The organism is Chitinophaga agri, from assembly GCF_010093065.1.
Lineage (GTDB): Bacteria > Bacteroidota > Bacteroidia > Chitinophagales > Chitinophagaceae > Chitinophaga > Chitinophaga agri.
Window position 1 is genome coordinate 6,063,700 of the sequence record NZ_CP048113.1, and the last position, 57,671, is coordinate 6,121,370.

Below are 57,671 nucleotides of genomic sequence, written 5' to 3' on the forward strand. Positions count from 1 at the left end.
AGCCTGGACCCCGGATTTGCCGGTACCGGTGCCGATAATACGATCGGCTCCATCCGCTTCAATGAAACTACTCAGCGGTTTATACTCTCGGGACAGTTCATCAAATTTGATGGTTCTCCTGCCGCAGGACTGGTGATGTTAAAGGCAGATGGTACCGTCGATGCACAATTCCATGCACAGGCCAGGGCCAGTGGTGAAAACTATTGGTATGCACAACAGCTGAGTAACGGTATGATCGTTGTCAATGGCAGTTTTAACAGTTACCAGGGCGTGCATCGCAGTGGTTTCATGGTACTGGACAATAAAGGCAGTCTGGCACAGGGGTATAACAATACCGGCGACTTCTCAGGTACCCTAGTGAAGGTATTTGAAACCACCAATAGTTCCGGACAAACACAGGCTTTGCTCATGGGAAGGTTCGGCCGCTTCAATGAAAAAGACATCAGTAACGTAGTCCGCCTGTTATTCAAATGATTAAACTAACTGTATTTATGAAGAAGCTCAGATGGCTTACGCTTATCATCGGTATACTTTGTACAGCCTGTAACAAAGGCTTTGACAGACTGCTGGAAGAAAGAGAGTATGAAGATACCACCGGTGTAACCGGCAGGCAACCTAAAATACTTTTCCTGGTGATAGATGGCGCCCGCGGTGAATCTGTCAGAAACGTACCTGCTAATCACCTGCAGTCGCTTGGCGACAACGCGATCTATTCCTGGAACAGCCTCAGTGATACGATCAGTCTGACATCCACAGGATGGGCAGACCTGCTCACAGGTGTCCGTAAGGAAAAACACGGCGTTGTTAAAAGTGATTTCAGTGATAATAAATTATCGCAGTACCCTGTTTTCTTCAAATATATCAAGGCACGTATACCGGGGTTCCGTATAGCAGCTTACAGTGCCAGTGATTCACTGGGTAAAATGCTTATTACCGATGCAGATGTGAACCGTACGTTCGGTGGAGATGATGATGCTACCGAACAGGCCATCCTGGAAGAACTGAAGACAGATACTGCCGGACTGGTATTCGGACAATTCAGCCAGGTGGCAACTGCCGGTAAAGCATACGGATATGATGCCAGCATTCCGGAATATAAAGCGGCCATCCTGAAGGTAGATGAGTATATCGGTAATATCATGAATGCCCTCAGACAGCGCAGGAACTATTCGCAGGAAAGCTGGCTGGTCGTGGTGACCTCTGCTACCGGTGGCCCGCACGTCCTGACATCAGACGAGGATGATGGTACAATTCTCAGTAATCCTAAAGTCAATACGTTCACCATCTTTTATTCCCCCAGGTACATGCCGAATTTTATTGATCGTCCATATACCGGTAACCGCTATACCGGTAAATCTGTTCGGTTGTATGGTAAAACGGCCGGCGACGCCGTTTATGCGGATATCAGTCAGGGAAAGGAAGACCTGAACCTGGGTAAGACAAACGAAGTAACGATTGCCCTGAAGATCAAAAAGAACAAGACTATTTATGGCGACTATTCCTATACCTATCCCAATATTATTGGTAACAACCTCTCCCTGGACTGGTGGAAGAACACCGGCTGGAGCATGTCTCTGGAAACAAATGCCTGGGGCGTGCATTATGGACAGGCAGGTGCCGGCTTCAATATGGTGACCGGTGCGAACATCGCTGATGGTAAATGGCACGATCTGACAGCTGTATTCCTCAACAGAGATAACAAACGTTTCATCCGCCTGTTCACCGACGGTAATTTCAATACAGAACAGGAGATCACTTCCTATGGCAATTTTGATAACGGATCGCCGGTAACGCTGGGCTGGGTGCCTGGTAACGTAGTAGACGATAACCGCTGGCTGAATGCGAATATCACGGAGATCCGTTTCTGGAGAGCTGCATTACCTGACAGTGTGATACGCACTTATGTGTGTGCGGAAGAACTGCCTTCTTCACACCCCTACAGAGACTATCTGATCGGCTACTGGCCCTGCCGCGATGGTTTCGGCGGTGTATTCAAAGATCAGACGGAATACCAGCATGACTTCGTGATACATGGTGCTTATCAATGGGATGATTTTAATGACCTGATGTGTCCAAGTACCGCCACTAACCTGGCACAGCTGGTACCACAGCCGGTAGATGTGGCCCGTCAGATACTAAACTGGCTGCAGATAGCAGCCGATACAAAATGGGAGCTGGATGGAAGAGTATGGGTCACTTCCTATACTTCTATCTGACCGAATTTTTAACATTGCAAACACGCTGATATGAATAATAAGATATTCTTTGTGTTGTTGATAGTATGTGTGTCAGGAATGTGGTCCTGTAAAAAGGACGACAAGTTCACTGACGAAAGGCTGTCTCCGGTGAACGTCGCTATCCGCAGTACCAACGGACGTATCACGATACCCACCGGTAATAATTATACCCGTACTACCGACTATGTGAATATACCAGTACAGATCATATTGTCAGCACCAGCGCCAAAACTATTCACTGTAGATGTGAATGTGAATAACGATACCGTGCAGCATATGATCGATGCCGGACAACTGGGAGATGCCGTATTACTGGACGAGAGCTATTACCAGTTGCCCAAGGTCGCCGAGCTCCGGTTTGGCATTGATACGCTTTCATTACCCCTGCAGATCAGTATGCAGGCAATAGAGAAGCACTATGGTAAAACGCTGGTACTCGCTGTTGATCTCGATGATGTGGGTAAACAGAATACGCTGGATGCTGCAGGTAAGATGGCGCTTATCCTGATCAATACTGCCGAAGTGATCAGGGAGGAGGATATTCATTATCTGTACTTCACAGGTGGCGGAAGTGTATTGAAACAGCCTTCCGGTACTGATCATGTGCTGGGCACCAGCTTTGTGGTGTTGCCGGTAAGTGTGACATTGGGTGGTGTAGCGGGTGGTGCATTTACGGTGAATGTAAGTACCAATGCAGACACTGCGCAGGCACTTATCGATGATGGTACACTGGCAGGTTCCACCTTGCTGAAAGAAGGTGATGACTATACCATACCATCCACATTATCATTTCCTGCAAATAGTAATACTGCACGGTTCAACCTGGTTGTCAATACCGCATCACTTAAAAAGTATGAGCTGAATAAACCAGTACTGGCGCTGAGTCTGAGCAGTCCTACCCGTCACCTGCTGGATGCGACCCGCAGTACTGTAGTGATGGAGTTAGATCCTTCGAAGCTCATAGAAACAGATATTACCAATACCAATATTGGTTATAAAACACAGTACGAGAATACCAGTAATGCAAATGAAACGTCGGGTAAGCTGATCGATAACAATGTCAATTCAAAGTTCCTGTTATTTAACTTCTCAACCCTGTGGGCGCAGCTGGAATTTGCCACACCGCAAACCACCGGCGCCTATACGATGACATCTGCTAATGATGCGCCGGAGCGTGACCCTAAGAACTGGACTATTGAAGGATCTGACAATGGTACTGACTGGATAGTGCTTGATACACGTACCGATCAGTCATTTGGTTCCCGGTTTCTGACGGTGAAATATACATTTTCCAACCAGGTAGCATATAAATTCTACCGGCTGAATGTAACCGCTGTGAAGAACAGTGATTTATTTCAGTTGGCAGAATGGCGGCTGTTAAAGCGCCCATAATATTCCTGTTCCCTCAAAATCAGGAGGTTTTAGATCCACAGGCCGGTATTTCTACCGGCCTTGCCTTTTTCTGGTCAGTTCAGTTCGGCTGTTCCAACGTTAAAATAGTTCGTTTTCGATGCCACAGCAGATACATTTTATTAAATCAGCAGGCATTCCCTGGATATTGTGCACCTTAATAATGGATACATACAAACAGGGTCTTTTGGCGCTAAAAGTCGCCACCTGATCATGTTGTTTTAAGGGTACCAGGAGGTCACTATAAGGTCACCTCAAGGGCACTTCAATATCCCCCCGATATTGAAGTGCCCTTGAGGTGACCTTATAGTGACCTTAAAGTAGCCTTTTCGTATAAAAGAAAGGAGGGCATTCAAAGGATACCGGAACCAGGTAATTCCGGTGTCATCTGTTATAAAAAATACTAATTTGAGGTCTTATGAAGCTATCTCATCGGATGAAAATATTGATATTGATGCTGTTAACGGCTGCGTCTGTCAGGGCACAGACGAGTGATAGTGCTTTGCAACAGATCAGACAGGTCTGTCAGGATGTGAACCAGCATATAACCTCGTACAGGATGAAGGATGTATATATGGAGGGAATCAGTACGGAGGGGGCGACGGTACAGGGTTACTATGCAGGAGATACACTCCGGCTTATGGTGCAGGATGTGATGGGAGAGATGTATAAGTATCGGCTGGAAGTATATTATGAGGCGGACACACCGGTATTTTACTACGAAAGGCGGTATCTGTATGAAGTGCCTCTTTTCGATCCCGCATTTGACGTACATAAGTCAAAAGTCAGCGAGACAAGGGGGTATTTTACAGGCGGTAAGATGATCCGCTGGATAGATGAGAAAAACAGTATTTTCCAGCAACGGAATACTGCATTTATAAAAACAGAGCAGACATTCCTGAAAACGGCCGTAGATTTGCGCCAGGTACTAAACGCAGGGTATTTCGATCCTCCGGCTAATAAGTAAGCATATGAAAATTACACTGATACAGGGAGATATCACAAAGATGGAAGTGGATGCCATCGTCAATGCTGCTAATACATCGTTATTGGGAGGAGGTGGTGTAGATGGTGCTATTCACCGTGCCGGTGGTCCGGCTATCCTGGAAGAATGCCGACGGATCAGGGACCGGCAGGGCAGGTGTGCACCGGGTGAAGCTGTGATTACCACTGCGGGTAAGTTGCCTGCTAAATATGTGATCCATACGGTAGGACCTGTATGGAACAAGGGGAATGAGGAAGAGAAAGGACTGTTGCGGAGCGCTTATATCAGCAGTTTGCAGCTGGCCGTCAAAAATGGGGTTGGGACGATTGCGTTTCCCAATATCAGCACAGGCGTATATCGTTTCCCGAAAGAAGTAGCAGCGGAGATCGCTATAGCTGCTGTGAAGGATTTTATGGCGCAGGATAACAGGATAAGTAACCTGATATTCGTCTGCTACGAGAAAGAGAACTATGATCTCTATTCGCGTATCCTGCAAAGTTAAAGGTAGGATTGATTTCTGGAGTAATATTATCTGGTAACATAAAGCGTGGGCATGCCTGAAAAGGTGCTCACGCTTTTCTTTTTACCGGTTCATTTTGTACTTTTTGTATCAAAGCCAAAAGAAGATGAAAAAATTCCCGTTATTACTGTTTGTACTCAGCTTCGCTGCACCCCTGTTTGCACAGCAGTTCAATGGTCTGGACATGAACCTCGGAAACCTGTACCGCACCTCCAGCGCAAAGACCCGTTCTATCAGTCCGGAGAACTTTACAGGAGAAAAAGGTAAAGGAGGGATGGCCGTTCCTCAGAAAGATGCGGCGATCAATACTGCAAATGCTTCCCACGCGGCCCGTGATCTGGGGCAGGGATGGAAAGTGAATCCCTTTGTTATTATTAAGCCCGGACAAACCTTTACCCTGGCAGAGATAGATGGTTCAGGCGCTATCCAGCATATATGGATGACGCCGACAGGCGTATGGCGTTATTCCATCCTGCGCATGTACTGGGACGATGAGAAGGAGCCTTCGGTGGAATGTCCGGTAGGTGATTTCTTCGGGATGGCGTGGAACGAATATGCGCCCCTGAACTCAATGGCGATAACCGTCAATCCGGGGAGTGCTTTTAATAGCTACTGGATGATGCCTTTCAGGAGGAAATGCCGGATCACGATGGAGAATATCAATACTGAACAGATGACGCTGTATTATCAGGTAGACTATACCTTAACGGATGTGCCCGATGATGCCGCTTATTTTCATGCACAGTTCCGTCGTACAAATCCGGATACAACCTCCGACTATGTATTGCTTGACAATGTAAAAGGTAAAGGGCAGTATGTGGGCACCTTTATGGCGCTGGGTGTGAATAATTCAGGTTGGTGGGGAGAAGGGGAGATCAAGTTCTTTATGGACGGTGATATGAAGTTTCCGACTATCTGTGGAACAGGCACAGAAGATTATTTCTGTGGATCGTACAACTTTGACAGGGGAGGGCGGTATACTGAGTTCTGTACGCCCTATGCGGGATTACATCAGGTGATACGTCCGGACGGCACCTATAAGGCGCGCCAGCGATTTGGTATGTATCGCTGGCATATCATGGATCCGGTTCGCTTTGAGAAGGACTTACGTGTCACTATACAAGACCTGGGATGGAGAGAAGGAGGTCGGTACCTGAAGCAGCATTCTGATATCTCGTCAGTAGTATACTGGTACCAGACAGAACCGCATCAAACATTTCCTAAGTTACCATCGAGAGATAACCTGGAAGTTTATTGAGGCAGTGCTTTAGATAACACGGTTTCCAGTTGCTTGCACAACTCGCCAAAACTGGATGGCTTTGTAAGGAAATGAGCGGCGCCCATCTCAGCAGTTTCAATACCATCTTTTTCTCTCAGTGAGGTAGAGAAAATAACAACAGGGATGTTGCGGTAGGCGCTGTTCTTTTTGATTTCCGCAAGGAACTGTTTACCATTCATTTTGGGCATGTTCAGATCCAGGAAGATCAGGTCACAATCCAGACCTGTATGGTCCAGCATGCGTAAACCTTCTTCTCCATCTGAAGCAAAATGGCAGTGAGCTTCACTATCCACTATAGACATTGCTTCTCCAAAAAGCTCCTGGTCATCTAAGTCATCGTCTACCAGTAAAATTACTTTTTTAGCCATATGTGCCGCAAAAATAAAGATAATCCCGTTACCAAAGGTGTTAACAGACAGATAAGTTAGTCGTTATGTGATATTAAATAAAACAAATATAAGTATGTAACTTGCTACCATTATCAACCCTGTAACCTACTAAAATGGCAACCTTTTTTGATGCTACCCAGCGACGTATATTGAAATATGTATGGGTGCCTGCAATTGTGTATTTGTTATTCTATCTGGTTTCGGATATACATCAGCGGGACTTTTATGCAAAGTTAAATTTCGGAGAAAAAAGAGATACGGACTACATCGCGTCTGTCTTACTTATATTTCCGTTTGTGGTCGCTGTTGGATATGAGTTTTTTATGCGGAAAAAATATAAGGAGATCTTACTAATGGTCGCGGCCGCAATCGGTTCGAATGCGTTAATAATGCTCGATTTTCATCTCCGTGTGACGCACAATTCTCCTGCGTATGGTATAACAGCAATGGCGACGGCACTTACAACCAATGGTTTGCTGCTTTTATTAAGAGCTCACCTGTTGGGATATGACCGGTTACAGCGTCATGCACTTATTTCATTGATCATTACCTATTTTACTTCAACCGTCGCAACAAACATCTTCGGTTTCGTCAATGCCTTCCATCATATGAGTTTCTGGTGGAGGGAAGTGATCACCTTACCTTTCAGGGCACTGTTACCATTTTTTTATTTCATGGGCTTGTTGCTGTCAGACAATCTGGCTGCCAGTAATACCTATCTGGAGAAATTGAAGTCAAAGGTGCAGGTGATCAGCAGTAAGGAGTACTTTGTATTATACTGCTTCCTGATCAACGTAGCCATTTTTGGTGCTGTTGGAATGGGCTGGAATGTAGGCGCAGTCTATAATAATATATTCGGCTATAAACAATTTGAAACAACGTTTGTGTCAGTAGTGGTAGCCATTATCCTGGCACTGGGCTATGCAGTGGCTATTGCGGCGGCAGGTTACGTCTTACGCAATATCATCATCAGCAGAATGATGACCATTGGTAGTGATAATGGCTGGATGTATGCCATGCATTACTCTTTCATGCTGAATATCATTCCGGTGATATGCTGGATGATTGCAGAAGACAGGCATGAGACAGAAGAAGAGAACGCATATTTTTATCTGTCAAAACAATATTCGAGTGTAGGGACGATGATCATGATCATGGGGGGACTCTTTTCCTGTATCTCCGCATGGTATATACTGATGACTGCCCGTAATTACCGTGAGTATGGTGGATACGCAAACGGTATTGCATTTATATGCGTTGTCAGTGCGTTGATGCATATAGCGCTGAAGAGCTCTAAAACTCCTATATACTGGATCTTATCACTAAATGCATTATCTACCTTGTTTTTTGCGGTGGTCGGAGGAACAGGGGAAGGCCTTACGGGTATTATGTTTGTGAATATTTATCTCTCCTTTTTTGTATTGATGGAAATATTTCATCCTTCCCTGAATAAATACCAGCTGGAAGAAGATAAAATACCGGAAGGCATACCTGCGGAGTAACTGCTGTCAATACTGCGGAAAGCACCGTTTTTTCAAAAATCCGGAAATCAGATTTAACATAAACAACTTTTCATAGGGCTAATCAGCGCATATATGGGAAGTTGTTTTTTTTATATAAATGAATAGAACGGCTTATAACTATTATTAATAGTAGTACCTTTTATTCCCGGAAATGTTGTAAATTCAAATCGTCACATTTGCGACTAAAAGGTAATACTGCATTGATTATGCAGTATTCTCGTAAACAGGCGGACATAAACAGAAGTAAGTTAACCTGAATGAGATGGAAGACAATTACTCTTTGCGCCTATCGGGCGTAGTGTTTTTGGAATCATGTTCGTATTTAACTCCCCCAGGTGTTCCGGCAATTTACCATCCCTATCACTGCATTTTATCTGCAGTAAAACTTCATTGCTGGCTGAACGCGCCTCCCGGATAGCCCAGTTACAGCAATTCCACCAGTTCTCCTCTTTATTTATATATAATTTACCCGACATGAAGCTAGATATTAACTTTAATTCCTTACTGCCTTTTCAACAATCCGAACACGTACCTGCATCTTTCGAACATTATTTGTCTTCTGAGAAGCCACCCCTGTATTATGCTACGCCGCAGTGTAGTATACTCATACAGCAGATGCAGCTTTTTGAGCGAAATTTCTGGTATACAGTGATTGATGCTACTGAAGATAACCTGCTGATAAAATTCGATCTTCAGCCAGGTCTGAATAAATTATTGATCTATACTATCCAGAATGATAATGAGATGATGTTCCTGCATCAGGACATCGGGATCGATATCGGTGAGAATGATTATTGTTATCTGGGTGGCGGTTTCCAGGCCAGGGACCTGCGGGTGCTGGTCAGTAAAGGCCATTATGAATCGCTTGCTTTCCCGTTCTCTGCTGAGCAGGACGATCAGGAGAGCATGAAGAGTGCAGAGACTTTTGCTTTCGTGAATAAATTCCTTTTTGCCCTTGGTCTGTTAAATACAGAGACCAGGAAATAAAGTGTTAACCATTATTCTATCATAAAACCTCTCCAATATGCCAATTGAGTTCCGGTTACCTGGGCATTTGACCCGGGATGCAGTGTTGACGCATGTTGTACCTGTGCGTTATCGCAAAATGAGATTACCGATTGAAGATGCTACTGCTGCCTGTATCTCAGGTAAATGGGGTACGTTTCTGCAACAGCAGGTGCAGGTTGCCGACAATTCTTATAGTGAGCTGTATATAGAGCCGGCTGAAGATATCAGTGTTACGCTGGCCGTCAGTCAGCCGGTTATCATTGTTCATACAGTCGTAGCAGGTAATGCACGTATGATTTTTCCGGATAGTCATATACAGTTGCAGTCAGGCAAGATAGGTTTACAGTATCTTTCTCCGGAAGTGGAATATACTATTCAGTTACAGGCAGGACATCCGCTGCGAAGCGTTTATTTCCAGGCACCGGTTACGTTGCTGCAGGAACTGGCGGATACTTATCCTCAGCTGAAAGATATGTTGAAGACAATGCGGTCGGGTAGTGGCTATTCTGCGCACCTGCCGTATATCCGCCTGAGTGCGGCCGTGCGGACCGAGATGGAGAAAATGAAGAATTGTCCGCTGGCAGGACAGGCCCGTACGCAGTATTATGGAAACCGTATCAGTGATGTGGTCATTGCCTATCTGGATAACATGCATCGTATCAATTTACAGGATAGCAGGATGATCCTGTTGCATGAAAAAGAGATCGATGAATTTATAGAAAGAGTGGATCGCTGTCCGGAAGAGCATGTTAATGTGGAAGAACGGGCACATGCACTTGGACTGACAGAACGGGCACTGGAAAATGCGTTCAAGCTGAAACTAGGTAGTACGGTGAAGATCTACGTATTGCAGCAAAGAGTAGAAAAGGCGAAGCAGTTACTGGTCGCTACAATGCATACTATTACAGATATTGCGTTGGAGGTAGGTTATACTGATCCGTCATACTTCATCCGTATTTTCAAGCAAACCGCAGGTGTTACTCCAGGCCGGTACAGAAGCGATCACAGTGCGGCTATTTAGCGTGGTATAGGATAAAAGAAACCGCAATTAGCGCCGAATTGGTTGCCTTTGTCCTATCACATTCCCTGCTGGTTTGCGATATTTGTAAGGTGACAACCCGATTAACCCATTTTTTAGAGTCGTACCACGAGGTAGTTAATGCCGCTGCAATAGAGAATAAACCTTATTTATAATCAGTTTAATACAGGTCTTACTGATCATAGCTTTAAAAGATATTTCGCCTTTCATCATATACGGACGGGTATTCTTTCTAAGAATACAGTTTTCCTCAACTGCTTACAATGTAAGTATGTCTGTATAGCGGTAAATCAGCCGGATGGCCACTCCTTTGCACTAGCGAAGGACTGGTGTCCGCTGACAGCGTGGGATAGACAGGCACCTTTTTTAATGGTATATTGAGGATATCTAGCTGTTCTGCTTGTCCAGGCGGAACATTCTCTGAAAATATCAGAACATATTTCGCTATAGTATGGAGATGGTCATTTCCTTCGTGGGAAGATCGTCATAAGCGATGCTTGTTCGTAAACTTTTTTTTAGTGTTAGTTCTTTGTCTACCACCCCCTTCATCCGTTTAGTTAATCCATTTAAAGGTAGGCAGAACTATTGTTGTACAGTCTCCGTATGACCAGACTTTCCCTCGTTAACTGGTAGGGTCAGAAAGAACTGTTGATTATTATTCCGGGAAATGGCCTCAGGGCTTTTCCCGGAATTTCTTTTTATGTGCCTGTCTTTTATTACTTTTCGTTCATTTTCATTAAATTAGCAGTGATCAACACCTGGCAACGTTACACCGCAGAAAACCTCAAAATATGTACAGATTGCTTTCCCTGATCAAGACAGGGACGGATGTTTTGCAGGAGAACAGGAAGCGCACCACTGTCGTTATAGTAAATGTAATGGCTATTATCCCTGCTATACTGGCATTCATCATGGGACCTGTGCTGTTGACCATTACCGGCAGCTGGCAAACGTTAATTTATCCCTGGATAGAAGCAGCCGTATTAACGATCGCTGTCATACTCAATAAGAAACATCAGTTTAACAGGGCTGCATTACTCACATTTCTTGTGCATTCATTTGGTCTCTTCTTTTTCGGTCTGTTACTCGGGAAGGCCGCCTGCATTGAAGGGATTGTCATTTTTATGATAGGGTTCAGTTTCCTGTTATTCGAACGCAGAAAAGAGCAGATACTCAGTATTTCATTTTTGCTGGTGATTGCCCTGCTACTGGAACTGAACGCATTCTTCCATGTGGTACAACATCTGCCTTACCCGGAAAGTGCGGGAAATCTGATGTATGGTATTATCTTTTTCCTTGTTACATTCCTGAATATTATGGTGCTCCGGTTCTACAGTCAGGACTTTTCTGACTGGATCAGGCGCCTGGAGATAAAGAGCATGTCCAAGAGTACTTTTATTGCCAAGACCAGTCATGACCTGCGGGGATCTATTAATGTGATAGAGAGCATACTGGAAGACTGGTTTGATCCAAGCCATTCCCAGCCGGGCGCACCTATTACGGTTGATTATGACCAGGTATCCAATATGTATTTTGCCACGCAGGACGTAAAACTGGTGATGAATGATGTGTTGAGCCTGAGTAAGATAGAATCAGGTTCGTATGATGATATCACCCGGTCATCTGTCAGGATCAGGGAATGGTTTTCAAAACGGGCGGCCGGGTACCAGGTACTGGGTAACAGAAAGGCCGTTAAGATCGCCTGTCGTATTGATGATGATGTGCCCGAATACATCATTACAGACGCTGCCAAGATGCATCGTATAGTGATCAACCTGTTGACGAATGCCATCAAATTCACCAGGAACGATACGGTAGTGCGTTTGCATGTCTACCTGCAGGCAGACACGACCATTTGCCTGGATATTGCAGATGAAGGGTTTGGAATAGAGGAAAAGAACCTGGAAAAGATTTTCAGTCCTTACGTATCCCAGCAGCATCAGCAAACGGAATCAACAGGACTGGGACTGACTATTTCCCGTCATTTTGCCCGTCGTATGGGTGGTAATATCACGGTGAGGAGCGTTCCAGGTAACGGGAGTGTGTTCACCCTGAGCTTACCCCTTGAACCGGGTACGATACCGCAGGCGAAAGTACTGCCGCCACCTTCTCAACATCCTTTGAATGCCAATAGCCTTGATCACCTGCTCCCATTTGATGTACTGGTGATGGATGATGACATGATGTGCCGCACCATTGCACAGCGGTTACTGAGTAAAATGGTCAGAAACGTGATGCTGGCCGATAGCTTTGAAAAAGGATTATGGCTGGCCAATGAACAACCGCCTAACCTGATACTGCTGGACCTCAATATGCCGGGCTTCAGTGGAAAAGAAATGTTATATAAGATAAAAAACCATCCACAGCTGGCAGATGTGCCGGTGATTATCTGCTCTGCTGACGCCTACGAGGAAACGATTGCCGATATGAAAAATTTCGGTGCAGATGGTTATCTGGTGAAACCTATTACTACTTCAAGTCAGTTGTATAATGAGATAGTCAAATTCAGCCGGACGGTAGCAAGCTGATTTGTAGTTGTTTATAGCCTGTTAAGACGCCCTTTCTTTTATAAATGCAGCATAGATTTTTTTTAAATTCAAAGTGATAAGAATCATTTCTCCTAACATTTCTAAATCACTTTGTCATGCTGTATTCAACATTCAGTATTCCCGCATTGTATTGTCCGTTCAATTCCCAGATCAGTCCATATGCGAGTGCAGTTGAGGCACATACTACGCAATGGGTGGAACGCTTTCACCTTCATGAAGCGATCCGGGGTTACAGAGAGTCTAAGTTCGCCTACATGACTTCCCGGTTTTACCCGACGGCGGAGTACGGGCGGCTTTGTCTGGCTAATGATCTGCTTGTACTGCTATTTCTGATGGACGACATTTTCGACAACAAGGATGAAGAAGCACAACATCCTGACAATCTGAAAAAGCTGCTGTATGCCAGTCTGGGCATCCTCAAAGAGGGGCATGTCTATACACTGGAAGATCTGTATAGCAGGTACATGCCCGGCCAGGATATAGTACACAGAGGCATCACGCAGGCGATGGTCGCCAAGGAACATATCAACATACTCGCTGCACTGACGGACGTATGGCAAAGGGTACAGGCCTGTACTTCAGTCACCTACCAGCAAACCTTTGTACAGGATATGCTAAAATTATTCAATGCGGTAAACTGGCAGAACCAGAATGTGAATGCGGACCGTATGCCATCAGTTGCCGACTACATTGAGTCCCGTCCGCTCATAGGAGGGGCACACATTGCCGCTACGCTGATAGAACTGGCGGAGCAGGTACATCTGCCGGAGCATATTATCAACCATAAAAAGCTGCTGACACTTACCATGCTTTGCGGGCACCTGGGATGCTGGGCCAATGACCTTTACTCGCTTGGAAAGGAGCTGGAGCAGGGAGATACCCATAACCTGGTGCTGGTGATCCAGGAGGAAAAACAGTTGGCGATGGAGGATGCTATCAATGAAACGGTACGTTTACATAACCAGGAGATGATACAGTTTGAGCGCATATTTCATTCGCTGCCCTCATTTGATGATAAGACCGACGAAGAGGTATATAAGTATGCCTTTTGCCTGGCGATGATCGTAAGAGGGAATATAGACTGGAGTTTGCAGGATACCTCCCGTTACCAGCAACATGCATTTGCATGAGCCGGTGCCGTTGGGGGCAGTTATTCAAATGACAGGCGCCCTGTTATTTGCGGATCACGGGGCGTCGCTGTTAGCAGTTCATCTGTTTGTATACACGGGTTGGAAAGTATTTTATTATCTTATAGCCGGTAAAAAAAAATGGTCATGAAGCATGCATTGTTTTGTCTGGCGTTATGCAGTCTGTTAATGCAGGCAGTTGCGCAGCGCATTCACGTTATACCGGAACCTGCGACGGTGCAGGAACAACCGGGGGAGTTTATTCTTGACAATAGTGTGGTGGTGGTAGCCCCTTCGGCGGATGAACAGCTTACAGGCACTATTTCCTGGTTTAAAGACCGTATAGCGACAGCCACGGGGTTCAGACTGTCATCAGCAAAAACGGGCGGCAAAACGCTCCGTATTGAGCTGAAAGACGGCGAAAAACAGGAAGGGTATCAGCTGGTGGTGAGTCCAAAGGAGATCCTGCTGACGGCTGCTAGCCCGGCAGGCGCGTTTTATGGTCTGCAAACCTTACTACAGTTACTGCCTCCGGATATAGAAAGCAGTAAGACCATCACCCGTACCTGGGCCGTTCCCTGCGTCAGTATTACAGATTATCCGCGGTTTGGCTGGAGAGGCCTGATGCTGGATGTAAGTCGTCATTTCTATACAAAGGAGGAAGTAAAGCGTTACATCGATGAAATGGCCAAGTATAAATACAATATTTTCCATTGGCATCTCAGTGACGATAATGGCTGGCGTATTGAAATAAAGAGTTTACCAGAACTCACCAAAACAGGGGCCTGGCGTGTAGCACGAACAGGCAGATGGGGGACTTTCACGTCACCGCAACCAGGAGAACCTGCCGGGGATGGTGGATACTATACGCAGGAAGAGATCAGAGAAGTGATAGCCTACGCTCAGTCCCGCTATATCACCATTCTGCCTGAGATAGATGTACCCGCGCATAGTCTGGCGATGATCGCGGCCTATCCTGATCTGTCATGCACACAATTGCAGTATGCTGTCAATCCGGGTAGTCCTTTTTACAAAAAAGATGATAATGCACTCTGTATCGGGAATGAGGCAGTATACGAGGTGCTGGATAAAGTATTTACGGAAATAGCGGCACTGTTCCCGTTCAACTACATTCATGTGGGAGGAGATGAAGCCTACAAAGGCTTCTGGGATAAATGCCCGAGATGCAGGAAAAGAATGGCGCAGGAGCAGCTGAAAAATGTGGATGAACTCCAGAGCTATTTCGTAAAACGTATGGAAAAACTACTGCAGCGTAAGGGTAAAAAGCTGATCGGCTGGGATGAGATACTGGAAGGAGGGTTGGCTCCGGAAGCCACGGTGATGAGCTGGAGGGGCATGAAGGGCGGAATTGAAGCGGCAAAAATGAATCATCATGTGGTGATGAGTCCCTGGGAATATTGTTATCTCGACCTCTATCAGGGAGATCCTGCTGCTGAACCGCCTACATATGGTATGTGCAGATTAAGTGACGCATATCAGTATGATCCGGTACCGGATGGTGTAGAGGAAAAGTATATTCTTGGAGGACAGGGAAATCTCTGGACAGAATCTATCGCTAACTACCGGCATATTCAGTATATGACATGGCCCCGGGCATTAGCATTGTCAGAAGTCTACTGGAGTCCGAAGTCCAAACGTAACTGGGATAGTTTTGTTGCGAAGATGGAAGCACACTTTGTGAGACTGGATACGGCACATGTGAAATACTCCCGGAGTGCATGGAATGCAGTTGTAAAACCAGTGAAAGACAATAGTGGACAGTTAGCGGTACAGCTATCTACAGAGATCAGCGGACTGGATATCTACTACACATTTGATAATTCGGATCCGGATAATATGTATCCGCGATATACAGGACAACCGCTGGTATTTCCAACGGGTGCTGCTAACATAAGTATTGTTACTTATAAAAACGGGAAACCGGCAGGAGAACAGTTTACGGTGAGTAAAGAAGACCTGTTGAAACGAATGAAAGATAACTGATTAATAGCCAGTAATGTAATACAGTAAAGGGCTGTCTGGTATATCAGGCAGCCCTTTACTGTATTACATATATAACAAATTTATTCTTTTTTCAGAAAACTATTCATTACTTTGATAGTGTAACTAACTATCCGGAAAACCTGATGACTATACCATTTCAGAGATCACTTCCCTCAGTGGCTCTCACTCTTTTTTATTGTCTGGTCTGTTCGATTTTTATTCATGCACAGAATAACGGTGCTACAGAAAACTCAGAGCGTTCTCTATACCTGGGTACACTGTGGAAGAACGGAGACGGTGTTTTTAATCAGACACCGGATGCAGACAGTATTCCTGTAGTGATGGCTATTACGACTACTGCCACAGATGGCATTTATGGCATTGGTAGTACGATCGTATTTGACGTAACTTTTGATCAGATCGTTTACGTGAACGGCAGTACACCCACACTGCAGTTGAAAATGAATGGGCAGCCTGCAGCTGCGTTATATACTTCCGGTGACAGCACACAGATACTTACATTTACCTACACTGTCAGTAAAGGCGATACTGCTACTATACTGGATTATGCATCCATAGATGCACTACAGTCCAATGGTGCCGGTATACGTGGTACCCGTGGGCCACGGGCCCTGCTGACATTACCCGCACCTGGTGGTCCGGGGTCTCTTAGCGCACAGCGTGTAATCGTCATTGATGGAAATGCGCCAGCGGCGCCGGTGATCACAATACCGTCCCGTAATGCTGTATTTACAAAGGCAGATATGGTAGTAGGTGGTACTGCGGAACCGCACTCGCTGGTGAAAGTATATATTGACGGTAATGAGCTGACGGAAGCCACTGCCGATGAAACAGGCAGCTGGTCCTCTGTTTTTACGGCAGGGTCCATTGCAGATGGCAATCATAATCTTACTGCCACTGCTACCGATGTGGCGAAAAATGTCAGCCCGCTGAGCATTGCTATACCGGTGGTAACCGATGTGACGGTGCCGGGCGCGATGTCGGTAGCTATTCTGTCTAATAACCGCAACAGCAATACTGCTGCTATCGGCGATGTGATCACAGTATATTTTTCCGTGGACGATGCTATTTATCCGCCGGAAATTACTATTGCCGGCACGGCCGCTCCTGTAACAGCGATCGGTGTGAAGGAATATGTGGCACGATACACTGTTACTGCTGCCGACGCAGATGGTCTTGTTCCGTTTATGATCACATTCAGGGACCTCCATGGTAATACCGGTGATACGATCACAGCCAGTACCGATAACAGTAATGTATACATTGATAAGAAGGCGCCTTTAGTGACACTCAATACGCTGGAGATGTCACCATTTAGAAAGCCATTCCTGGTATATATCAGTTTTAGTGAGCCGATCGCGGATTTTGATCTGAGTTATCTGCGCGTTTCAAATGCAGTTATTACTGATTTGAATAGTATCAGTAACAACGTTATGACAGTGCTGGTGAGTCCGATGTATGATGGTCCTGTTACCCTGGAACTTGCTGCTGGTGCCGCACATGATGCAGCAGGTAATCCCAGTCTCGCATCCACCCAGCTAGCCGTACAGGCTCTTTTCGGTGGCTATTTTGAGAAGGTATATCCTAATCCGGCGACTGGTATCATGCGGCTTCAGTTCACAGGGACAGTGAATGATAAGGCTAAGATCACCATGGCGAGTTACCGGGGAGTGGTGGTGTATGAGAAAGAGCTGATGATGGATAGTAAGACACTGACGATGGATGTGAGTAACATTCCTTCTGGTGCATATATTTTGACGATCCGCTCCAGGAATTATAGTTTTTATACGAATGTAATGGTGGTGCATTAGAAGATACCCTTTTTTAAGCGTCAAACGTACTGTTGTTGTAACGTTTCCTATATTAATATTGTCGTTATTATTTATATGCTGGTATAGTTCATTTGATACGTAGTCAGCCATGGTATTGGATTTTGGCTGGCGCACGTCTGCGGGGAACGCACCCCGTTTCCTCCTCAGATCCTGGCCCAGGGTTTCCGGCAACGATTGCGTAAATAAAAACAAACATCATTAAATAATTCTGTAGCTTGTCGGAAATTAGTGTCATAAAGACACTGTAGACAAATAGTTATCAACGATTCCATGATTGTGAAGGGGGGCTGTAGCTCAAAGACTGGTCCAGTACATATTGTCAAGATGCTTCGGTGAAGGTTATGTAGATAAGCTAAAAATTCCTTAGGTATGAAAATTTATGTATTCCACCATCTGATCGCACAGCATACTTTTTGCCAGCGGTTAATTCAGTACCGTTTCCCTAATTAAAAAGGGTACCACTATTAGTTATTAAGTAATTCCACTATTAAAAGCAGCACTTCGTTATGCCAACCGCCTAATGCATGCTGTGTTTCAGCAAAAACATCAGCTGATGAAAGACTTTTCATTCCACAAAAAACTGCTACTGCCCGGAGCGTTGTTATTGCAAATGGCAGCTTCCGCACAGCAACTGGCTGTTAACAATACGACAGCGACACCGCCAGCCGTTGCACAGGCGAAAGAAATTATCCTCAAAGGGAAAGTGTTAGGGACAGAAGAACGTACTGGCCTTCCAGGCGTTGTTGTACGCGTAAAAGTCGGCAATAAAGGTACTACGACCGGTGTTGACGGCTCCTATACCCTGAAAGTACACGAAAATTCTACCATCGTCGTATCCCTTATCGGGTATGCAACACAGGAGATCCCTGTGAATAAGCAACAAAGTATTAATGTTTATCTGACCAAAGATGTGAGAGCATTGGGGGAAACCGTGATCATCGGATATGGGTCCCAGAAACGTGCAAATGTATTAGGTGCCGTGGCAGCAGTAAATGCCAGTGAAATTGAGGACCTGCCGGTAGCAAATCTAGCTACTGCCCTGCAGAATAAAGTACCCGGTGTATCCGTGGCGCAATCCTCCGGTCGCCCGGGTTCCTCTACCAGTCTCACGATCCGTAATCCGGTGACCTGGGCCGCTACTGGTTCTTCTACCGACCCGCTGTATGTAATTGACGGTTTTCAGCTCACCAAACAGGACTTTGATAACCTGGATGCAACGCAGATTGAAAGTATCACTTTCCTGAAGGATGCAGCTGCCTCTATCTATGGTGCACGTGGTGCGAATGGTGTCGTACTGGTAAAGACCAAAACAGGTCGCCCGGGAAAGCCGCGTATCAGTTACGCCGGTTCACACGGCATATCTTCCGCAACCTACATTCCGGAAATGCTGAGTGCCTATGATCACGCTGTGCTGCTGAATAATAAGTATACCGCCCTGGCAGATGTCAATACAAAAAAGTTCTATACAGCGGATGAACTGGCGTACCTGAAAACGCATAATAACAACTGGATAGATGACGTGTGGAAAAGCTCTCATCTGAGCCGTCATACGATTAATGTCAGCGGTGGTACAGACAGGATCACCTTCTTCGCAGGTGGTAACTATTATTCTGAAGATGGGAACGTAGGCGATCTGAATATTACGAAATATGGTCTGCGTATGGGCTTAAATACCAGGATCACGGATAACCTGACCGCTACCATCTCCTTCGCTACTGACAACTCAAAGATTAACAGACCGACTCCTAAAACCGTACAGTCAGGGCTGACTGAACAGTCCGACCAGATGAGCGCAACTGTGAGCGCCCTTTTACTGACACCGGGATGGGTGCCCATGTATATTGATGGTCGTCCGGTATTCTCTTCTGTGCCAGGATGGCATCCGGGAGAACTGGTGAAGAGTGGTAGCTACAGCCGTAGCCGCACACAGGGCCAGACGATCAATGCCTCCCTTGAATATAAAATGCCTGCTGTAGAAGGATTGTCCTTCCGGGTGCAATATGCCCGTAGTGCCAGGACTAACTTCGGTAAGGAATTTTATGTGCCATACTCCCTCTACAACTTCGTAAGGGAGGGTGCACATGAAAGTACACAGAATGTCATCTTTACTAATCAGCTGACTGCTACCAATCCGTCTACGCTTGTTAAAAACGGTAACCTGATGACGGAATCATATGGCGGTTCTTCCAACTATCAGCTGAATGAAGTGATCACTTATGCACGCACTTTTGGCAAACATGATGTCGGACTAACCCTCGTAGCTGAACAGAGCGAAGGTACCTCTGATGCATTTGATACCCGTCGCGAGCAGGTAGTGATACCTGGTATCGATGAACTGTTCGCATTCAGTATGGACAAGAGCTTCTATGATAATTCCGGCTCTTCCGGTGAGACAGGCAGAATGAGTTACGTGAGCCGCCTGAACTATGCGTTTATGGAAAAGTACCTGCTGGAGGCAACTTTCCGTGCTGATGCTTCTCCTAATTTCCCTAAGCAGTCCAGGTGGGGGTACTTCCCTTCTGTGGCTGTGGGCTGGAAAGTATCACAGGAGAAATTCTTCCGGGACCATGTGAAGTTCATGAACGACCTGAAGATCCGTTTCCAGGTAGGCCTTACAGGTAACGATGCCGTGAAGAACTTCCAGTATAAGGAACGTTACACGCAGACCACCGGTATGCTGTTTGGCAATACCATGACCAGCGGTCTGAATAACAATGATATTCCTAATAGTTCCATTACCTGGGAAAAAGCCCTGTATAAGAACCTGGGTTTTGACGGAAGTTTCTTCGACCGCCGCTTCGACTTTGCGATCGATCTGTATCACCGTTACAACTACGATATGCTGATGCAGCCGACCAGTACAGTACCTACCAGCTTTGGTGGTGGTATTGCCGATCAGAATTATGGCCGCCTGAAAACATACGGTATTGAAGCAGGATTGACTTACAATGGTACTGTCGGTAAGGATTTTAAATATTATACCACTGTCAACTTCGGCATCAGCGATAATAAGGTGATCCGCAAGTATTATGGTGCCGGTGATACTGCCTGGAGAAATCCGATAGGCCGTCGTACGGATAACGGACTGGAAGGTTACCGCGCTACCGGTATGCTCCGTACACAGGCCGATGTGGATGCACTGCTGACCAAAAATCCCGACTGGACCATCGATGGTGAAAAACCTATTCCCGGATTCATGAACTATGAAGATATCAATGGTGATGGCAGAATAGATGCAAATGACAAAACCCGTATCGCGCCAAGAGGCAGCAGCCTGTTTGGGGTAGGCTTTAACCTGGGTGCTTCCTGGAAGACCTTGAAGTTCAGTGTTAACATGTCACTGGTAGTAGGTGGCCATACAGTATATGACAAGACAGCAAGAACGCCGGCTACTGAGAATCAGCGTGCATTAGCGATCTGGAAAGACTCCTGGTCTCCGGAGAATCCGAACGCCAGATATCCACTGATCAATGCACCGCTTATCAAGGAAGTATCTGACGTCTGGATGGTCAGTGCGACTACCATGCGTGTGAACAATATGATGTTGTCCTACGGACTTCCACAGTCACTTTCTTCCCGCTGGAAAATACCTGATTTCAGAGTGTTTGTAACAGGTACGAATCTCTGGTCTATTATCAATAATCAACCTTATAAAGATCCGGCTACGAATCTGGCGGTTGATTATCCGGCCCTGCGTACCTATACCTTTGGTTTGAATGTGAGTCTCTAAATTATTATGCCATGCGAAAAATATTCAGCTATATATTACTTACCGCCAGTCTTACCGCCTGTTCAAGTATTCTCGACAAGACGGACCTGACGGGTATCGACGAACGTACCTGGGATCATGAGTCAACTGCGACACTTTATCTCAACAGGATATATGACCTGGCCATGCCTACCTGGCCCAATCTCTCCGGAGCAGCCACCCTGCCAACTGCTATTCATGATGTATCTGATGACTATAATGGCGGTGATCAGAAGATCTGGTATGGTACGCTTTCTGTGGATAATGTCAATGACTTTTTTGGAGGTAACGCTTCCAACAACGTATGGGCGTACATCCGCAAAACCAATATCCTGCTGACTGAAATAGAAAAAGGTACATTACCGCAGGATGTTAAAACCCGGCTAAAAGCACAGGCTTACTTTCTGAGAGGCTGGATGTATTTCCAGCTGGTAAAACTGTACGGTGGGGTGCCTTATATCAGTCATCCGCAGGACTGGGTAACCGAGAACCTGTTCGTTACCAGGAATAAAACGTCCGAATGTATCGATTCTATTGCCCGTGATTTTGATATGGCTACTTCGTTACCTGCTACATGGGGCAGTTCAGACAGAGGACGTATCACCCGTGGGGCTGCATTGGGTGTAAAAGGCCGTATGCTGTTATATTGGGCAAGCCCGCAGTTTAACCCTGACAATGATCAGCAACGCTGGGAAAGGGCTTATAAAGCTAATAAAGCGGCTTATGATACACTGGTGCTTGATGGGTATGGACTGTTCTCCAACTTTGCCAATATCTGGTTTGAAGAGGCTACAGGCAATAAAGAAGTGATCATGCTGCGTTCTTTTGATGGTGCAACAAAAGCCAGCACCTTTGATGACGCTGCCCGTCCGAATTCAGAGTCTAATGGTGGTGGCGGTGCTTACCAGCCTACCTGGGATTTCGTGAAAGCTTTCCCTACTATTGATGGCCTGCCGATCACCGATCCTAATTCAGGATACGACCCTGTATATTACTGGAAGAACCGTGATCCGCGTTTTGATGCTACTATCGCCTATAATGGTGCTATCTGGCCACTTAGTAATAAATCGGGCCGTAAACAATGGATATATGCCGGAGTGACCGACGATAAGAGTAAGCCTAATACCACCGGATTCTACTGTCGTAAAAATGTGAACCCATCCATTATTAAGGATAATACCAAACTTGGTAAAACAGACTGGATCGAAATGCGTTTTGCAGAAGTGATGCTGAACCTGGCAGAGTGTGCCAATGCTACGGGTCGTACCCAGGAAGCATATGATATGCTGACCGCTATCCGTAAGAGGGCAGGTATTCGCCCGGGCGAAGGAAGCCTATACGGCCTGAAGCCAGGCATGTCCAAAGAGGAAATGTTTGAGGCGATCATGAATGAACGTCGTATAGAACTGGCATTTGAAGGGAAACGTTATGACGACCTGCGCCGTAATAAGCTGTTTGACAGGCTGAATGGAAAGAAACGCACTATTCTGAAAATCGCTGTTAAAGCGCCTTATACAGTGGCCGATCTGGAAAAGACGGACGCGACGGGCATACCATTACGTGATAAACTCGATATTAACGGAGCAGATTATACTACGTATTTTACGGTGACGGAAGATGTGTTGGATACACAGAAGCCAATCAACTATCCGTCCACTTATTATTTTTACGCCATTCCTACCAGTAATATCACGAGAAACCCGAGTCTGGTACAGACAATAGGCTGGGGAAATGGCACTTTCAATCCGTTAGATTAAAGATCATCAATAATACATCATCTCTGGGCTGTTGAAGTTCATAGACCATTAAACTACTCGTATGAAACATTATCTCGCCGGAACATTGCTGATTGCCACACTGGGGGCCGCGCAGGGAGCATTTGCCCAGTATCCGACCATACCAAAGGCTGTACAGCATGTCAGTGATTCGTTGTTGGATGAAGCTAAAAAACATTCAGATGAGGCATGGGAAAAAGCATTGCCTATCGTGAAGGAACAGGCCCGTCAGGGAAAACCGTACATTCCATTTGCCTCCAGACCTACCGATCTGCCACAGGCACAGATACCTGCCTTTCCTGGTGCGGAAGGTGGTGGTGCCTACACCTTCGGTGGAAGAGGCGGAAAGATCTATGTAGTGACCAGTCTGGCCGACAGCGGTCCGGGTACTTTACGTGAGGCTTGTGAAGCAGGTGGTGCCCGTACGATCCTGTTCAACGTAGCTGGTATTATTCATCTGAAAACGCCTATCATTCTGATGGCGCCTTACATCACCATTGCCGGGCAGACGGCTCCGGGCGATGGTGTCTGTGTAGCCGGAGAATCTTTCTGGATCAATACTCATGACGTGGTGATCCGCTACATGCGTTTCCGCCGTGGTGAAACGAATGTAGGTCGCCGGGATGATGCATTGGGAGGTAATCCTATCGGTAATATCATTATCGATCACTGCTCTACCAGCTGGGGATTGGATGAGAATATCTCTCTTTACCGTCACATGTACAACCCTGGAACTGGCTATGCAGACGAGAAACTGCCTACTGTAAATATCACCATTCAGAATACAATTTCATCAGAAGCGCTGGATACCTATAATCATGCTTTTGGTAGTACACTGGGAGGCGAGAACTGCTCCTTTATGCGTAACCTGTGGGCATGTAACGCTGGTCGTAATCCGTCTATCGGATGGTTCAGCATATTCAACTTTGTGAATAATGTCGTGTTCAACTGGAAGCACCGTACCGTAGATGGAGGTGATTATCGCTCACAGTTCAATATTGTAAATAACTATTTCAAACCAGGTCCTATCACACCGACAGATGATCCGGTTGGACATAGAATACTCAAACCTGAATCGGGTCGTAGTAAACTGAAATACCGTGAGTTTGGCCGTGCTTATGTAAATGGCAATATCATGGAAGGCTACCCTAAAGTGACTGCTGACAACTGGGACGGTGGTGTACAGATCGAAGATATGGACAACGCCGGCGAATATGAAAAAGACATGCGTGTAAACAGTCCGCTGCCAATGCCGCGCATGATGGTAATGTCCGCAAAAGATGCTTATCAGTACGTGCTGGATAATGCCGGTGCTACACTGCCTGTACGCGATGCGGTGGATGCCAGGGTTGTAGAACAGGTAAGAACAGGCAAGATCCAGTATAAAGATAATATGGCCTCAAAAGTGGGGAGTGAGTACATCAAACGCCGTTTGGGAGAAGACTCCTACAAACAGGGTATCATTTATGATATCGCGCAGGTAGGTGGTTATCCGGAATATAAGGGCAAACCTTACAAAGACAGCGATGGTGATGGTATTCCTGATGAGTGGGAAACACGTCACAAGATGAACCCGAAAGATGCGGGTGATGCTATCGCTGATAGTAACGGAGATGGTTACACAAATATTGAAGATTTCCTGAACGATATCAGGGGCGATAAGAAGAGTTACCAGATGATCGTTACCGAGAGAGCCGCTAAAATTGTATCTACGCTGGATATCCATGATGCCGGTAAGTCATTGAAAGTGCAGGATATGATCGCACAACAATATGTTGATCTGCATGACCTCGATGAAAAAAAAGATACCGTGAAGGTACGTCAGCTGCATGACCGTTATCTCTCCAACCTGTCATCTGTATTGTCAACAGAGCAGGTGACCCGTGTAAAGGACGGCATGACCTATGGTATTCTGCAGATCACTTACAATGCCTATCTCGATATGCTGCCACAGCTGAATAAACAGCAGCAACAGCAGATCATGGTGTGGCTGGAAGAAGCACGTGAGAAAGCAATGGATGCCGGAACATCAGAGCAGAAACATGCCTGGTTCGGTAAGTATAAAGGTCGTATAAACAATTACCTGTCAGCAGCAGGCATTGATATGAAAAAGGCGGAAGCCGAATGGAAGAAACGCAGGAATGGGTAAAAGACTATTAACAATATGGATCGCTTGCAGCCTGCCTTTGCTGGCAGGCGCGCAGGCAAAGAAGCCGAAAGCACCTTTGCCCCCTGTATCATGGGAGAGAGGTCAGCTGGTGTACCAGCCGGATGAAAAAGGAAACCGTGTTCCCGATTTTTCCTGGTGTGGGTATATGGCCGGCGAAAAGACATTACCCCTGGCCCCCGTGCGGGTCAGGGTATTGGCTATGCAAGGGGACGCTACGGCTACTATACAGGCTGCACTCGATCATGTGGCCTCGCTGCCATTAAAGGATGGTCTACGTGGTGCCGTATTGCTGGATAAGGGCACTTTTGAAATCAGTGGTAGTCTGCGGATCAATACCTCGGGTGTAGTGCTGAGAGGAAGTGGCGATAGTACGGTACTATTGGCCACAGGATATAGTCGTGCGACACTCATTCACGTGAATGGTCGTAATGACAAACAGTTGTCTCCGGCTGTTAAGATCACAGATGCATATGTGCCTGTGAATAGTACGGTGTTACATGTGCCGGCAGGAACAGGATTCAGGGAGGGGGACGATGTAGAAATCGTTCGCCCCTGTACACTGTCCTGGATACAACAACTGGGTACGGCCCATTTCGGAGGTGGCATTACAGCGCTTGGCTGGAAACCGGGAGACAGAGAGATACACTGGTCACGTAAGATCAGTCAGGCAGAAGGGAACACCATCACCCTGGATGTTCCTCTAACAAACGCATTGGATACAGTTGATGGTACTGCTACCATTGCTGTGTATAAATGCCCGGGACGCATCGCACAGGCAGGAGTAGAAAATCTGCGTTGTCGTTCTATGTATGATGTAGCCAATCCTAAAGATGAAGATCACTGCTGGACGGCTATTGCTATTGAGAATACGATGGATGCATGGGTGAGACAGGTGAATTTTGAACACTTTGCCGGTTCTGCAGTAGCGGTACTGGAAACAGCCCGCCGCGTCACAGTGGAAGACTGTATATCTACGTCTCCGGTATCAGAAACAGGGGGACAGCGCCGGTATACATTTTTTACTTCCGGACAACAGACGCTATTCCAGCGTAACTACGCACAATATGGTTATCATGATTTTGCCGCCGGCTTTTGCGCAGCAGGCCCTAATGCTTTTGTACAGTGTATGTCTGATATGCCGTACAGTTACAGTGGGGCGATTGACAGCTGGGCTTCCGGACTACTCCTGGATAACGTAGTTGTCAATGGGCAGGCACTCGGTTTTCCCAACCGTGGTCAGGATGGACAAGGTGCAGGATGGACTGCCGCTAATAGCGTCCTCTGGCAATGTGCCGCTGCAAGAATAGACTGTTATCGTCCACCCGGGGCAAGTAACTGGGCATTTGGTGCCTGGGCACAGTTCTCCGGCGATGGAGAATGGTTTGCCTCGAACGAATATATCCAGCCACGTAGTCTTTATTACGCACAACTGGCTGCAAGGTTGGGCGATAAAGTTACTGAACGTGCCTACCTCTTACCAGCACCCGGAGACGCTTCCAGTAGTCCCACAGCTGCTGTTGCTGCGGAACTCTCCCGACAGGCTGTACACCCCGCCACCACCTTACAGGAATGGATTAAAAGGGCCGCACAGCGTACGCCTGTTGCCGGTAGCGCCGACGGTGCCCGCATACAGCATGTAATAAAGCCTGCGCAGTTATCGCCCGTAGCAGGAATGAAGATTGTGAATGGCTGGCTGGTGAATAATGGTAGCGTAATGACCGGTGAAAGAAGGGATGTCTCCTGGTGGAGAGGTAATATCAGACCTGATGGTGTGCAGGAAGCTTCGCCGCATATCACCCGGTATGTACCAGGAAGGACAGGTACAGGTCTGACCGATGATCTTGATTCCGTATCTGCCTGGATGAGTCGCAAACACATCGTAGCCATTGATCATAACTATGGGCTATGGTATGAAAGGCGCCGGGATGATCATGAACGTGTATTACGAATGGATGGCGATGTATGGCCTCCTTTTTATGAGCAGCCCTTTGCCCGTAGCGGTCAGGGTATTGCCTGGGATGGATTGAGCAAATACGATCTTACAAAATACAACCGCTGGTACTGGTGGCGGCTACAGCAATTTGCTGATCATGCTGACCGGCAGGGACAGGTGCTGATACATCAGCAGTACTTCCAGCACAATATCATTGAGGCAGGGGCACATTACGCTGATTTTCCATGGAGACCAGCTAATAATGTGAATAATACCGGTTTCCCGGAACCGCCTCCCTACGCAGGTGGCAAACGCATCTTTATGTCGGAGCAGTTCTATGATACAACTAATACCATCAGAAATCAACTGCATCGCGCATATATCCGTCAGTGCCTGGACAACTTCAGTAATAATCATAATGTCATTCAGCTGATTGGTGCAGAGTTTACAGGACCCTTGCATTTCGTGGATTTCTGGACAGACGTGATCAGCAACTGGGAGAAAGAAAAACAACAACATCCTGTAATAGGGCTCAGCACCACCAAAGATGTGCAGGATGCTTTACTGCAGGACGCACAGCGTGCAGGGGTAATAGACCTGATTGATATCCGTTACTGGCACTATCAGGAAAATGGAACAGCTTATGCTCCGCAGGGAGGCCTGCATCTGGCCCCTCGTCAGCATGCCCGTTTGCTGAAACCGAAACGTAGCAATGAGAAAGAAGTGTATCGCGCAGTACGTGAGTACCGGGATAAATACCCTGGTAAAGCGGTGATGTATTCTGCCGATAGTTACGATAAATACGGCTGGGCTGTATTCATGGCAGGAGGTTCTCTTGCCAGTATTCCATCCATAGCTGATCCCGGTTTTCTGTCTGCCGCTGCTGGCATGCACCCGGCAGACATACCGGGATTATGGGCACTTACCAACGACCACGGAGACTATATCATTTATACAGGTGGCGCTGCCACTATAGACATTCCCGGCATCACAACGGCTTTTAATGCAGTATGGGTTGATGCCGCAAATGGTAAGACACTGGTGAGTAAGAAAAATATTAAAGCCGGTACCGGGCATGCGATAAAGGCTCCTCAATCAGGAGCACTGGTACTCTGGCTCGTACGCAAATAAGGATATACTATGCTGAACAGGAATTGTATTGCGATGCTATCGTTCTGTATGCTGCTTTGTTTCTCAGGAATAACCCATGCGCAGCAGCAAACATTATCGCCACTAAAGGTCTCTGCTAATGGAAGATATTTTCAGACCAGTGATGGCCAGCCTTTCTTCTGGCTCGGTGATACCGGCTGGCTGCTTTTTACCCGTCTTACACGTGAAGAGACCGAACAATATCTCAACGACAGAAAGCAAAAAGGTTTCAACGTCATACAGGTAATGGTATTGCCTGGTGTAACTGCTGCTAATATTTATGGGGATTCTGCATTGATTGGTAAGAACGTAGGCAAACCGTTGACAACATCCGGTAGCCAGTCTGCTGATGCTAACCAGTACGATTACTGGGATCATGTGGATTTTGTAGTATCCAAAGCTGCTGAAAAGGGACTGTATATGGCATTGGTACCCGTATGGGGTAGTCCGGTGAAGGCGGGGCTGGTAACAGAGAAGGATGCCGTCACCTATGCCTCTTTTCTGGCTGACCGCTATAAGCATTTCCCTAATATCATCTGGATGAACGGAGGCGATATTAAAGGCAGTGATTCAATGCACATATGGAAAGCAATAGGCAATACACTGCACAGTAAAGATCCCGGACATTTGGTCACCTTCCATCCACGCGGACGTACACAGTCGTCCGACTGGTTTCATGACAGTTCCTGGCTGGCCTTTAACATGTTCCAGTCCGGGCACAGACGTTATAACCAGGATACTACTGCCGGTGAAAAACACTATGGAGAAGACAACTGGAAATATGTTAATACAGACTATAACAGAAAGCCGGTAAAACCTGTCATCGACGGAGAACCTTCCTATGAAGGCATTCCACAGGGCTTACATGATAGTATCGAGCCGTTCTGGAAAGACAGTGATGTACGCCGCTACGGTTACTGGTCAGTATTCGCTGGTGCCTGTGGTTATACCTATGGACATAATGCAGTGATGCAGATGCATAAGCATGGCGACGGACGGGGTGTATATGGTGTACGTGAATACTGGGAAACGGCTATTCATGCACCTGGCGCCGGACAAATGCAATACCTGCAAAAACTCATGTACTCCCGTGACTATGCAACACGTGTTCCGGATCAGTCACTCCTGGCCCAAAATGGCCAGGGCTATCAGCATTTACAGGCTACACGTGGAAAAGATTACGCATTTATCTATACCTATACAGGTAGCAATATTTCTGTGAATATGGGGCATATAGCAGGCCGTCGTGTGAAAGCCGCCTGGTACGATCCCAGGAATGGTGAAACAAAAGAGATAGGCACATATCCCAATAATAAGGGTGTAATCATGTTCGATCCGCCGGGAGAGGAAAAAGAAGGAAATGACTGGGTGCTGGTCATGGACAGTGTTAAATAGCCGTCTTACGAAACATGAAACAACTCACTGTATATATAACGGCTCTTTTACTCTTCGCCTGCCGTAGCAGCAAAGAGGTATATATGTTCTCCTCTTTCCGTGAACCGGGCAGGGATGGGCTACATTTTCTATATAGCTATGATGGCTATAAATGGGATAGCCTGCCCGGCAGCTTCCTCCATCCGCAGACGGGAAAGGACAGGATCATGCGTGATCCCAGTATTGTCAAAGGTCCCGATGGTACTTTTCACCTGGTATGGACGACCAGCTGGAAAGGTGATAAGGGCTTTGGTTATAGCGCCTCCAGAGACTTACGCCACTGGACACCGCAGCAGTTTATACCAGTGATGGAACATGAACCCACCACCGTGAATGTATGGGCGCCGGAATTGTTTTATGACGATGTGGAAAACCAGTTCATCATTATCTGGGCATCGTGCATCCCGGGACGATTTGAGAAGGGAATTGAGGCGGAGGATAATAATCACCGGATGTATTACACCACTACAAAAGATTTCAGGACATTCTCGCCCACAAAACTGTTCCTTGATCCGGGCTTCAGTGTTATTGATGCGGTGATCGTAAAAACCGGTCAGCAGCAATACACCCTTGTACTGAAAGATAATACGCGTAATGAAAGAAACCTGAAAGTGGCATTTGCAAACAAGCCACTTGGACCATATAATGAGGCATCCGCTCCTTTTACAGGTAAGCTGACGGAAGGGCCTTCTGTAGTTAAAGCAGGCCGGGACTGGCTCATCTATTTTGATGACTATGGAAATAAACGGTATGGTGCTGTTACAACTACAGATTTCCAGAAGTTCAAAGACAGTAATGATAAGATAATAGTGCCTGCCGGGCATAAACATGGGACTGTGTTTAAAGTCCGCCGTAAAATATTGGGTAAGATCAAATGACGATTATGAGGATCACTGCAACGATATGTTTTTTGCTGGCATCATTGACAGTAACCGCACAGGAAAGCATTCGCTATACCGGTAATACACTGGTGAATGTAGATTATCATCATGGTCAGCTAAGACCGGTAATGGGAGTGCATAATATTCAGATCATGCGTGCCAACAGGGAGCACCCTGAACAGGGCGACGGTATGGGATGGACCTATAACCACGCGCCGATGCTGGCTTACTGGAACAACCGCTTCTATGTAGAATACCTGAGTGATAAAGTGGGAGAGAGTATTCCTCCGGGACAAACACTACTGTTGTCTTCGGATGATGGGTATCAATGGGAGATGCCTGTTTTGCTATTCCCGCCGTATAAGATACCTGATGGCACAACCAAGGAAGGGCATCCCGGTGTAGCAAAAGACCTGATGGCGGTTATGCACCAGCGCATGGGCTTCTACGTATCAAAAAGTAATAAGCTCCTGGCTGTAGGATACTATGGCATCTGTCTGGATGCAAAGGATGATCCAAATGATGGTAACGGTATTGGGCGCGTGGTAAGAGAAATATTGCCCGATGGAAAGTTTGGTCCTGTTTATTTTGTCAGATATAATAAGCAGTGGAATGCCGGTAACACTATTTATCCCTTTTACACTACCAGCAAAGACAAGGCATTTGTAGCCGCGTGTAATGAGCTACTGGCCACTCCACTGATGATGCAGCAATGGAATGAAGAGGCCGACAGAGATGATCCATTGATACCGTTGCAGAAACAATACAAGGCATTCTGTTATTATCATTTGCCGGATGGTAGGGTAGTAGGTCTGTGGAAAAATGCACTCACTGCTATGAGTAAAGATGAAGGGCGCACCTGGAGTACTGTGGCAAGAGCCCCTGGTTTTGTAAATTCGAATGCAAAAATATGGGGACAACGTACAGCTGATGGCCGCTTTGCTACTGTCTATAATCCCTCTGAATATCGATGGCCATTAGCACTATCAGTCAGTGAAGACGGTATTGATTATAAAAACCTGTTGCTCGTTAATGGAGAGATCACACCGATGCGTTATGGGGGAAACTACAAGTCTTATGGTCCGCAATATGTAAGAGGTATTGAAGAAGGTAATGGCATACCGGCAGATAGTAATCTGTGGGTTACCTACAGTATGAATAAGGAAGACATCTGGATCTCAAAGATACCGGTACCCGTGACAGACAAAGCGCCTGCTCACGTCAATGAAGTATTTCCCGACCTTCCTGCCACTACCGCATTAGATAAGTGGAATACCTACAGTCCCCGTTGGGCGAAAGTGTCACTGGGTACGACTGCAAGCAAAGAACAACACCTGATACTGGAAGATAAAGATCCGTTTGACTATGCGAAAGCAGAACGTTTATTCCCGGCTGCACAGCAACTGGATGTGGCATTCACGGTGACGCCTGCACAGAATGACCATGGTTGTTTACAAATAGAACTGCAGGATGGTAAAGGCATTCCTGGTATCAGACTGGTATTTGATGCGGACAGTATTTTTAAGGCAAAAGCAGGTGCGCGTTTTAAGCACTTCATGAAATACATACCAGACAGTGTTTATAACGTGCGTCTTAGTATTAATACGACCAACCGTTTCTATACAATTAATGTCAATGGTAAAGATGTGCTGACAAGCCTGTTGTTCACGCCTGTAGATAAAATGGAAAGGATCGTTTTCCGTACCGGTGGTCCAAGGCATTTCCCGGATGCAGATACGCCGGCCGATCAGGTGTATGACCTGCCAAAAGCAGGCGAACAGGAAGTACAGACTGCGAGGTTTTATATCAGGTCTCTCAAAACATCCCAACGATAATGCGGTTTTCTCTCTATATTTTATTTTTTCTCGGGTGGATGCAGTGCTTACAGGCTGCTGCTCCGGTATCACTATCCCATCTCCGTTGCGAGATGTTGCTCAATCCTGAAGGTATTGATGTCTCCCGTCCCCGTCTCAGCTGGGAAATAATAGCCAACGGAAGAAATGTCCTCCAGCAGGCTTACGAAGTGCAGGTGGCATCTACTCAAGAGAAACTGCTGGCCGGCCAGGCTGATCTCTGGAATAGTGGCAAAGTTGCTGCTGGCGCGAGTATTCACATCCCCTATCAGGGAAAAGTGCTCCCGAGTCGGCAGCGATGTTACTGGAGAGTCAGGGTATGGACGACGGCCGGCGCTTCTGCCTGGAGTGATGTGAATAAATGGAGCATGGGACTGCTACGATCGTCAGACTGGAAAGCCCGGTGGATAGGCATTGATACCAGCTTTGCCTGGGATAGTGCGCACGCTAAATTCTCCCGTCTTTCAGCAAGGTATTACCGGAAGAGCTTCAATATAGCGCAACCGGTAAAGCATGCTACTGTTTATATAGCCGGTCCAGGACTGTATGAGTTGTACGTCAACGGACAGCGTACCGGATCAGCCGTTTTATCACAGTCGCCTACTGACTATCGTAAATCAGTCAGGTATAATACCTATGATGTGACGACAGCTGTACAGCAGGGCGAAAACGTCATAGGTGCTGTATTGGGTAACGGTCGTTATTTCACCATGCGGCAGCAGTACAAGCCACATAAGATCAATACATTCGGGTATCCCCGCCTGTTGCTCCAGCTGGAACTGGAATATGCTGACGGTAAAAGAGAAACTGTTATAAGCGACGGGAGCTGGAAGCTGACCGCTGATGGTCCTATTCGTAGTAATAATGAATACGATGGAGAAGATTACGATGCCAATAAGGAAATGCCCGGATGGAATAACAGGTCGTTTAAGGATAATAGCTGGTTACACGCTGCTGTAGTACCTGCTCCGCAGGGAATATTGAGCGCACAGATGAATGAGCCGATGCGTATCGTAAAAAGGCTGACGCCTCTGTCGGTAAAAGAGAAAGCACCCGGCGTGTATATCGTGGATATGGGGCAGAATATGGTAGGCTGGCTGCAAATAAAAGTAAAAGGTAAAAAAGGTCAGCAGGTAACATTGCGTTTTGCGGAAACCCTGAAAAATGATACTGCATTATATGTGGATAACCTCCGCGACGCCAAGGCGACAGACACCTATACGTTAAACGGAAAAGAGGAAGAGACCTGGTCGCCATCTTTTGTATATCATGGTTTCCGGTACGCAGAGATCAGTGGGTATCCGGGTAAGCTGGAAAAAGCAGCACTCGAAGGACAGGTTATTAGTGATGACCTGGCGAATACGGGCGCTTTCGAAACATCCGATCCCACCATCAACAGTATCTATAAAAACGCGTACTGGGGCATCCTGGGTAATTATAAAGGGATGCCGGTCGATTGTCCGCAGAGAAATGAACGTATGCCCTGGCTGGGAGATCGTACAACAGGTGCCTACGGAGAGAGCTTCCTGTTTGATAACGCTAAACTCTATGCCAAGTGGCTGGATGATATAGAGCAGGCACAAACTGCCGCAGGTGCCATTCCTGACGTGGCACCCGCGTACTGGAATTACTATTCTGATAATATGACATGGCCGGGTACATACCTGATGATTGCAGAGATGTTGTATCATCAGTATGGAGATCTCCAGCCAATAGTGAAGCATTACGCTTCTATGAAACGCTGGATGGAGTATATGAAGACGAAATATCTGGTGGATGGTATTATGACCAAAGACAAGTACGGCGACTGGTGTGTACCTCCTGAATCCAAGCAGCTGATCCATTCCAAAGATTCTTCACGTATGACCGAAGGTGCATTATTGTCTACGGCTTATTACTACCGCTATCTGACGATGATGTCCCGCTTTGCCACATTACTGCACGAGCAGAAAGATGCCGCTGCCTTCAGCGCGACAGCAGATACTATTAAAGCCGCTTTTAATCAACGGTTCTTCCACACGAACTACTATGGTAATAATACAGTGACTGCGAACCTGCTCCCTTTGTCATTTGATATGGTACCTGCTGCTGCGCGTAAACAGGTGTTTGCACACATCGTAGACAGCACTATGTTAAAGTATGGAGGGCATATCAGTACCGGCGTTGTGGGTACCCAATGGCTAATGCGTGGCCTGACCGCACAGGGGCGTCCTGATGTTGCTTATCTGATAGCGGCTGACAGAGACTATCCGGGTTGGGGATATATGGTAGCAAATGGGGCTACCACTATATGGGAACTTTGGAATGGAAATACTGCTAATCCGGCCATGAACTCGCATAACCATGTGATGTTACTGGGTGATCTGCTGATTTGGTTGTATGAAGATCTGGCGGGTATTAAGAGCGATGGTCCTGCTTTCCGTCAATTGGAAATGAAGCCATCACTGGTGCCAGGTATGGATGCTGTGCGTGCGTCTTTTCACAGCATGTACGGTATGGTACGCAGTAGCTGGCGAAAGGAGGTGAACACATTCACCTGGAAATTAACAATACCTGTGAACACTGTTGCGACTATCTATGTACCTGCTCCTGCAGTCAGTCATGTGCAGGAAGGTGGCCGCCCTGTATCTGCAAATAAAGACATCACCTTCCTGCGTATGGAAGGAGATAAGGCAGTATTTAAGATCGGATCGGGGGATTATGAGTTTACCTCCGATCTGCAACTGCCATGGAAGAAAGGCATTATCGAAGATGAGTACATTTTCATGGATGCGCCCTTCCCTGAAAGCCACGCCGCCACTATCGCAGAGACTCCTGATGGATTGATCGCTGCCTGGTTTGGTGGTACAAAGGAAAGAAATCCGGATGTGGGTATCTGGGTGAGCCGGCAGGAAGGCGGTAAGTGGACTACTCCTGTTGAAGTAGCCAATGGTATTATGTCAGATACCCTGCGGGTCGCCTGCTGGAATCCTGTGTTGTACCAGGTACCTGGAGGTGAATTACAGCTATATTATAAAACTGGTACACGGGTAGCTACCTGGGTAGGCTGGATGAGCACCTCCCATGATGGCGGAAGATCCTGGTCGGCGGCAAAGGCATTGCCGGAAGGTTTTCTGGGGCCGGTAAAGAATAAGCCCGTACTGCTGGACAATGGAACATTGCTTTGCCCGTCAAGCACAGAAGGCAGTGGCTGGAAAGTACATTTCGAAGCAACTACAGATAATGGCAAAACCTGGAAGAAGATTGGTCCTATCAACGATGGAAAAACCTTCAATGCGATTCAACCCAGCATCCTGAAACATGGCAAAGGAAAGTTGCAGATACTCTGCCGTAGTAAAGAAGGTGCTGTTGTGCAATCCTGGTCGGAAGATAATGGCCTTACCTGGTCTCCGTTAACAGCTGCTGAGTTACCCAATAATAACTCTGGTACAGATGCTGTAACCCTCCGGGATGGCCGGCAGTTGATTGTGTATAACCACGTGAAAACACCAAAAGGGAAATCAAAAGGTGCACGTACACCATTGAACATCGCGATCTCTGATGATGGTATACACTGGTCTGCCGCACTGATACTCGAAGATTCCCCGGTAAGCCAGTATTCCTATCCTTCAGTGATACAAACAGCAGACGGATATATACATGTGGTATATACCTGGAGAAGACAACGGATCAGACACGTAAAGATCGATCCCCGTATGCTGGAGACCAAACCTGTAAAAAACGAACAATGGCCATAATACAGCATACAAGCAGACGACAGTTTATTGCACATGCCACCCTGCTGGCAGGTAGTTTGTTCCTGCCGGAAATACTGCTGGCAGCTGGTAAAAAAGAGCCCCGTTACCGTATTGCCGTATGTGACTGGATGATCCTGAAACGGCAGAAATTAAGCGCTTTTCAGTTAACAAAGGATATTGGTGCAGATGGCCTGGAGCTTGATATGGGTGGACTGGGTAGCCGCCCGACGTTTGATAGTAAACTGTCTGATCCGGCTGTCAGGCAGCAATTCCTGGATACTTCCAGAGACCTGAACATTCCCATCAGTTCCATTGCGATGTCTGGGTTTTATGCACAGTCATTCGCCGAAAGACCTGAATACGAAAAAATGGTGCAGGATTGTATAGAGACCATGGTACAGATGAAAGTGAAGATCGCTTTTCTTCCTTTGGGAGTAGAAGGCGATCTGGTGAAGCGTCCGGAGTTACGTCCCGTTATTATACAAAGACTAAAAACCGTTGCAGTACATGCAGAAAAGGCAGGTGTGATAATCGGTATAGAGACGGCTTTGCCGGCTGCAGCTGAAGCGGAATTCCTGGACGAGATCGGTTCACCTGCTATCAAAAGCTATTTCAATTTTTCCAATGCATTACAGGCCGGCCGTGATCTGATACAGGAATTAAAGACACTGGGCGCAAAACGTATTTGTCAGATCCATTGTACTGATACGGATGGTGTGTGGCTACAGAATAATCCCCGCATCAATATGAAGAAAGTAAAGAAGACACTTGATAAAATGCGGTGGAGCGGATGGCTTGTGATAGAACGTTCCCGTGATGCTAATGACCCGCGTAATGTAAAAAGGAATTTCAGTGCCAATGCTGCTTATATGAAATCCGTATTCCGGTAGCAGCTGACCTTATCTTATTGTTATACAGACAGGAGAAAAGTTTCATTAGTAAAGTGTTCTGATAAAAGTTATGAAAAAGTATTGCCTGTTGATCGTATTGCTGCTGAGTGTCTATGTAGGTAAAGCCCAGCAACTGGATAGCCTGTTCCGGCTGCCACCTCCTATGGCGAAGCCATGGGTGTTCTGGTACTGGATGCATGCGAGTGTAACGAAGGCCGGTATTACGGCTGATCTGGAAGCAATGAAGGAAGCAGGTATTGGTGGCGCTTACCTGATGCCCATCAAGGGAAAAGCAAACCCTCCTTTTATTAATCCACCGGTAGAACAGTTAACGCCTGCCTGGTGGGAAATGGTGCGTTTTGCACATAGTGAAGCTGCACGCCTTGGCTTACAACTGGGCATGCACTTCAGTGATGGATTTGCCCTGGCAGGAGGCCCCTGGATCACACCAGCACAATCCATGCAGAAGGTTGTCTGGACAGCTACCACCATCAGGGGTGGTACTGCTTTTAATGATACCTTGTCTCAACCGCTCACCAACGAAAAGTATTATAGAGATATCGCTGTTCTGGCATTTCCTGTTGTAGTAAGAGAGAAACAAATACCGGTAGTGACTTCCAGTCTTCCCGGTATAGATCCGCAATTCCTGGCATCTCCCGGCAGTAGGGAAAGTTTCCGGAGTCAGGAACCCTGCTGGATACAATACGCATATGATAAGCCGTTTACCTGTTATGCGGTGACCGTTGTAACTAATGGAAACAACTATCAGTCACATCGCTTGCGCATCGCGGTAAGTGATGATGGTGTGGATTTTCACCCTGCCGGTAAAATGGATGCGCCCCGTCATGGCTGGCAGGATACAGATGCGCCGGTAACACATGCGATCACACCGGTTACTGCCCGTTATTTCCGTTTTTATTACGATAAAGAAGGTTCCGAACCGGGAGCGGAGGACCTGGATGCCGCGAAATGGAAACCGGTTCTGAAAGTCGCCGGACTGCTAATGTCTGATCAGCCGCGCATTCATCAGTTTGAAGGAAAAAGTGGAGCAGTATGGCGTATTAGTCCATATACAACTGTGCAACAGATACCCGACAAGGATTGTATTCCGTTAGATAAGATAATCGACCTCACATCGTTACTGGATGCTCATGGAAAGCTGCACTGGAAAGCCCCTGCGGGTAACTGGAACGTATTACGCATTGGTCATACATCAACCGGTCATACCAATGCTACCGGTGGGGCTGGTCAGGGACTGGAGTGCGATAAGTTCAGCAGTGCTGCTGTACGTGTCCAGTTTGATCACTGGTTCGGTGAAGCAAGACGTAAAATAGGGCCTTTTCTGGCAGATAGTATCCTGAAGGTATTTCATGTGGATAGCTGGGAGTGTGGCAGTCAGAACTGGTCAGCCAGTTTTCGCGATGAATTTCGCAGACGCCGGGGGTATGATCTGACGCGTTACCTCCCTGCTATGGCAGGTTATCCTGTACAGAGCGTACAGACGTCAGAAACCTTTCTGCATGATGTCAGGACAACGATCACAGATCTTGTACAACAACATTTTTATGATACACTGGCGGCGTTAGCACACGCACACGGATGTACATTCACTGCCGAAAGCGTAGCGCCTGTTTTTCCGGCAGATGGTATGCAGCATTATCAGTCGGTGGATATTCCTATGGGAGAATACTGGCTGCGCAGCCCTACGCATGATAAACCTAATGATATGCTGGACGCTATTTCCGGTGCGCATATCTATGGTAAACGTATTGTACAGGCGGAAGCATTTACGGAGCTACGTATGCGCTGGGACGAACATCCAGGCATGCTGAAATCGCTGGCGGACCGTAACTATGCACTGGGTATCAATAAACTGGTATACCATGTATTTGCCCATAATCCATGGACGGATCGGCAACCCGGAATGACACTCGATGGTGTCGGTCTGTATTTTCAGCGCAACCAGACCTGGTGGAAGCCTGGTAAGGCATGGGTAACCTATGCACAACGTTGTCAGGCTTTATTGCAACAGGGTAGACCTGTGTCGGATATAGCCGTGTTCACCGGAGAAGAGATTCCACGCAGGGCTATACTGCCAGAAAGACTGGTAGGTGTGTTGCCTGGCTTATTCGGTGATAGTCTTCGTTACTTCGAATCAAAGCGTATGGCCAACAGGGGTACCCCACTTAGGGAAATGCCGGCGGGTGTAACCGCTTCTGCGAATATTACGGACCCTGCTGACTGGGTAGATGCCTTACAGGGGTATCACTATGACTCATTTAATAAGGACGCTTTATTAAGACTGGCTACCGTAAAAGACGGCAATATCATATTGCCGGGAGGAGCCGCATACCGGCTGTTAGTATTACCAGGTGCCCTGGCGATGTCTCCGGAAGGTAATCTGCTTTCCCGTGAGACGATGTTCCACCTGAGAAGACTGTTGTCTCAGGGAGCAACGATCATGGTCAATGGCCCGGTACGGTCATTGGAAGCGCCTGATAGTACGATCATATTGTCAGGCAAAGGCGTAATACAAGGTCCATGGCAGGATAGTTCGATGTCATCTCTGGGACTGGCGCCTGATCTGTTAATGAAGGAGCCTTCCGGCAGCAGAGCGGGTGCTGTAGCCTGGACACATCGTACCTCCACGGATTATGATATTTACTTTATCTCTAATCAGCGGGAACAGGAGCGTACGCTTGAATGTTCTTTCCGTGTGACCAACCGCTTACCTGAGTTATGGGATGCCGTGACCGGGGAACAGCGTACAGCAAGTGACTGGGAAATGAAAGATGGCCGCACGTTATTATCACTCCAATTGCCCGCCAGCGGCTCACTGTTTGTCATTTTCCGTAAGCCTACTCCGCATCGTGAGATGCATCATGCGGCTAACTGGGCATCTTACAATACCATTAATACATTGAATAATGACTGGGAAGTGCAGTTTGATAGTACTGCAGGTGGACCAGCATCACCGGTATTATTTAAAGAACTAAAGGACTGGAGTAAGGAACCTTCAGACCAGGTCCGCTATTACTCCGGCACGGCCTTGTACAAAAAAACATTTGAATGGTCGCCCTCTCAGCAGGATACCATGTCCCGCGTGTTCATTGACCTTGGTAAAGTCGCTAACATAGCCACTGTTAAAGTAAATGGTATTGATTGTGGTGTTACCTGGACACCGCCTTACAAGGCTGATATCACAGCTGCTGTTCATACCGGAAATAATGAACTGGTGGTAGCGGTGACTAATACCTGGGGAAATCGTTTAACGGGAGATACAGCGCTGCCAGTGGCGCAACGGATCACACATACAACAGCACCGCTGAAACTGGATAAGACAACATTGCTGGAAGCCGGTCTGCTGGGGCCTGTGCAACTGCAACAGGAAATTGTGACGCCTGGTGGCGAAGTGGCGCAGTCAGTTATGCAACAGGTATATCAGGAGATAAAGACGCCTTATAAATACGGTATGGTGATGGTACCTGCGGATAGTACGAAGAAACTGGACTGTCCGAGCATCTTCAGGAAAGGACGGAAGTGGTACATGGTATATATCATTTATTACGAAGGTCGTGGCTACGAAACATGGCTGGCAGAAAGCAAAGACCTGTTGAACTGGAAGACGAAAGGTAAGATGATGTCATTTGCTGATAGTTCCACTACCTGGGATAAAAACCAGCGGGCAGGTTATATCTCACTGCAGGATCATGTGTGGGGAGGTAATTATAAATGGCGTGCCTTTAAAGGCAAACACTGGATGACTTATATCGGCGGTGCCCAAAATGGATATGAACAGGGGTTGTTATCAGTTGGTATTGCTAATACACATAAGCGTATTACGAGATCGCATGAGTGGCATCGTTTTGATAGACCTGCCTTAATGGCTACAGATAGTAACGCTGGATGGTGGGAGAATAATACCATTTACAAGAGTGCTGTAATATGGGATAAGACCCATACAACCGGTCATCCGTTTGTGATGTACTACAATGCAAAGGGAGACAGTCTGAAGCCCAAACGTGGAAAGGAACGGATCGGTATGGCCGTGTCAGATGACATGGAACACTGGACAAGATTTGGTAAGGATCCTGTACTGGATCATTTCACCGGCATTACCGGAGATGCAGTTATACAACGTATGAACAACCTATGGGTAATGTTCTATTTCGGTGCTTTCTGGAAGGATAGACCTACCGCTTTCAATCGTTTCGCCTGTTCATATGACCTGATGCACTGGACTGACTGGAATGGAGATGATCTGGTCAGTTCCACAGAGCAATATGACAAGCGTTTTGCACATAAATCGTTTGTCGTTAAACACAAGGGAGTTGTTTATCATTTCTATTGCGCAGTGAATAACAAAGACCAGCGCGGTATTGCTGTGGCGACTTCAAAGGATGTAGGAAAAAGTACACTTCACTTTACAAAAGATAAATAGATGACGCGTTGTTTGTTGGTAGTTTCTTTGATTTTCTTTTTTTGTGTTAAGGCGCATGCGCAACGTGTGCAGCTGTTTGATGATAACTGGTTATTCTGGCGTGGTGCTGCACAGGGTGCAGAAGATACACTGTTCAGCGATGCCGGCTGGAGGAAGGTGTCCCTGCCGCATGACTGGAGTATAGAAGACCTGCCAGGCACAGTATCTCCATTTGATAAAGGTGCATTAAGTCAGGTGAGTGGTGGTTTTACAACAGGTGGTAGCGGTTGGTACCGTAAGCATTTTGCAATGCCTGCTTCAAATAAAGGAAAACGGATCATAGTACAGTTTGATGGTGTATACATGCATGCACAGGTCTGGATCAATGGTAAGAAGTTGGGTAAACATCCTTATGGTTATACATCTTTTTGGTATGATATCACGCCACACCTGCGATATGACAGGGATAATATACTGACAGTGAAAGTAAGAAATGAAGGCGAGAACAGTCGCTGGTATGCCGGTTCAGGTATCTATCGCCATGTATGGTTAAAGACGATTGAACCAGTGCATGTCGCACAGTGGGGAACTTTCATTACAACGCCTGTTGTGAATAAACAGGCTGCTGCTGTACAGATAGTTACCACGTTGAAGAATGAAACAGCGGCAGCTGTAAATACTACCTTGCTGACGCGCATCGTGGATGCAAAAGGGCGTACTGTAGCAGAAAGCAAAGGGCAGCAAGCCATTAATGCAAACAGAGATAGTGTAATGCAACAGACATTACAGGTGAAGACACCGGTTTTATGGGATGTGAATGCTCCCGTATTATACACAGCGGTATCCTATGTGTATGTGGATAACATGATAAAAGATAGTTTGGCAACACCTTTTGGGATCCGTACAATTACTGCAGATGCGATAAATGGTTTTCAGTTAAACGGAAAGACCATTAAATTGAAAGGTGGCTGTGTGCATCATGATAATGGTCCGCTGGGTGCGAAAGCTTACGATAGAGCAGAAGAAAGAAAGGTCGAATTATTGAAGGCGAGTGGCTATAATGCCATCCGCTGTTCACATAATCCGCCTTCAACTGCATTTCTTGATGCCTGCGACAGGCTGGGAATGCTGGTGATAGATGAGGCTTTTGACATATGGAAAGATGGCAAGAATCCGGAAGACTATCACCTTTACTTTAATGAATGGTGGCAGCGTGATCTGGAGAGTATGTTATATCGTGACAGGAACCATCCATCTGTGATCATGTGGAGTACCGGTAATGAAATTCCGCATCGGGAGAAGCCTGAAGTCGCAAAAGTGGCGCGCATGCTGCGTGACCATATCCGCAGTATAGATACAACCCGCTTTGTCACGTGTGGTGTGAATGGTATAGCACCAGATAAGGATACTTTCCTGGCCACGCTGGATATAGCTGGTTATAACTACGCCCGTACAAAGTATGTGGAAGATCATGAAAGAGTGCCGCAACGTGTGATGATGGCAACCGAGTCATTTGCGATAGAAGCGGCTGATTACTGGATGGAAGTGACCGATCATCCATGGGTGATCGGGGATTTCGTGTGGACGGCTTTCGATTACATCGGAGAGGCAAGTATAGGTTGGCTGGGATACCCCCAGCGTCAGTCATTTTATCCCTGGCATCTTGCTTATTGCGGTGATATAGATGTGTGTGGATGGAAACGGCCTCAGTCTTACTACAGAGATGCATTGTGGATGCCGGAGCAGTTATCATTATTTGTAAAACCGCCAGTACCATCTTTTGATACAAATGCACATAAGGTGGAATGGAGCCAATGGGAATGGCATGATGCAAGAGACTCATGGAACTGGACAGGATATGAAGGTAAGCCATTAGATGTAACAGTCTACACATCTTATGAAGCGGCAGAGTTATTTCTTAATGGCCGATCCCTCGGCCGCAGGACTGCCGGTCGTTCTGGTAAGTTTATGGCGGCATGGCAGGTGCCTTATTCCCCGGGAAAGCTGAGTGTGGTAGGGTATAATGGGAAAAAGAGATCAAAAGAGGTAGCATTGAATACCGCTGGCAAGGTCACACAACTAAAGCTGACTACTGACAGACAACAGATCGTTGCCAATGGTCAGGACCTGAGTTATGTTACCATCACCTTGCAGGATGCAGCTCGTAATATAGTGCCCGATGCAGATGCGTTATTAAAATTCAGTATCAGCGGTCCAGGTACGATAGTGGGTGTCGGCAATGCTAACCCTATGAGTACGGAAAGCTATCAGCTGTCACAGCGAAAGGCATGGAGAGGCAAATGTCTGGTGATCATAAAATCAGATAAACAGCCCGGGGATATTACCCTACAGGTAAATGCAGCTGACCTGCCGGCCACACAGGTAAAGATCACATCTACTCAGCCAAACGAATGACGATATGAAGAAATACCCCGCCATATTGTTACTCTTTCTATCAACGAAGGGTATAGCACAGCAGCTACAGGTAATTAATCTGAAGACAAATAATAAGATCTGTCCGGTCGGAACGCAGCTCACACCACGTTTTAGCTGGCAACTGAGCGCTGCTTATAATAACTGCATACAACAGGGATACCAGTTACAATTGTCTGATGATAGTACTACATTAAATATGCCTGTACATACAGGTAAACGTGTGGTGAGTGAAGATCAGTCCTCTAGTGTGGCGCAGGGTGTGATAAATACGGCTTTACAACCGGCACATACTTATTATTGGCGTGTGCAGGTGTGGGATAAGAATGGCCGTACTTCCGGTTGGAGCCGGGTCGCTTGTTTTACCACCGCGTTAGCAACAGCGGCTGACTGGAAAGAAGCACAATGGATCGGGTATGAAGAGCTGCCAGACTCTATGTTGGTTGTACCGGGGGTACATAATGGTACTGATAAATTTTATCAGAAACATAAGGCAAGACAGCGACCTGTAGTACCCTTGTTCAGAAAGACCTTTCAGGCAAATGGTAATATAAAAAGCGCTTTATTGTTCATCAGTGGTTTGGGGCATTATGAAGCGAGTCTCAATGGTATGAAGTTAGGAGATAATTTCCTTGCACCCGGTTGGACGCATTACAGGGAAACCGTTTTGTACAATACATATGATGTGACGAAGCAGGTAAAACAAGGTGATAATGCATTGGGTGTCATAGTTGGTAACGGTTTCTTCAATGTGAATAAGGAGCGTTATCGCAAACTGTCAATTGCATATGGGATGCCAAGAATGATCTGCCGCCTGCAGATTACATACGAAGACGGAAGGACGACAAATATTATTTCGGGGGCAGACTGGAAAACAAGTCCGTCACCCGTTACTTTCAGTAGTATTTATGGCGGAGAAGATTATGATGCCGGCATGGAACAGGCTGGCTGGGATCAGCCGGGTTTCAATGATGCGCAGTGGCAATCTGCTATACGCGTGAAGGCTACTGAAAAGCGCTTGCTGCCAGAGGAAGACTATCCGGTGAAGGTAATGGAGGTCTTGCCAGCGCAGCATATTACACAACCAAAGAAAGGTGTGTATATGTATGATTTCGGCCAGAATGTTTCCGGTATCATTGAGCTAAAGGTGAAAGGAAAGAAAGGACAAACTGTTAAACTGATTCCTGCTGAACTGATAAAAGATGATAAGCTGGCCAATCAGAAAGCTACCGGTGGCCCTTATTATTTTAGTTATACTTTAAAGGGAGAGGGGGAAGAAATATGGCGTCCTAAGTTTAGTTACTACGGGTTCCGTTATGTACAAATGGAAGGAGCTGCACCAGATACTGCCAGCGATAAAAGTGATGTGCCGGCTGTAGCGCAGCTTAATTTGCTGCATACGCGGAACGCGTCACCTGATAATGGAAGTTTCTCCTGTTCGAATGATCTATTCAATCGTATACATACCTTAATACTATGGGCTATTAAAAGTAACATGCAGAGTGTGTTGACAGATTGCCCCCACAGGGAAAAGCTTAGCTGGTTGGAGCAGGACTACCTGATGGGTAATGCCATACAGTACAGTTATGATATTGATCTGCTATACCGTAAGCTGATACGGGATATGCAGGATGCACAGACAAAGGATGGCCTGATCCCTGATATAGCGCCGGAGTTCGTTTTCTTTGATGATAACGGTTATGGTTTCAGGGATTCTCCTGAATGGGGGAGCGCAGGTGTGATCGTGCCCTGGCTGATGTATTCCTGGTATGGAGATAAGACTGTTTTAAAGGATGCTTATCCGATGGTGAAAAAGTATGTGGAATACCTGGGAACAAAAACAGAGAAGAACTTATTGTCCTACGGACTCGGAGACTGGTTTGATATTGGGCCCCAGCGTCCGGGCGTGGCGCAGTTGACGCCTAAAGGAGTGACAGCGACGGCTATCTACTACTATGATCTTATATTGGCAGGTAAGATGGCAACATTGTTAGGTAAGCCATCCGATGCAATGCAATGGAATGCATTGGCAATATCAGTGAAAGACGCTTTTAATAAAGCTTATTTTAATACAGCGACCAGGGTGTATGCAACCGGTAGTCAAACCGCTATGGCCATGCCGTTGTGTGTAGGGCTGGTAGATGCACCGTATCGTCAGGCCGTATTTGATAACCTGGTAGATGCTATTCGTCAGCAGGGTAAGAAACTGACAGCCGGAGATATTGGTTTTCATTTCCTTGTGCAGGCGCTACAGGAAGGCGGCGCTGCTGATCTGTTGTATGAAATGAATAACCGTAGTGACGTGCCCGGATACGGTTTTCAGCTGGCCAAGGGTGCGACGACGTTAACAGAATCCTGGGCTGCCTGGGAACAGGTATCTAATAATCACCTGATGCTGGGGCACCTGATGGAATGGTTTTATACGGGATTAGGAGGAATTACGCAATTTCCGGGCGGCGTTGGCTATAGGCGGGTTCAGATAAGTCCCGAGGTGGTTGGCGACATTACATGGGTTAAAACGGCTTATAATACCCCTTATGGAACGGTTCGGAGCGAGTGGGAGAAGAAGGATACGCAGGTGATATTCCGTATTAGTATTCCTCCTAATAGCACAGCAGTTGTCAGACTCCCTGCCACAAAAGGTGCTGATATAAAAGAAACGGGTTCATCTCCTGGCGGGAAGAACAAGGTGAAGGTACGTAAATATGAGGGCAGTAGAGCGGTCATCGAAGTAGGATCAGGAGATTATGTATTTATTGTTGCTGCTCCCTTTAATTGATGCTGCATTACTTTATTATTACCCAGGTACAACCAACACCTCCGGTAACGATTGCGTAAATAAACCTATCTGACGGCTTTCTAAAACAGCTGATTTTTTATAGCTTGTCCGATACTGTGTGTAATCAAATTCCGTGTTATGAAGCAATGCTTTTCCGTCATTTTCCTGCCCGTTCTATTGTTGTTGTCAATAAGTGGATATGCACAGGATACCCGTGCCCGGTTGGTGGTGGCAGCAGATGGTACAGGTGACTACAGGACTATCCAGGAGGCGGTGAATGCAGTCAGGGACTTTACCTATTTCCGCGTGACGATCTTTATCCGTAAGGGTATATATCATGAAAAACTGTGTGTCCCTACCTGGAAATGCAGTATCACCTTACAGGGGGAAGACAGGGATAGTACCATCATTACCAATGCGGATTATTCCGGAAAGGCTTACCCTGGTAAAGACCCCTCCGGCAGGGATAAATTCGGCACCTTCACTTCTTATACGGTACTCGTGGCAGGAGATGATATCATCGCAGAGAACCTCACTTTCGAAAATGCAGCCGGTCGGGTGGGACAGGCGGTCGCATTGCATGTGGAAGGAGACCGTTGTATATTCCGGAACTGCAGATTACTGGGGAATCAGGATACACTGTATGCCGGCCGCGCAGGGAGCAGACAGTACTTCAGGGATTGTTACATAGAAGGTACGACTGACTTTATCTTCGGTGCCTCAACCGTATGGTTTGAAGGCTGCACCATCCACAGTAAAAGAGATTCTTATATCACAGCGGCTTCTACTACGCCACATCAGCCTTATGGCTTTGTATTCAGTCATTGCAGGGTGACCGCGGACAGTATCGCCACCAGGGTCTTTCTTGGTCGGCCATGGCGGCCCTATGCGTCGACTATCTTTATGTACTGTACGTTGGGGCCACAGATATTGCCGCAAGGCTGGCATAACTGGGATAAAAAAGAGAATGAGCTTACCGCGAGATATGCAGAATATAATAACACTGGCGCAGGTGCTGTGACGGCCGAACGCGTGGTATGGTCCACACAGCTATCTGCAAAAAGAGCAAAAGATATTACACTGACTAAAGTATTTGGAACTTGGGACCCGTTAAAATAATTATTGCCGTTTGTCTGTTCCTGCCATTGCACTTATTGGCGCAGCAGGAGAATGTTCATTCCCGGAATGAAATGACACTGGATCACATACTGAAAAAGTATGTAGACCGGTTCAATAGTCTTGATTCAGAATATGTGAAGAACTATGTGAGTAATGCCGGTGCATATGACTGGCTTCAGCAAAATGTACCCTTACTTGAATGCCCGGACAGTACGATCGAACAGACTTATTATTATCGCTGGTGGACATTTCGTAAACATCTGAAAGAAACACCGGACGGATTTATCTTCACTGAATTCATTACCCCCGTTAAACATGCCGGCCGGTTCAATGCCCTTAGCTGCGCTTTTGGACATCACGTGTATGAAGGCCGGTGGCTGCGGGATAAACAGTATATAGATCAGTATATCCAGTACTGGTACCTGAAAGATGTACAACAGAAAGCACCCCGTTTTCATCAGTTCAGCAGCTGGGCAGCTGATGCCGTGTACAGTCGCTTCCTGGTGGATAGGGACAGCAGCTTTGTGAAGGAGCTGTTGCCTGCCATGGATGCAGATTACCGGTTATGGGAAACCGAGAAAAGGTTATCTGATGGTTTGTTCTGGCAGTTTGATGTGAAGGATGGCATGGAAGAATCTATCAGTGGGGCACGTCGCGAAAAGCATACACGTCCGACTATCAGCAGCTACATGTATGGGAATGCAGTCGCATTGGCAAAGATGGCAGCATTGTCCGGTAACGACACATTACGTACCCGTTATGTAGCAGATGCACAAAAGATCAGGCAACTGGTGCAGACAAAATTATGGGATGATACCGCAGCGTTTTTTAAAGTAAGGCAGGTGGTAAAAGGTACTGCCGAAACACGCTTTTCCAATGCGCGTGAACAGATCGGATTTATACCCTGGTATTTTGATCTGCCGGCAGATAAAGCGAAGTACGCGAAAGCCTGGGAGCAACTGACCGATACCAGTGGTTTTAATGCCCCCTGGGGACTGACTACCGCCGAACGCCGGCATCCGCTGTTCCGCTCTCATGGTAGTGGTGGCTGCGAATGGGATGGACCTGTATGGCCGTTCGCTACAACACAGACGTTAAAGGGATTAGCCAATTTGCTGACCCGTTATACACATAAAGATGGCATGACGGCAGCCGTATATTATCATGCATTACAGGTCTATGCCCGTTCTCATCAGAAAAATGGAGAACCTTATCTCGGAGAGTATCAGGATGAACGTACAGGTTATTGGTTAAAGGGAGATGATCCAAGAAGTAGTTATTATAACCACTCCGGTTTTTGTGACCTGGTGATCAATGATCTGATCGGTATCAAGCCGCGGACGGATGATAAGCTGGAGTTGTATCCGTTGATACCTAAAGGAAAATGGGACTGGTTTTATCTGGAAGGTGTGCCATATCATGGGAGAGTGGTGAGCGTGATATGGGACAAGACAGGTGAGAAGTATGGGAAAGGAAAGGGTTTGAGGATTTTAGTCAATGGAAAAGAAGCATATAAGGGCAAGGAGCTAAAGCAGGTGTTGGTGAAAGGGGTGTAATCCAAACTTTTCCTACCTTTAGCCCCTACGTATAAACTCAAAACAACACAGTTATGAAGAACCCGAAACGCTTGCTGGTAGCCGCCCTGCTACTAGCAACCCTCAGCGTCAAGGCACAAACCCCGAAGCAGGCCTTCGTGAATAATCTTATCAAACGCATGACGCTGGACGAAAAGATAGGCCAGTTGAACCTGCTGACCAGCGACATGGACGTTACCGGGCCATTCATGAAGCCGGGGTATAAGAAAGACATTGAAGCCGGCCTCTGTGGCGCTATATTCAATGCATATACCCCCCAATATACCCGTCAGTTACAGGAAATGGCGATGAACACGCGGTTGAAGATACCATTGCTGTTTGGCTATGACGTCATTCATGGACATAAGACCATTTTCCCTATTCCCCTGGGAGAAGCCTGCACCTGGGATATGGCCCTGCTGGAACAGAGTGCCAGGATCGCCGCTCAGGAAGCCAGCGCTGATGGGCTGCAATGGACGTATTCCCCCATGGTAGACATCGCGCGTGACCCACGCTGGGGACGGGTGGCGGAAGGTGTAGGGGAAGATACCTGGTATGGTGTACAGGTGGCGAAGGCAAAGGTGAAAGGGTATCAGGGGTCAGACCTGTCGGCTAATAACACCCTGCTGGCCTGTGTGAAACACTTTGCCTTATACGGTGCCGTACAGGCAGGCCGTGACTATAACACGGTGGATATGAGCCGACGCGAGATGTACCAGTACTATCTGCCTCCCTATAAGGCGGCCATTGACGCCGGAGTGGCAACGGTTATGACCTCTTTTAACGAGATAGACGGGACCCCGGCGACCGCCAATAAATGGCTGCTGACTGACCTGCTGAGAAGGGACTGGGGTTTTAAAGGATTTGTGGTGACGGATTATACCTCGATCAACGAAATGATTGCCCATGGCAATGTAAAGGACGAGTACGAAGCCGGGGCCGCAGCGCTGAACGCAGGTGTAGACATGGATATGCAGGGCGGGATCTTCGCCGGGCAGCTCAAAAAACTGCTAAAGGATGGAAAAGTTACGCAGAAGACAATTGACAGTGCTGTATACCACATCCTGGCTGCCAAGTATGACCTGGGACTATTCAAGGACCCGTTCAAATATTGTGACAATGAAAGGGCTGCAAAAGAGATCATGTCCGCCGAAAACCTGGCTGCTGCCCAAAAAATAGCTGAGCGTTCTATTGTCCTGCTGAAAAATGAAAACCAGCTGTTACCACTGAAGAAAGAAGCGAAGATCGCACTGATCGGTCCTCTGGCCAACAGTCAGCGGGATATGATCGGCAACTGGTCAGCAGCGGGCGACTACACCAGAGCAGTGACATTGCTGGAAGCGTTGAAGAAACGGTCAGTGAATGTGCAGTACCTGCCTGGTGCTCATTATACTGCTGATACCACCCTCTACAAACGTGCTACCCAGAAACAGCGGCTGGATGCAGCTGATACCACTGACAGCCAGCAAATGCTGGCGGCTGCTGTTGAACTGGCGAAGCAGTCGGATATAGTCCTGATGGCGCTGGGTGAATCGCAGGGAATGACCGGAGAAGCTGCCAGCAGATCAAACATCAGCATTCCGGAGAATCAGCAGCAGCTGCTCAGGGCCGTATACGCTACGGGTAAGCCGGTAGTACTGGTACTGATGAATGGCCGTCCGCTGACGCTGGAATGGGAAGATGCCCATATCCCCGCCATACTCGAAACATGGTTCCTGGGTACAAAGGCGGGTGACGCTATTGCTGCTGTCCTGTTCGGAGATTATAACCCGGCTGGTAAACTCACGATGAGCTTCCCCCGTAACGTTGGACAGATACCGGTCTACTATAACCATAAGAATACCGGCCGCCCCATGAACCCGTATAATAAATACTCCACCAAGTATTTAGATACAGAGAACGATCCGTTGTACCCCTTCGGTTACGGACTGAGTTATACAAAGTTCACTTACGGGGAAGTGAAACTGAGCAAACAACAGCTCACCGCCGGTGACAAGCTACAGGTGAGCATTCCGGTCACTAACAGCGGGAACTATAACGGGGAAGAGGTGGTACAACTGTATATCCGCGACCTCGTCGGCTCTGTTACCCGCCCGGTAAAAGAGCTCAAAGGCTATAAAAAGATAGCCCTTGCCAAAGGCGAGACACAGACGGTTACCTTCGAGATCTCTGAGGATGACCTTAAGTTCTATGATAAGGATATGCGATGGAAGGCAGAACCAGGCGATTTTACGGTATTTGTAGGTACTAACAGCAGAGATGTCCAGTCGGCAGGCTTCACATTAAAATAATGCCCGGTATAGCAAAAATTAGTTTGATTATTCAAAATAGTTATTACCTTCGCATCATTATTAGAAAATATGAACATTACCGTACATACACATCATCACCATCATTCTTACCGCGCAGGTAGGCTGGGATGATTTTATGTACTAAATAATAAAGAAATTAGAACATAATCAGGGGCTTACCAAACGGTGAGCCCCTTTTTCGTTTTCACCGGAATATTGTTAAAAACATGAAACTGAGAATCGCAATTCAGAAATCCGGTCGTTTGCACGACGACTCCATCAAACTGTTGAAAGAATGTGGTATAGACATTAACAACGGTGTTAATAAACTGAAAACGGAAGCCAGCAACTTCCCCCTGGAAGTATTCTTCCTGCGTGATGATGATATTCCGCAATACGTTGAAGACGGCGTAGCCGATATAGGTATCGTAGGTGAAAACGTGATCATTGAAAAAGGTCGTACCGTAAGCATTGCAGAGAAACTGGGTTTTGGTAAATGCCGCCTCTCCCTGGCAGTGCCAAAAACAGTGGAATACAATGGTGTGCAGGATATGGATAAACTCCGTATTGCTACCAGCTATCCCGTGATATTACAGCAATTCCTGGATGAACACAAGATAAGCGCAGAGATCCACGAGATCAGCGGTTCCGTGGAGATCGCTCCTGGTATCGGTCTGGCAGATGCGATCTGTGACCTCGTAAGCAGTGGTTCGACCCTGTTCATGAACGGTCTTAAAGAAGTACAGGTGATCCTGAAATCTGAAGCAGCACTGATCAGCAATAGCAGCCTGACGCCCGAACAGGACGCATTGTTACAGAAACTGTTATTCCGCATACAGGCAGTGAAGAAAGCAAAAAACAACAAGTATGTACTGCTGAACGCTCCTAATGATAAACTGGACGAGATCATTAAACTGCTGCCGGGAATGAAGAGCCCTACCGTACTGCCACTGGCAGAAGAAGGCTGGAGCTCCGTACACTCCGTGCTGAATGAAAACGCTTTCTGGGATATCATCGAAAACCTGAAAGCGGCAGGTGCACAGGGCATCCTGGTAGTGCCGATCGAAAAGATGATCATGTAGTGATTGCCAGCGCGCACACTATTCTCAATAGAACTGGAGTTGTGATAGGCAATTCCTAATTCGTAATTCCTAATTCCTAATTAAGAATGCAATTCTTCAAATATCCGGAGCGTTCGCAATGGCCGGAATTGTTGCAAAGACCGGTCTTAGATACAACAGCACTGGAAACCAGTGTAGGAAATATACTCGCTGCTGTTAAGCAGGAAGGCGATGCCGCTGTACGCAGCTATGCACAGCAGTTTGACAAAGTAACGCTTGATGCACTCGAAGTGTCACAGGCGGAGTTTGCAAAAGCAACAGCTGCACTGGATGCAGCGCTGAAGAAAGCCATCCTTCAGGCGAAACATAATATTGAAGTGTTTCACAAGGCACAGCAGGAACACAGTAAGATCATAGAGACAATGCCAGGCGTACAATGCTGGCGTAAGCCGGTCGCTATTGAAAAAGTAGGACTGTACATTCCGGGCGGTTCTGCACCATTGTTCTCTACAATACTGATGCTCGGTATTCCTGCAATGATCGCAGGTTGCAGGGAGATCGTGCTGTGCACACCGTCCAACGCAGCTGGGGAAGTACATCCTGCGATATTATTTGCGGCACAGGAAGTAGGGATCGAACGCGTGTTTAAAATAGGCGGTGTACAGGCCATCGGTGCAATGGCATATGGTACAGAAAGTATACCACGTGTACACAAGATCTTTGGTCCGGGTAACCAGTATGTGACCTGTGCAAAACAGCTGGTGAATAAAAGCGGTGTTGCAATAGACATGCCCGCAGGGCCTTCGGAAGTAGCAGTACTGGCAGATGAAACATGTGTACCCGCATTTGTGGCTGCTGACCTGCTGTCTCAGGCAGAACATGGTCCGGATAGCCAGGTATTACTGGTAACAACAGCTGCTGAGATTATCGCCGAAGTACAGAAGGAAGTGGATGCCCAGCTGGCGCAGTTACCAAGAAAAGATATTGCTGCCCGTGCACTGGAAAACAGCCGTATCATACTGGTGAAGGATACTACAGAGGCAATGGAACTGCTGAACGCCTATGCACCTGAACACCTGATCGTAGCATGTAAAGATGATATCGCTGTAGCTGATGCGGTGATCAATGCAGGTTCCGTATTCCTGGGTAATTACTCTCCTGAAAGCGCAGGTGATTATGCTTCCGGTACGAATCATACCCTGCCTACCAATGGTTATGCTACTGCGTACAGTGGCGTGTCCCTGGATAGTTTTGTGAAGAAGATCACTTTCCAGCGACTCACCCGGGAAGGATTACAGCAGATAGGTGCTACCATCGAGACCATGGCTGCTGCTGAAGGTCTGGATGCACACAAGAATGCGGTAACTGTACGTTTGAAACAAGCAGCTCAATCATAAAAACCTACTACAATGTTCGATCTCAATAGCTTACTACGCGATAATATAAAACGCCTGGTGCCTTACTCCACCGCCAGGGATGAATTTAAGGGAGAAGCTTCTATCTTTCTTGATGCCAATGAGAACAGCTTCGGTTCTCCGTTACCGGTCAACTACAACCGCTATCCGGACCCGATGCAGTGGAAAGTGAAATATAAACTGGCCGATATTAAAGGCGTACCTCCGCAGAACATCTTCCTCGGTAATGGTAGTGATGAGGTGATTGATGTGCTGTACCGTTCTTTCTGTCGTCCGGGTGTTGATAACGTGGTGATCTTTCCTCCAACATACGGTATGTATGAGGTAAGTGCCAATATCAACGATGTGATCGTAAGAAAAGTGTCACTGACACCCGATTACCAGATTGACATGGCTGCCCTGCAGGAAGCCGTTGATGAGCACACAAAAATGATCTTTATCTGTTCTCCGAACAATCCTACCGGTAACTCTATTAACCGCGATGATATAGAAATGATCCTGAACAACTTTGATGGCCTTGTTGTCGTGGATGAAGCCTATATCAATTTTGCCCGCCAGAAAACATTTATCTCCGAACTGACCGAATACCCTAATCTCGTAGTGATGCAGACCCTGTCTAAAGCCTGGGGACTGGCGGCTTTACGTGTGGGTATGGCATTCGCAGGAGAGGATATCATCAATGTACTCAACAAGGTGAAACCGCCCTATAATATCAATCAGGCCGCACAGGATTTAGTACTGGTAGCGCTTGATAATATCGTACAGGTGAACGAATGGATCCGTGAAACTGTTGTGGAAAGAGATAAACTGGCTGCAGGTCTGATCAGTCTGAAACAGGTACTGGAAGTATATCCGAGTGATGCTAACTTCCTGCTGGCAAAGACCACCGATGCAAAAGGTATCTACAATCACCTGGTGGCAAAAGGGATCATCGTACGTGACCGTTCCAAAGTAGAGCTCTGTAATGGTTGCTTACGTATCACTGTAGGTACGCCGGAAGAAAATACCGTTCTGCTGGAAACTATTGCACAGGTTCCCGTAACTGCCTGATAGCAGTTGCTAAATGATCACTGGCAGTACCGCTGCCGGCATTACAAACACAAAGCGCCGTAATAACAGTATAATGAAAAGAGTCCTCTTTATAGACAGGGACGGTACCATGATCAAGGAAGTACCGCCTACTTATCAGATCGACAGCCTTGAAAAAGTTGAATTCTATCCGAAGGTGTTTACCTGGCTGGCACGCATCGCGGCTGAGCTGGATTATGAACTGGCTATGGTGACCAACCAGGACGGTTTGGGTACCAACAGCTTTCCTGAAGCTGATTTCTGGCCTGCACAAAACTTCATCCTGCGTGCTTTCGAGAATGAAGGTGTGAAGTTTGATGCCATCTACATCGATCGCTCTTTTCCGCATGAAAATGCACCTACGCGTAAACCACGCACAGGTATGCTGACTAAATATTTCTCTCCCGGATATGACCTCGCTAATTCCTTCGTAATAGGCGACCGTATCACTGATGTACAACTGGCAAAGAACCTGGGTGCAAAAGCGATCTGGATCAATGAAGGTACCGGCCTGGGTGGCGCTGAAGTAAATGAAGATGCAGCTGCACTGAAAGATACCATTGCACTGGAATCTACTGACTGGGAGAAGATCTATGAGTTCCTGAAAGTAGGACTGCGTACAGTGACACATACCCGTACCACCAAAGAAACCGATATCACGATCTCGCTGAACCTGGACGGTACCGGTAAGGCCGACATCAGCACTGGTCTGGGTTTCTTTGATCATATGCTGGACCAGATCGCCCGTCATGGCAGTATTGATATGACAGTAAAAGCTAAAGGTGACCTGCATATTGATGAGCACCACACCATTGAAGATACCGGTCTGGCACTGGGTGAAGCAATGGCTCAGGCGCTGGCGGACAAGAGAGGTATTGAACGCTATGGTTTCTGCTTACCCATGGATGATTGTCTCGCACAGGCTGCCATTGACTTTGGTGGCCGTAACTGGATCGTATGGGACGCGAAGTTCAGTCGGGAGAAAATAGGAGAGATGCCAACAGAAATGTTCTTCCATTTCTTCAAATCCTTCTCTGATGCTGCGAAATGCAATCTGAACATCAAAGCAGAAGGCGACAACGAACACCATAAGATAGAAGCTATATTCAAGGTATTCGCCAAAGCGATCAAAATGGCGGTAAAGCGTAACCCGATGAATATGCAGCTACCAAGTACCAAAGGTGTATTGTAGTGACTGCTGATCCCGGTGGGCTTATCTGACTATACAGAAGCAATAAAGCAGCGGATTATTGATGGAAAATCAATAAATCCCCCTGAACTTATCACTTCGCAAAGAATCTCAAAAAAAATTTGCATGTTTTCAAAAAACACCGGATATTTGTTCCGCAAGAAATTAAATCATGATAGCAATTATTACAAACAAGCGTTGGTGGTGGCACAATATCAGATCCTGATAGTGTGTTACAGTGCCATGTTTCGTAATGAGATATAATTGGAAGGCCCGCTGTTACACAGCGGGCCTTCTTCGTTTTTCAGATAGTCACCCAACAAAACTCAATCACAAATCCAATGGGTAGTATTCAAGTCAAATCAAAATTCAAGAAAATGCTGGCAGACGTGTTCACGCCTGTTGGTATTTATCTGCGACTCCGCGACAAATTTCCTGGTACTGTACTGCTGGAAAGTACAGACTATCGTGCCAGCGAAAATAGCTTCTCCTTCATATGTATCCAGCCTATAGCAGGTATAGAAGTAACCAGCACAAAGGATTTTGAATTCAAGTATCCTAACCTCCCGCCAGAAAGGAAACAACTGAAGAACAAACAAAGCGTGCTGGATGAGTTGCAGAAGTTCCTCGGTAACTTCTCTTTTGCTGACAAACCAGTACTACCCGTTGTACACAGCCTTTTCGGATACAGCACATTCGATTCTGTACAGTTTTTCGAAACGATAGAATTTAACAAGGACAAGCAGAACGGGAATACCATCCCGCTGATGCGCTACCGGTTCTACCAATATGTAATCGCCATCAATCACTTCAAGGATGAACTGTATCT

Annotated in this window: 34 protein-coding genes (2 of these 34 only partly in view); 33 read left to right on the plus strand and 1 reads right to left on the minus strand. The window is 46.8% G+C overall.

What is annotated here, in order from left to right:
• The 6 genes from GWR21_RS24375 to GWR21_RS24400 form a co-directional block, all read left to right on the plus strand.
• Positions 1 to 474, plus strand: partial view of a DUF5008 domain-containing protein gene (locus tag GWR21_RS24375; protein WP_162334231.1) — the 3' portion only. The gene continues 1,098 nt to the left of window position 1, outside the view; only the last 474 of its 1,572 coding nucleotides appear in the window; its start codon lies off the left edge, out of view; the stop codon is at positions 472 to 474.
• 17 nt (positions 475 to 491) lie between these two features.
• A complete protein-coding gene (locus tag GWR21_RS24380; protein WP_162334232.1) occupies positions 492 to 2,216 on the plus strand; it encodes an alkaline phosphatase family protein in 1,725 nt (574 codons plus the stop codon).
• A 30-nt stretch (positions 2,217 to 2,246) separates the two neighbouring features.
• Positions 2,247 to 3,629: a discoidin domain-containing protein gene (locus GWR21_RS24385; RefSeq protein WP_162334233.1), complete on the plus strand. Its 1,383-nt coding sequence runs from the start codon at positions 2,247 to 2,249 to the stop codon at positions 3,627 to 3,629.
• Between the two features lie 436 nt (positions 3,630 to 4,065).
• Positions 4,066 to 4,614, plus strand: a complete 549-nt coding sequence (locus tag GWR21_RS24390) for a hypothetical protein (RefSeq protein ID WP_162334234.1) — start codon at positions 4,066 to 4,068, stop codon at positions 4,612 to 4,614.
• Between the two features lie 4 nt (positions 4,615 to 4,618).
• Entirely contained in the window at positions 4,619 to 5,134 is a 516-nt protein-coding gene (locus tag GWR21_RS24395; RefSeq protein WP_162334235.1) for an O-acetyl-ADP-ribose deacetylase, read from the plus strand.
• Positions 5,135 to 5,258: 124 nt separating this feature from the next.
• Positions 5,259 to 6,410, plus strand: coding sequence for a glycoside hydrolase family 172 protein (locus GWR21_RS24400; protein ID WP_162334236.1), 1,152 nt, complete (start codon positions 5,259 to 5,261; stop codon positions 6,408 to 6,410).
• Here GWR21_RS24400 and GWR21_RS24405 read toward each other — a convergent pair.
• Positions 6,404 to 6,799, minus strand: coding sequence for a response regulator (locus GWR21_RS24405; protein ID WP_162334237.1), 396 nt, complete (start codon positions 6,797 to 6,799; stop codon positions 6,404 to 6,406). The genes GWR21_RS24400 and GWR21_RS24405 overlap by 7 nt on opposite strands.
• 134 nt (positions 6,800 to 6,933) lie before the next feature.
• Here GWR21_RS24405 and GWR21_RS24410 point away from each other — a divergent pair, with 134 nt between their 5' ends.
• The 27 genes from GWR21_RS24410 to GWR21_RS24540 all read left to right on the plus strand — a co-directional run.
• Positions 6,934 to 8,322: a hypothetical protein gene (locus GWR21_RS24410; RefSeq protein WP_162334238.1), complete on the plus strand. Its 1,389-nt coding sequence runs from the start codon at positions 6,934 to 6,936 to the stop codon at positions 8,320 to 8,322.
• A 495-nt stretch (positions 8,323 to 8,817) separates the two neighbouring features.
• Positions 8,818 to 9,330, plus strand: a complete 513-nt coding sequence (locus GWR21_RS24415; protein ID WP_162334239.1) for a hypothetical protein — start codon at positions 8,818 to 8,820, stop codon at positions 9,328 to 9,330.
• 37 nt (positions 9,331 to 9,367) lie between these two features.
• A complete protein-coding gene (locus tag GWR21_RS24420) occupies positions 9,368 to 10,372 on the plus strand; it encodes a helix-turn-helix transcriptional regulator (RefSeq protein ID WP_162334240.1) in 1,005 nt (334 codons plus the stop codon).
• 809 nt (positions 10,373 to 11,181) lie between these two features.
• Positions 11,182 to 12,918 carry an ATP-binding response regulator gene (locus tag GWR21_RS24425; RefSeq protein WP_162334241.1) on the plus strand — a complete coding sequence of 579 codons (1,737 nt, stop codon included), beginning with the start codon at positions 11,182 to 11,184 and terminating at the stop codon, positions 12,916 to 12,918.
• Positions 12,919 to 13,034: 116 nt separating this feature from the next.
• Positions 13,035 to 14,069, plus strand: coding sequence for a terpene synthase family protein (locus GWR21_RS24430; RefSeq protein WP_162334242.1), 1,035 nt, complete (start codon positions 13,035 to 13,037; stop codon positions 14,067 to 14,069).
• A 144-nt stretch (positions 14,070 to 14,213) separates the two neighbouring features.
• Positions 14,214 to 16,070: a beta-N-acetylhexosaminidase gene (locus tag GWR21_RS24435; protein WP_162334243.1), complete on the plus strand. Its 1,857-nt coding sequence runs from the start codon at positions 14,214 to 14,216 to the stop codon at positions 16,068 to 16,070.
• 143 nt (positions 16,071 to 16,213) lie between these two features.
• Positions 16,214 to 17,902, plus strand: a complete 1,689-nt coding sequence (locus tag GWR21_RS24440) for a T9SS type A sorting domain-containing protein (RefSeq protein WP_238429984.1) — start codon at positions 16,214 to 16,216, stop codon at positions 17,900 to 17,902.
• A 574-nt stretch (positions 17,903 to 18,476) separates the two neighbouring features.
• Positions 18,477 to 21,653 (plus strand): SusC/RagA family TonB-linked outer membrane protein, encoded by a 3,177-nt coding sequence (locus GWR21_RS24445; RefSeq protein ID WP_162334245.1) that lies wholly within the window; start codon positions 18,477 to 18,479, stop codon positions 21,651 to 21,653.
• An 11-nt stretch (positions 21,654 to 21,664) separates the two neighbouring features.
• Positions 21,665 to 23,428: a RagB/SusD family nutrient uptake outer membrane protein gene (locus GWR21_RS24450; RefSeq protein WP_162334246.1), complete on the plus strand. Its 1,764-nt coding sequence runs from the start codon at positions 21,665 to 21,667 to the stop codon at positions 23,426 to 23,428.
• 61 nt (positions 23,429 to 23,489) lie between these two features.
• On the plus strand, positions 23,490 to 25,595 hold the full coding sequence (locus GWR21_RS24455; RefSeq protein ID WP_162334247.1) for a DUF3826 domain-containing protein: 2,106 nt from the start codon (positions 23,490 to 23,492) through the stop codon (positions 25,593 to 25,595).
• Positions 25,588 to 28,680: a DUF6298 domain-containing protein gene (locus GWR21_RS24460; RefSeq protein ID WP_162334248.1), complete on the plus strand. Its 3,093-nt coding sequence runs from the start codon at positions 25,588 to 25,590 to the stop codon at positions 28,678 to 28,680. Before GWR21_RS24455 ends, GWR21_RS24460 begins: the two co-directional genes overlap by 8 nt.
• A 9-nt stretch (positions 28,681 to 28,689) precedes the next feature.
• Positions 28,690 to 30,093: a glycoside hydrolase family 140 protein gene (locus tag GWR21_RS24465; protein ID WP_162334249.1), complete on the plus strand. Its 1,404-nt coding sequence runs from the start codon at positions 28,690 to 28,692 to the stop codon at positions 30,091 to 30,093.
• 14 nt (positions 30,094 to 30,107) lie between these two features.
• Positions 30,108 to 31,010, plus strand: coding sequence for a glycoside hydrolase family 43 protein (locus GWR21_RS24470; protein ID WP_162334250.1), 903 nt, complete (start codon positions 30,108 to 30,110; stop codon positions 31,008 to 31,010).
• 5 nt (positions 31,011 to 31,015) lie between these two features.
• Positions 31,016 to 32,848 carry an exo-alpha-sialidase gene (locus tag GWR21_RS24475; protein WP_238429986.1) on the plus strand — a complete coding sequence of 611 codons (1,833 nt, stop codon included), beginning with the start codon at positions 31,016 to 31,018 and terminating at the stop codon, positions 32,846 to 32,848.
• Between the two features lie 38 nt (positions 32,849 to 32,886).
• Positions 32,887 to 36,603 (plus strand): family 78 glycoside hydrolase catalytic domain, encoded by a 3,717-nt coding sequence (locus tag GWR21_RS24480; protein ID WP_238429988.1) that lies wholly within the window; start codon positions 32,887 to 32,889, stop codon positions 36,601 to 36,603.
• A complete protein-coding gene (locus GWR21_RS24485) occupies positions 36,594 to 37,493 on the plus strand; it encodes a sugar phosphate isomerase/epimerase family protein (protein WP_162334253.1) in 900 nt (299 codons plus the stop codon). Before GWR21_RS24480 ends, GWR21_RS24485 begins: the two co-directional genes overlap by 10 nt.
• A gap of 70 nt (positions 37,494 to 37,563) precedes the next feature.
• Positions 37,564 to 41,934 (plus strand): glycosyl hydrolase, encoded by a 4,371-nt coding sequence (locus tag GWR21_RS24490; RefSeq protein ID WP_162334254.1) that lies wholly within the window; start codon positions 37,564 to 37,566, stop codon positions 41,932 to 41,934.
• A gap of 12 nt (positions 41,935 to 41,946) precedes the next feature.
• Complete coding sequence (locus GWR21_RS24495; protein ID WP_238429990.1) at positions 41,947 to 44,328, plus strand: glycoside hydrolase family 2 TIM barrel-domain containing protein; 2,382 nt, start codon at positions 41,947 to 41,949, stop codon at positions 44,326 to 44,328.
• A gap of 4 nt (positions 44,329 to 44,332) precedes the next feature.
• Positions 44,333 to 47,125, plus strand: a complete 2,793-nt coding sequence (locus GWR21_RS24500) for a family 78 glycoside hydrolase catalytic domain (protein ID WP_162334256.1) — start codon at positions 44,333 to 44,335, stop codon at positions 47,123 to 47,125.
• Positions 47,126 to 47,263: 138 nt separating this feature from the next.
• Positions 47,264 to 48,244, plus strand: a complete 981-nt coding sequence (locus GWR21_RS24505) for a pectinesterase family protein (RefSeq protein ID WP_162334257.1) — start codon at positions 47,264 to 47,266, stop codon at positions 48,242 to 48,244.
• Positions 48,226 to 49,800: an MGH1-like glycoside hydrolase domain-containing protein gene (locus tag GWR21_RS24510; protein WP_162334258.1), complete on the plus strand. Its 1,575-nt coding sequence runs from the start codon at positions 48,226 to 48,228 to the stop codon at positions 49,798 to 49,800. Before GWR21_RS24505 ends, GWR21_RS24510 begins: the two co-directional genes overlap by 19 nt.
• A gap of 53 nt (positions 49,801 to 49,853) precedes the next feature.
• On the plus strand, positions 49,854 to 52,109 hold the full coding sequence (gene bglX / locus GWR21_RS24515) for a beta-glucosidase BglX (protein ID WP_162334259.1): 2,256 nt from the start codon (positions 49,854 to 49,856) through the stop codon (positions 52,107 to 52,109).
• A 227-nt stretch (positions 52,110 to 52,336) separates the two neighbouring features.
• Positions 52,337 to 53,191 (plus strand): ATP phosphoribosyltransferase, encoded by an 855-nt coding sequence (hisG, locus tag GWR21_RS24520; protein WP_162334260.1) that lies wholly within the window; start codon positions 52,337 to 52,339, stop codon positions 53,189 to 53,191.
• Positions 53,192 to 53,277: 86 nt separating this feature from the next.
• A complete protein-coding gene (gene hisD, locus GWR21_RS24525) occupies positions 53,278 to 54,567 on the plus strand; it encodes a histidinol dehydrogenase (protein WP_162334261.1) in 1,290 nt (429 codons plus the stop codon).
• A 12-nt stretch (positions 54,568 to 54,579) separates the two neighbouring features.
• Positions 54,580 to 55,635, plus strand: coding sequence for a histidinol-phosphate transaminase (hisC, locus tag GWR21_RS24530; RefSeq protein ID WP_162334262.1), 1,056 nt, complete (start codon positions 54,580 to 54,582; stop codon positions 55,633 to 55,635).
• A 73-nt stretch (positions 55,636 to 55,708) separates the two neighbouring features.
• A complete protein-coding gene (gene hisB, locus GWR21_RS24535) occupies positions 55,709 to 56,845 on the plus strand; it encodes a bifunctional histidinol-phosphatase/imidazoleglycerol-phosphate dehydratase HisB (RefSeq protein WP_162334263.1) in 1,137 nt (378 codons plus the stop codon).
• A gap of 338 nt (positions 56,846 to 57,183) precedes the next feature.
• A protein-coding gene (locus tag GWR21_RS24540; protein WP_162334264.1) for an anthranilate synthase component I family protein crosses the window boundary here: on the plus strand, positions 57,184 to 57,671 show its 5' portion. It continues 922 nt past the right edge of the window; 488 of the gene's 1,410 nt are visible here — the first part of the coding sequence; it begins with the start codon at positions 57,184 to 57,186; its stop codon lies beyond the right edge, outside the window.

Coding starts and splice junctions, on each gene's coding strand:
- GWR21_RS24380 (WP_162334232.1), top strand. CDS start 492: ATGAAGAAGCTCAGATGGCTTACGCTTATCATCGGTATACTTTGTACA.
- GWR21_RS24385 (WP_162334233.1), top strand. CDS start 2,247: ATGAATAATAAGATATTCTTTGTGTTGTTGATAGTATGTGTGTCAGGA.
- GWR21_RS24390 (WP_162334234.1), top strand. CDS start 4,066: ATGAAGCTATCTCATCGGATGAAAATATTGATATTGATGCTGTTAACG.
- GWR21_RS24395 (WP_162334235.1), top strand. CDS start 4,619: ATGAAAATTACACTGATACAGGGAGATATCACAAAGATGGAAGTGGAT.
- GWR21_RS24400 (WP_162334236.1), top strand. CDS start 5,259: ATGAAAAAATTCCCGTTATTACTGTTTGTACTCAGCTTCGCTGCACCC.
- GWR21_RS24405 (WP_162334237.1), bottom strand. CDS start 6,799: ATGGCTAAAAAAGTAATTTTACTGGTAGACGATGACTTAGATGACCAG.
- GWR21_RS24410 (WP_162334238.1), top strand. CDS start 6,934: ATGGCAACCTTTTTTGATGCTACCCAGCGACGTATATTGAAATATGTA.
- GWR21_RS24415 (WP_162334239.1), top strand. CDS start 8,818: ATGAAGCTAGATATTAACTTTAATTCCTTACTGCCTTTTCAACAATCC.
- GWR21_RS24420 (WP_162334240.1), top strand. CDS start 9,368: ATGCCAATTGAGTTCCGGTTACCTGGGCATTTGACCCGGGATGCAGTG.
- GWR21_RS24425 (WP_162334241.1), top strand. CDS start 11,182: ATGTACAGATTGCTTTCCCTGATCAAGACAGGGACGGATGTTTTGCAG.
- GWR21_RS24430 (WP_162334242.1), top strand. CDS start 13,035: ATGCTGTATTCAACATTCAGTATTCCCGCATTGTATTGTCCGTTCAAT.
- GWR21_RS24435 (WP_162334243.1), top strand. CDS start 14,214: ATGAAGCATGCATTGTTTTGTCTGGCGTTATGCAGTCTGTTAATGCAG.
- GWR21_RS24440 (WP_238429984.1), top strand. CDS start 16,214: ATGACTATACCATTTCAGAGATCACTTCCCTCAGTGGCTCTCACTCTT.
- GWR21_RS24445 (WP_162334245.1), top strand. CDS start 18,477: ATGAAAGACTTTTCATTCCACAAAAAACTGCTACTGCCCGGAGCGTTG.
- GWR21_RS24450 (WP_162334246.1), top strand. CDS start 21,665: ATGCGAAAAATATTCAGCTATATATTACTTACCGCCAGTCTTACCGCC.
- GWR21_RS24455 (WP_162334247.1), top strand. CDS start 23,490: ATGAAACATTATCTCGCCGGAACATTGCTGATTGCCACACTGGGGGCC.
- GWR21_RS24460 (WP_162334248.1), top strand. CDS start 25,588: ATGGGTAAAAGACTATTAACAATATGGATCGCTTGCAGCCTGCCTTTG.
- GWR21_RS24465 (WP_162334249.1), top strand. CDS start 28,690: ATGCTGAACAGGAATTGTATTGCGATGCTATCGTTCTGTATGCTGCTT.
- GWR21_RS24470 (WP_162334250.1), top strand. CDS start 30,108: ATGAAACAACTCACTGTATATATAACGGCTCTTTTACTCTTCGCCTGC.
- GWR21_RS24475 (WP_238429986.1), top strand. CDS start 31,016: ATGAGGATCACTGCAACGATATGTTTTTTGCTGGCATCATTGACAGTA.
- GWR21_RS24480 (WP_238429988.1), top strand. CDS start 32,887: ATGCAGTGCTTACAGGCTGCTGCTCCGGTATCACTATCCCATCTCCGT.
- GWR21_RS24485 (WP_162334253.1), top strand. CDS start 36,594: ATGGCCATAATACAGCATACAAGCAGACGACAGTTTATTGCACATGCC.
- GWR21_RS24490 (WP_162334254.1), top strand. CDS start 37,564: ATGAAAAAGTATTGCCTGTTGATCGTATTGCTGCTGAGTGTCTATGTA.
- GWR21_RS24500 (WP_162334256.1), top strand. CDS start 44,333: ATGAAGAAATACCCCGCCATATTGTTACTCTTTCTATCAACGAAGGGT.
- GWR21_RS24505 (WP_162334257.1), top strand. CDS start 47,264: ATGAAGCAATGCTTTTCCGTCATTTTCCTGCCCGTTCTATTGTTGTTG.
- bglX (WP_162334259.1), top strand. CDS start 49,854: ATGAAGAACCCGAAACGCTTGCTGGTAGCCGCCCTGCTACTAGCAACC.
- hisG (WP_162334260.1), top strand. CDS start 52,337: ATGAAACTGAGAATCGCAATTCAGAAATCCGGTCGTTTGCACGACGAC.
- hisD (WP_162334261.1), top strand. CDS start 53,278: ATGCAATTCTTCAAATATCCGGAGCGTTCGCAATGGCCGGAATTGTTG.
- hisC (WP_162334262.1), top strand. CDS start 54,580: ATGTTCGATCTCAATAGCTTACTACGCGATAATATAAAACGCCTGGTG.
- hisB (WP_162334263.1), top strand. CDS start 55,709: ATGAAAAGAGTCCTCTTTATAGACAGGGACGGTACCATGATCAAGGAA.